The sequence below is a fragment of the Streptomyces sp. NPDC046831 genome (assembly GCF_040645305.1).
Taxonomy (GTDB): Bacteria; Actinomycetota; Actinomycetes; order Streptomycetales; family Streptomycetaceae; genus Streptomyces.
Map to the genome: position 1 here is coordinate 1 of NZ_JBEYXZ010000049.1, position 42,030 is coordinate 42,030.

The 42,030-nt window shown below is 74.4% G+C and carries 31 protein-coding genes and 1 riboswitch; of the genes, 16 read left to right on the forward strand and 15 right to left on the reverse strand.

What is annotated here, in order from left to right; genetic code table 11:
* Positions 1-158: 158 nt before the first annotated feature.
* Together ABZ920_RS28445 and ABZ920_RS28450 are read right to left on the reverse strand one after the other, a co-directional pair.
* The gene (locus ABZ920_RS28445; protein WP_361510983.1) at positions 159-1,136 is read right to left on the reverse strand and encodes a pirin family protein; all 978 of its coding nucleotides are present in this window, start codon (positions 1,134-1,136) and stop codon (positions 159-161) included.
* A 158-nt stretch (positions 1,137-1,294) separates the two neighbouring features.
* Positions 1,295-1,768 (reverse strand): SseB family protein, encoded by a 474-nt coding sequence (locus ABZ920_RS28450; RefSeq protein ID WP_361510986.1) that lies wholly within the window; start codon positions 1,766-1,768, stop codon positions 1,295-1,297.
* Positions 1,769-1,911: 143 nt separating this feature from the next.
* On the opposite strand from ABZ920_RS28450, the gene ABZ920_RS28455 reads away from it, so the two are divergent.
* From ABZ920_RS28455 to ABZ920_RS28465, 3 genes are all read left to right on the forward strand, one after another.
* Complete coding sequence (locus ABZ920_RS28455) at positions 1,912-3,738, forward strand: acyl-CoA dehydrogenase (protein WP_361510989.1); 1,827 nt, start codon at positions 1,912-1,914, stop codon at positions 3,736-3,738.
* A gap of 80 nt (positions 3,739-3,818) precedes the next feature.
* Positions 3,819-5,168 (forward strand): M18 family aminopeptidase, encoded by a 1,350-nt coding sequence (locus tag ABZ920_RS28460; protein ID WP_361510992.1) that lies wholly within the window; start codon positions 3,819-3,821, stop codon positions 5,166-5,168.
* 135 nt (positions 5,169-5,303) lie between these two features.
* Positions 5,304-5,552: a DUF6458 family protein gene (locus ABZ920_RS28465; protein WP_361510995.1), complete on the forward strand. Its 249-nt coding sequence runs from the start codon at positions 5,304-5,306 to the stop codon at positions 5,550-5,552.
* A 12-nt stretch (positions 5,553-5,564) separates the two neighbouring features.
* On the opposite strand, the gene ABZ920_RS28470 is transcribed toward ABZ920_RS28465, so the two are convergent.
* Positions 5,565-7,421 (reverse strand): NHL domain-containing thioredoxin family protein, encoded by a 1,857-nt coding sequence (locus ABZ920_RS28470; protein WP_361510998.1) that lies wholly within the window; start codon positions 7,419-7,421, stop codon positions 5,565-5,567.
* A gap of 258 nt (positions 7,422-7,679) precedes the next feature.
* Between ABZ920_RS28470 and ABZ920_RS28475 the strand changes: the two genes are divergently transcribed.
* On the forward strand, positions 7,680-8,183 hold the full coding sequence (locus tag ABZ920_RS28475; protein ID WP_361511001.1) for an LURP-one-related family protein: 504 nt from the start codon (positions 7,680-7,682) through the stop codon (positions 8,181-8,183).
* 72 nt (positions 8,184-8,255) lie between these two features.
* Here ABZ920_RS28475 and ABZ920_RS28480 read toward each other — a convergent pair whose 3' ends face one another.
* A complete protein-coding gene (locus ABZ920_RS28480; protein ID WP_361511004.1) occupies positions 8,256-10,403 on the reverse strand; it encodes a SpoIIE family protein phosphatase in 2,148 nt (715 codons plus the stop codon).
* 204 nt (positions 10,404-10,607) lie between these two features.
* Between ABZ920_RS28480 and aspS the strand changes: the two genes are divergently transcribed.
* Positions 10,608-12,371 carry an aspartate--tRNA ligase gene (gene aspS / locus ABZ920_RS28485; protein ID WP_361511006.1) on the forward strand — a complete coding sequence of 588 codons (1,764 nt, stop codon included), beginning with the start codon at positions 10,608-10,610 and terminating at the stop codon, positions 12,369-12,371.
* Positions 12,372-12,690: 319 nt separating this feature from the next.
* Here the strand turns inward: aspS and ABZ920_RS28490 are convergent, their stop codons facing one another.
* From ABZ920_RS28490 to ABZ920_RS28505, 4 genes are all read right to left on the reverse strand, one after another.
* The gene (locus ABZ920_RS28490) at positions 12,691-13,398 is read right to left on the reverse strand and encodes a hypothetical protein (protein WP_361511009.1); all 708 of its coding nucleotides are present in this window, start codon (positions 13,396-13,398) and stop codon (positions 12,691-12,693) included.
* Between the two features lie 91 nt (positions 13,399-13,489).
* Positions 13,490-13,855: a PH domain-containing protein gene (locus ABZ920_RS28495; RefSeq protein WP_361511012.1), complete on the reverse strand. Its 366-nt coding sequence runs from the start codon at positions 13,853-13,855 to the stop codon at positions 13,490-13,492.
* 78 nt (positions 13,856-13,933) lie between these two features.
* The gene (metG, locus tag ABZ920_RS28500) at positions 13,934-15,652 is read right to left on the reverse strand and encodes a methionine--tRNA ligase (RefSeq protein ID WP_361511015.1); all 1,719 of its coding nucleotides are present in this window, start codon (positions 15,650-15,652) and stop codon (positions 13,934-13,936) included.
* A gap of 219 nt (positions 15,653-15,871) precedes the next feature.
* Positions 15,872-17,947, reverse strand: a complete 2,076-nt coding sequence (locus tag ABZ920_RS28505; RefSeq protein WP_361511018.1) for a VWA domain-containing protein — start codon at positions 17,945-17,947, stop codon at positions 15,872-15,874.
* A gap of 278 nt (positions 17,948-18,225) precedes the next feature.
* Between ABZ920_RS28505 and ABZ920_RS28510 the strand changes: the two genes are divergently transcribed.
* Positions 18,226-20,301, forward strand: a complete 2,076-nt coding sequence (locus tag ABZ920_RS28510) for a PhoX family protein (RefSeq protein WP_361511066.1) — start codon at positions 18,226-18,228, stop codon at positions 20,299-20,301.
* A gap of 119 nt (positions 20,302-20,420) precedes the next feature.
* On the opposite strand, the gene ABZ920_RS28515 is transcribed toward ABZ920_RS28510, so the two are convergent.
* Positions 20,421-21,206, reverse strand: coding sequence for an alpha/beta hydrolase (locus tag ABZ920_RS28515; protein WP_361511021.1), 786 nt, complete (start codon positions 21,204-21,206; stop codon positions 20,421-20,423).
* An 83-nt stretch (positions 21,207-21,289) separates the two neighbouring features.
* On the opposite strand from ABZ920_RS28515, the gene ABZ920_RS28520 reads away from it, so the two are divergent.
* Positions 21,290-22,657 carry a PLP-dependent aminotransferase family protein gene (locus tag ABZ920_RS28520; protein ID WP_361511024.1) on the forward strand — a complete coding sequence of 456 codons (1,368 nt, stop codon included), beginning with the start codon at positions 21,290-21,292 and terminating at the stop codon, positions 22,655-22,657.
* Here ABZ920_RS28520 and ABZ920_RS28525 read toward each other — a convergent pair.
* Together ABZ920_RS28525 and ABZ920_RS28530 are read right to left on the reverse strand one after the other, a co-directional pair.
* Positions 22,548-23,492, reverse strand: coding sequence for a hypothetical protein (locus ABZ920_RS28525; protein WP_361511027.1), 945 nt, complete (start codon positions 23,490-23,492; stop codon positions 22,548-22,550). The two genes, ABZ920_RS28520 and ABZ920_RS28525, sit on opposite strands and share 110 nt — an antisense overlap.
* A 385-nt stretch (positions 23,493-23,877) precedes the next feature.
* Positions 23,878-24,303 (reverse strand): hypothetical protein, encoded by a 426-nt coding sequence (locus tag ABZ920_RS28530; RefSeq protein ID WP_361511030.1) that lies wholly within the window; start codon positions 24,301-24,303, stop codon positions 23,878-23,880.
* Positions 24,304-24,490: 187 nt separating this feature from the next.
* On the opposite strand from ABZ920_RS28530, the gene ABZ920_RS28535 reads away from it, so the two are divergent.
* From ABZ920_RS28535 to ABZ920_RS28550, 4 genes are all read left to right on the forward strand, one after another.
* A complete protein-coding gene (locus tag ABZ920_RS28535; RefSeq protein ID WP_361511033.1) occupies positions 24,491-26,035 on the forward strand; it encodes a hypothetical protein in 1,545 nt (514 codons plus the stop codon).
* Positions 26,036-26,246: 211 nt separating this feature from the next.
* Positions 26,247-26,609 carry a hypothetical protein gene (locus ABZ920_RS28540; RefSeq protein ID WP_361511035.1) on the forward strand — a complete coding sequence of 121 codons (363 nt, stop codon included), beginning with the start codon at positions 26,247-26,249 and terminating at the stop codon, positions 26,607-26,609.
* Positions 26,610-26,613: 4 nt separating this feature from the next.
* A complete protein-coding gene (locus ABZ920_RS28545) occupies positions 26,614-29,952 on the forward strand; it encodes a substrate-binding domain-containing protein (RefSeq protein ID WP_361511038.1) in 3,339 nt (1,112 codons plus the stop codon).
* A 617-nt stretch (positions 29,953-30,569) separates the two neighbouring features.
* Positions 30,570-31,814, forward strand: a complete 1,245-nt coding sequence (locus tag ABZ920_RS28550) for an extracellular solute-binding protein (protein WP_361511040.1) — start codon at positions 30,570-30,572, stop codon at positions 31,812-31,814.
* A 144-nt stretch (positions 31,815-31,958) separates the two neighbouring features.
* Here the strand turns inward: ABZ920_RS28550 and ABZ920_RS28555 are convergent, their stop codons facing one another.
* A complete protein-coding gene (locus ABZ920_RS28555) occupies positions 31,959-32,126 on the reverse strand; it encodes a hypothetical protein (RefSeq protein ID WP_361511043.1) in 168 nt (55 codons plus the stop codon).
* A 176-nt stretch (positions 32,127-32,302) separates the two neighbouring features.
* On the opposite strand from ABZ920_RS28555, the gene ABZ920_RS28560 reads away from it, so the two are divergent.
* The 3 genes from ABZ920_RS28560 to ABZ920_RS28570 all read left to right on the forward strand — a co-directional run bounded on the left by ABZ920_RS28560 (position 32,303) and on the right by ABZ920_RS28570 (position 35,581).
* Entirely contained in the window at positions 32,303-33,646 is a 1,344-nt protein-coding gene (locus ABZ920_RS28560; protein WP_361511046.1) for a helix-turn-helix transcriptional regulator, read from the forward strand.
* 209 nt (positions 33,647-33,855) lie between these two features.
* Positions 33,856-34,788 carry a GAF and ANTAR domain-containing protein gene (locus ABZ920_RS28565; protein WP_361511049.1) on the forward strand — a complete coding sequence of 311 codons (933 nt, stop codon included), beginning with the start codon at positions 33,856-33,858 and terminating at the stop codon, positions 34,786-34,788.
* On the forward strand, positions 34,781-35,581 hold the full coding sequence (locus ABZ920_RS28570; RefSeq protein WP_361511052.1) for a GAF and ANTAR domain-containing protein: 801 nt from the start codon (positions 34,781-34,783) through the stop codon (positions 35,579-35,581). The genes ABZ920_RS28565 and ABZ920_RS28570 overlap by 8 nt, the downstream gene beginning before the upstream one ends.
* 468 nt (positions 35,582-36,049) lie before the next feature.
* On the opposite strand, the gene ABZ920_RS28575 is transcribed toward ABZ920_RS28570, so the two are convergent.
* Positions 36,050-36,844 carry a hypothetical protein gene (locus ABZ920_RS28575; protein WP_361511054.1) on the reverse strand — a complete coding sequence of 265 codons (795 nt, stop codon included), beginning with the start codon at positions 36,842-36,844 and terminating at the stop codon, positions 36,050-36,052.
* Positions 36,845-37,212: 368 nt separating this feature from the next.
* Entirely contained in the window at positions 37,213-38,313 is a 1,101-nt protein-coding gene (locus ABZ920_RS28580) for a HoxN/HupN/NixA family nickel/cobalt transporter (RefSeq protein ID WP_361511069.1), read from the reverse strand.
* A gap of 30 nt (positions 38,314-38,343) precedes the next feature.
* A riboswitch (cobalamin riboswitch) is annotated at positions 38,344-38,551 on the reverse strand.
* Positions 38,552-38,631: 80 nt separating this feature from the next.
* On the opposite strand from ABZ920_RS28580, the gene ABZ920_RS28585 reads away from it, so the two are divergent.
* Both ABZ920_RS28585 and ABZ920_RS28590 read left to right on the forward strand, forming a co-directional pair.
* Positions 38,632-38,991 carry a metalloregulator ArsR/SmtB family transcription factor gene (locus tag ABZ920_RS28585; protein WP_361511057.1) on the forward strand — a complete coding sequence of 120 codons (360 nt, stop codon included), beginning with the start codon at positions 38,632-38,634 and terminating at the stop codon, positions 38,989-38,991.
* A 288-nt stretch (positions 38,992-39,279) separates the two neighbouring features.
* Complete coding sequence (locus ABZ920_RS28590; RefSeq protein WP_361511060.1) at positions 39,280-40,953, forward strand: glycoside hydrolase family 13 protein; 1,674 nt, start codon at positions 39,280-39,282, stop codon at positions 40,951-40,953.
* 302 nt (positions 40,954-41,255) lie between these two features.
* Here the strand turns inward: ABZ920_RS28590 and ABZ920_RS28595 are convergent, their stop codons facing one another.
* Positions 41,256-41,741, reverse strand: a complete 486-nt coding sequence (locus tag ABZ920_RS28595) for a hypothetical protein (RefSeq protein ID WP_361511063.1) — start codon at positions 41,739-41,741, stop codon at positions 41,256-41,258.
* Positions 41,742-42,030 lie beyond the last annotated feature (289 nt).

Below are 42,030 nucleotides of genomic sequence, written 5' to 3' on the forward strand. Positions count from 1 at the left end.
GGCGCGGGCCGCCTTCGAGGGCATGCTGTGCGGGCTCGCGGACGCGCTGGACGTGCTGCGGGGCAGGGGCGTGGAGGTGCGGACCCGCGGGAAAGCCCCGCGGGTCACCGACCCGCCCCATGTCCGCGCGCCCCGGGAGACCGGCTCGGCGCCGGGCCTCAGGCTCCCGGCCCGCCCTCGGTCATGCCGTGCACCGCCGGGACGGTCCCCAGGCGGCCCTTCTGGAAGTCCTCGAAGGCCTGCTGAAGCTCCTCGCGGGTGTTCATCACGAACGGGCCGTAGTGGGCCATCGGCTCGCGGATCGGCTGCCCGCCGAGCAGCACGACCTCCAGGTCGGGGGTGTGGGAGTCCTGCTTCTCGTCCGCGCGGACGGTCAGCGAGGAGCCGGCCCCGAACACGGCGGTCTGGCCCAGGTGCACCGGGCGCCGCTCGGTGCCCACGGTGCCGCGGCCGGCCATCACGTAGGCGAGGCCGTTGAAGTCCTCCCGCCAGGGCAGCGTGATCTCGGCGCCGGGGGCCAGCGTCGCGTGGATCATCGTGATCGGCGTGTGCGTGATGCCGGGGCCCTGGTGGCCGTCCAGCTCGCCGGCGATGACGCGGAGCAGCGCGCCGCCGTCGGGGGAGGTGAGCAGCTGGACGCTGCCGCCGCGGATGTCCTGGTAGCGGGGGGCCATCATCTTGTCCTTGGCCGGGAGGTTCACCCACAGCTGCAGTCCGTGGAAGCGCCCGCCGGACACCACCAGCGACTCCGGCGGGGCCTCGATGTGCAGCAGGCCCGCACCGGCGGTCATCCACTGGGTGTCGCCGTTGGTGATGGTGCCGCCGCCACCGTGGGAGTCCTGGTGGTCGAAGACTCCGTCGATGATGTAGGTGACCGTCTCGAAGCCGCGGTGGGGGTGCCAGGGGGTGCCCTTCGGCTCGCCCGGCGCATAGTCCACCTCGCCCATCTGGTCCATCATGATGAACGGGTCGAGGTGGCGGTAGTTGATCCCGGCGAACGCCCGGCGCACCGGGAAGCCCTCGCCCTCGAAACCGCTCGGCGCGGTCGTGACGGCGAGCACGGGACGTGCCACGGCGTCGGCGGGCGCGGTCACGCGGGGCAGCGTCAGCGGGTTCTCGACGGTCACTGCAGGCATGTCGGTACCTCCTTGTGCGCTCACTTTAGTTGAGCGTTGAACTTTCTGCCAGTCCCAACAGAGGAAGCCCGGAGGGCATTCCTCCGGGCTTCGTCGCGCAGGGGCGTACAGGGGTGAAGTGGGCCTGGTGCGACAGCTCCCCCCGTCGCACGGGGTGTCTAGCCGTACATCCGGCGCATCGCGAAGTCGACCATCTGCTCGACCGCCTTCGCGTCGAAGACGATCCGGTGCTCGCCCTCCATGTCGAGGACGAAGCCGTACCCGGTGGGCAGCAGGTCGATCACCTCGGCGCCGGTGATGACGAAGTACTTGGACTCCTTGCCGGCGTAGCGGCGCAGCTCCTTCAGGGAGGTGAACATCGGGATCACCGGCTGCTGGGTGTTGTGCAGGGCCAGGAAGCCGGGGGTGTCGCCGCGCGGGCAGTACACCTTGGACGTGGCGAAGACCTGCTGGAAGTCCTCCGCGGTCAACTGCCCGGTGGTGAAGGCGCGCACCGCGTCGGCGAGCGACGGCGGCGACGGCTCCGGGTACAGGGGCGGCTGCTGGCCGTATCCGCCGACGCCCCCCGGCATCTGCTGCTGCGGCGGGACGTATCCCTGCTGCGCGCCCGCGCTCTGGTCGTAGCCGTACATGGGCGCAAGCGTACTGAGTCACAGATGGAGGGTTCGGGGTTGCTTCTTATTACCGACGGGTAGCATCATCGGAGCCACTTGTTGGTACGCGAACCAGATGCGAGGAGTCAGTGCCTCGCCGAGTCCTAAACGGAGCCGTCGCCATGGGGCACTACAAGCCGAATCTCCGCGACATCGAGTTCAACCTCTTCGAAGTACTCGGGCGCGACAAGCTGTACGGCACCGGCCCGTTCGAGGAGATGGACACCGACACCGCCAGGAGCGTCCTGGAGGAGCTGGCCCGCCTCTCGGAGAACGAGCTGGCCGAGTCCTTCGCCGACGCCGACCGCAACCCGCCGGTCTTCGACCCGGAGACCAACACCGCGCCGGTCCCCGCGTCCTTCAAGAAGAGCTACCAGGCGTTCATGGACTCCGAGTACTGGCGCCTCGGCCTGCCCGAGGAGATCGGCGGCACCACCTCGCCCCGCTCCCTCATCTGGGCCTACGCGGAGCTGATCCTCGGCGCCAACCCGGCCGTGTGGATGTACTCCTCCGGCCCGGCCTTCGCGGGCATCCTCTTCGAGGAGGGCAACGAGGTCCAGAAGCACATCGCCAAGATCGCCGTGGACCGCCAGTGGGGCTCCACGATGGTCCTCACCGAGCCGGACGCCGGCTCGGACGTCGGCGCCGGCCGCACCAGGGCCGTGCAGCAGGAGGACGGCTCCTGGCACATCGAGGGCGTCAAGCGCTTCATCACCTCGGGTGAGCACGACATGTCGGAGAACATCCTCCACTACGTGCTCGCGCGTCCCGAGGGCGCCGGCCCCGGCACCAAGGGCCTGTCCCTCTTCCTCGTCCCGAAGTACCTCTTCGACTTCGAGACCGGCGAGCTGGGCGAGCGCAACGGCGTCTACGCCACGAACGTCGAGCACAAGATGGGCCTGAAGGCCTCCAACACCTGCGAGATGACGTTCGGCGACAAGCACCCCGCCAAGGGCTGGCTGATCGGCGACAAGCACGACGGCATCCGCCAGATGTTCCGCATCATCGAGTTCGCCCGCATGATGGTCGGCACGAAGGCGATCTCCACGCTCTCCACCGGCTACCTCAACGCGCTGGAGTACGCCAAGGAGCGCGTCCAGGGCCCGGACCTGGCCAACTTCATGGACAAGACCGCGCCCAAGGTCACCATCACCCACCACCCCGACGTGCGCCGCTCGCTGATGACGCAGAAGGCGTACGCGGAGGGCATGCGCGCCCTGGTGATGTACACCGCCTCGGTCCAGGACGAGATCCAGGTCAAGGAGGCGAACGGCGAGGACGCCTCCACCGAGCACGCCCTGAACGACCTGCTCCTGCCGATCGTGAAGGGCTACGGCTCCGAGAAGGCCTACGAGCAGCTCGCCCAGTCGCTGCAGACCTTCGGCGGCTCCGGCTTCCTGCAGGAGTACCCGATCGAGCAGTACATCCGCGACTCCAAGATCGACACCCTGTACGAGGGCACCACGGCCATCCAGGGCCAGGACTTCTTCTTCCGGAAGATCGTCCGCAACCAGGGCGCCGCGCTGAACTCCCTCGCCGAGGACATCAAGAAGTTCCTGGCGCTCGGTACCGGCGGCGAGGAGCTGGCGGGCGCCCGCGAGCACCTGGCCAAGGCCGCCGTCGAGCTGGAGGCCATCGTCGGCCTCATGCTCACCGACCTCGCGGCCACCGAGCAGGACGTCAAGAACATCTACAAGGTGGGCCTGAACACCACCCGCCTGCTGCTCGCCTCCGGTGACGTGGTCGTCGGCTACCTGCTGCTGAAGGGCGCCGCGGTCGCCGCCGAGAAGCTCGAGACCGCCTCCGCCAAGGACAAGGCGTTCTACACCGGCAAGATCGCGGCGGCGAAGTTCTTCGCGGCCAACGTCCTGCCGGGCGTCACCCTGGCCCGCAAGGTGTCGGAGGGCGTCGACCTGGACCTGATGGAGCTGGACGAAGCCGCCTTCTGAGCCCGGCTTCCACACCATCCTCACGAGGGCCCGCTCCCACCACAGGGAGCGGGCCCTCGTCCGTCGTTAAGGTGAACTCCATGAGCGAACCCTCCCGCCCGTCTCCCTCAGCCACCCCTTCGGGGAGCACCGCGCCCGCAGCCCGGCCGTTCGACCGGGGCCACACCGACGACCTGATGTCCTTCCTGGCGGCCAGCCCGTCGCCGTACCACGCCGTGGCGAACGCCGCCGAGCGGCTGGAGAAGGCCGGGTTCCGGCAGGTCGCGGAGACGGAGGCCTGGGACGGGTCGAGCGGCGGAAAGTACGTGCTGCGCGGCGGCGCGATCGTGGCCTGGTACGTGCCCGAGGGCGCCGCTCCGCACACCCCCTTCCGCATCGTCGGCGCGCACACCGACTCGCCCAACCTGCGGGTGAAGCCGCTGCCCGACACCGGCGCGCACGGCTGGCGGCAGGTCGCCGTGGAGATCTACGGCGGGCCGCTGCTCAACTCCTGGCTCGACCGCGACCTGGGCCTGGCCGGCCGGCTCACCCTGCGGGACGGCTCGACGTGCCTGGTCAATGTCGACCGGCCGCTGCTGCGCGTCCCGCAGCTCGCCATCCACCTGGACCGCTCGGTGTCGGCGGAGGGCCTCAAGCTCGACAAGCAGCGCCACCTCCAGCCCGTCTGGGGCCTCGGCGACGACGTGCGCGACGGGGACCTGATCGCCTTCCTGGAGGAGGAGAACGGCCTGGCGGCGGGCACGGTCGCCGGCTGGGACCTGATGGTGCACTCCGTGGAACCGCCGGCCTACCTCGGCCGGGACCGCGAGCTGGTCGCCGCCCCGCGCATGGACAACCTGCTCTCCGTGCACGCCGGCACCGCCGCGCTCGCCGCGGTCGCGACCTCCGGCGCCGCCCTCGCCCACATCCCCGTGCTCGCCGCCTTCGACCACGAGGAGAACGGCTCGCAGTCGGACACCGGGGCGGACGGTCCGCTGCTCGGCGGCGTCATCGAACGCTCGGTGTTCGCGCGCGGAGGGTCGTACGAGGACCGGGCCCGCGCCTTCGCCGGCACCGTCTGCCTGTCCTCCGACACCGGCCACGCCGTCCACCCCAACTACGCCGAGCGGCACGACCCCACGCACCACCCGCGCGCCGGCGGCGGCCCCCTGCTCAAGGTCAACGTCAACAACCGCTACGCCACGGACGGTTCGGGCCGGGCGGTGTTCGCGGCGGCCTGCGAGAAGGCCGGCGTGCCCTTCCAGTCCTTCGTCTCCAACAACTCCATGCCGTGCGGCACCACCATCGGCCCGATCACCGCCGCCCGCCACGGGATCCGGACCATCGACATCGGCGTGGCCATCCTGTCGATGCACAGCGCCCGCGAACTGTGCGCCGCCGACGACCCGTTCCTCCTGGCCAACGCGCTGGTGGCGTTCCTGGAGGGCTGACGGCCCGGACGGACCGGAAGCCCATGGACATCCCCTGGCGCATGGTCACCCGCCGTGCGGGTATCCGGAGTTGACCGGAAGGGACCGGACAGGCCGGAACCGCCGGACCTGACACCGGACAGGGAGGCGACACTCATGGGCCTCGGCGGATGCATCATCCTCATCGCCGTGGGAGCCATCCTCACGTTCGCGACCGACTGGGACATGCAGGGGGTCAACCTCGACCTGGTCGGCATCATCCTGATGATCGTCGGACTGATCGGCGTGACGACCTTCAGCAGCATCGCCCGGCGCCGCCGCGTCATGGTGCCGCCCACCACGACGGTCGTCGAAGAGGAACGGCACCACACCCGCGACGGCTACACCGACGGCTACGGCGTGTGAGCACGCGCCGGATCAGGCGTCCATGCCGGCCAGGACCAGGGACAGCCGGTCCGTGCCGCCCTCGGCCAGGCGGACCGGAACACCCCAGTCCTGCTGGTGCACGTGGCAGACCGGGTGGTGTCCCCCAGTCTTCGACCGGGAGGCGCCCCCAGCAGGATCGTCGTCACAGGAGGCCGCCATCGCGGAGACGTGCAGCACGCCCACCGGGACGGCGGGGTTCAGCTCCAGGGCGCGGGACAGGTCGGTTCCCGCGCCCTCTCCCCCGAGCAGCAGCTCCGGCGGGGTCGAGGACACCAGCAGACGGGTCGACGGACCGTACCGGGTGTCGAGCTTCTGACCCGCCGGGGCCTGGAAGACCACGTCCAGCCGCAGTGGCCCCGCGGCCACTTCGGTGGCCTCGCGCCGCGTGCGGTGCGCGACGGCCTCGACCCGGACCGCCTCCTCCGGCAGCCGCAGCCGCGTCAGCCGGTGGCGCGCCGACTCCACCACCACGATGTCGTCGCCGACGAGCACGGCGTCGCTCGGTTCCCGCAGGTCGGTGGCGAGCGTGGTGACCTCCCCGGTGGCCGGGTCGTAGCGGCGCAGGGCGTGGTTGTAGGTGTCGCTGACGGCGACCGAGCCGTCCGGCAGCGCGGTCACCCCCAGCGGGTGCTGGAGCAGGGCCTGGCCGGCGGCGCCGTCCCGGTGCCCGAAGTCGAACAGGCCGGTGCCGACGGCGGTGTGGACGGCACCGTCCAGGTCCACCCACCGCAGCGCGGACGTCTCGGAGTCGGCCAGCCACAGCCGCTCGGGCGTCGCCGCGAGCCCCGACGGCTGTGCGAACCACGCCTGGTCGCCGGGCCCGTCCACGAGCCCCTCGTTGGTGGTCCCGGCGGCGACGGCGACCGTCCCCGCCTGCGGGTCGTAGGCCCAGAGCTGGTGGACGCCGGCCATGGCGATCCACACCCTGCCGTTCCACCAGGCCACGTCCCACGGCGAGGACAGATCCACCTCACGCGCCGGGCCCGACGTGGCCGACCCCTGCCACCACTGCCGTCCGGTCCCGGCCAGCGTCGTCACCTCGCCGGAGGCGAGGTCCAGGCGCCGCAGCGCGTGGTTGACGGTGTCGGCGACGACGACCGAGCCGTCGTCGAGCAGCGCGAGCCCCTGCGGCTCGCTGAACGCCGCGGTGCCGGCGTCGCCGTCGGCGAACCCGCGCGCGCCGGAGCCGATCCGGCGCACGACGCTCTCCCCGTCCGCCGCCAGCTCCACCAGCTGGTGCCGGGTCGTGTCGCTGACCAGGAAGGTCCCGCCCGGCAGGAGCAGCGCCTTGCCGGGGAAGCGCAGCACCGTCGGCTCCGGCTCGGGCGGCACGTACGGGCCGTCGCCGCGCCGCAGGGTGCCCTTCGCCCCGTGCTCAGCCTCCAGCTCCGCGATCAGCCGCTCCAGGGCGTGCGCGTGCCCCTCACCGGAGTGCTGCGCGACGACGTACCCCTCCGGGTCGATCACGGCGAGCGTCGGCCAGGCCCGCACCGCGTACTGCTTCCAGGTCGCGAGCTCGGGGTCGTCGAGGACCGGGTGCTCCACGCCGTACCGCTCGACGGCGTCGACCACCGCCTGGTGGTCCGCCTCGTGCACGAACTTCGGCGAGTGGACCCCGATGATCACCACCGTGTCGCGGTGCTTGTCCTCCAGCTCCCGCAGCTCGTCGAGGACGTGCAGGCAGTTCACGCAGCAGAAGGTCCAGAAGTCCAGGACGACGATGCGCCCCCGCAGGTCGGCGAGGGTGTACTGCCTGCCGCCCGTGTTCAGCCAGCCGCCCTTGCCGGTCAGCTCGGGGGCGCGGACGCGGGCGCGTCGGGGGGTGGGCGCGGAGGACGTTTCGCTCATGGATCAAGGGTGCCACCCGCGCCGCCGCCGGTCGGCGGCCGGCCCGCGGGGGCCCGTCGCCGTCGCCCGCCGCCGTCGCGGCCGGCCGGGGGGCCACGGGAGAGTGCGCGGGCAGCGCGGCGGCGGACAGGCGGACGGGGCCGGTCCGTCCAGTCCGGCGGGCCGGGCCACCGTTTTCAGCCCGTCGGGCCCGCCCTGTCTCAGCCCGTCGGGCTACCGGCCGCGTCGGGGCGTGGCGGCCGGGGAAGCGGTGAGGGCATGAGATTCCTCGTGCGCGACCGCATCCTCGGCATCGGTGACGACTACTGGATCGAGGACGAGCGGGGCAATAAGGTCTTCCTCGTCGACGGCAAGGCCATGCGGCTGCGGGACACCTTCGAGCTGAAGGACGCCCGGGGCCGGGTCCTGATCGACATCCACCGCAGGATGTTCGCGCTGCGGGACACGATGGTGATCGAGCGGGGCGGCGAGACCCTGGCGAAGATCCGGCGCAAGCGGCTGTCGCTGCTGCGCAACCACTACCGGGTGTCCCTGGTGGACGGCACGGAGCTCGACGTCAGCGGCAGGATCCTCGACCGCGAGTTCGCCGTCGAGTACGACGGGGAGCTGCTCGCGGTGATCTCCCGCCGCCGGCTGAGCGTCGTGGAGACGTACGGCGTGGACGTCGTGCGGGAGGACGCCGACCCGGCCCTGGTCATCGCGGTGGCGGTGTGCGTGATCCACCTGGCGGAGAAGGAGCGGGAGGGACACGACGGCGACTGACGGGCGGGACCGGGGAGGTCACGGCGAACGCGCGGGGCCCGCGCCGCGGCCCGCGGGTCCGGCCGGCCGGGGTCAGTGCTTGCCGGCCGGCTCGTCCAGCTCGAACCAGATGCTCTTGCCCACGCCCTGCGGATCGACCCCCCAGGCGTCGGCGAGCAGCTCGATCAGCATCAGACCGCGCCCGGAGGAGGCCAGCTCCCCGGGATGGCGCTTGTGCGGCAGGTCGTCGCCGGCGTCGGTGACCTCCACCCGCAGCCGCCGCTCGCCGCTCCCGCCGCCGTGGGTGCAGCCCACCTCGGCGACGAGGAAGGCGTCGGTGTCGGTGTGCACGAGGACGTTGGACAGCATCTCCGACAGCAGCAGCACGGCGGAGTCCACCTGCTCGTCCGAGGTCCAGTCGTGCAGCAGCTGGCGGAGCTGTTCGCGGGCCACGGCGACCTGCTCGGGTTCGGTCTGCGCGACCGTCATCAGGCTGCGGCGGGTGCCCGGCCGTCCGCCGGACGGGCCGGCCGGGTCCTCGCGCCGCCGGTTCAGCACGAGGAGGGCGATGTCGTCCTCGCGCCGGTCGGCGAGCGGGCCGGTGGTGTGGTGCGAGGACGGCCCGTGCACGGCCTGCACGAGCGTGTCGGCGAGCTGCTCCGCGCCGCCGCCGTGCTGTTCGAGGATCGTGCGGATGCGCTGCCAGCCCGACTGCAGGTCGTGGCCGCCCGTCTCGATCAGGCCGTCCGTGCAGATCAGCATGGTCTCGCCGGGCCCCAGGGTGAACCGGGTGGTCGGGTAGTCGGCGTCCGGATCGATGCCGAGGGGCAGTCCGCCGGCCGTCGGCCGCTGGAGCACTGTCCCGTCCGGCGTGCGGATCACCGGTTCGGGATGCCCGGCGCGGGCTATCTCCAGCACACCGGTCCGCGGGTCGACCTCCGCGTACAGGCAGGTGGCGAAGCGCAGGTCCGGGTCGCCCGAGCCGTCGTCGGTGATGCCGTGCAGGAACCGGGACGCGCGGGCGAGGACCGCGTCGGGGCGGTGGCCCTCGGCGGCGTAGGCGCGCAGGGCGATGCGCAGCTGGCCCATGAGACCGGCCGCGCGCACGTCGTGGCCCTGCACGTCGCCCATGACCAGCGCGATGCGGCCCGCTTTCCCGCGGCCGGTGCCGCCGGGCAGCGGGATCATGTCGTACCAGTCGCCGCCGACCTGGAGCCCGCCGCCGGTGGGGATGTAGCGCGCGGCGACGTCCATGCCGGGGATCCCGGGGCCGAGGGAGGGCATCATCGAACGCTGGAGCCCCTCGCTCAGCTCTCGCTCGGTCTCCGCCGTCCCGGCCCGGGAGAGGGCCTGGGCGAGCATGCGGGCCACCGTCGTCAGCACCGACCGCTCGTCGGGCGTGAAGGCGACGGGGTAGGCGAAGGCGGCCATCCAGACGCCCATCGTGCGGCCCTGGACGGTCAGCGGCAGGAAGGCCCAGGACTGGCGGTGGAAGCGCTGGGCGAGCGGCCAGGTGAGCGGGTAGCGGGACTGGTACTCCTGCGGGGTGGACAGGTAGACCGCGCGGCCGGTGCGGGCGACCTCGGCGGCCGGGTAGTCCGTGTCCAGGGTCATGTCCACGAACGGATCCTCGTCACCGGGCTGCTGTCCGTGGTGGCCGATGATCGTCAGCCGGTCGCCCTCGACGCCGAAGACGGCCAGCCCGTCCGGTGAGAAGCCGGGCATCGACAGGCCGGCCGCGACGCGCAGCACCTCCGCCGTGGAGCGGGCCTCCGCCAGCGCGCGGCCCGCGTCCAGCAGGAACGCCTCACGGGAGCGGCGCCAGTCGCCCGTGACGGTGGTCCCCGAGACCGGGGAACCCGGTGTCGGCTCGGTCACCTCCTGGAGGGTGCCGATCAGCTGGTAGGCCCGCTTGCCGGGGTCGAAGGTCGGCTTGGAGCGGCTGCGCACCACGCGGACGACCCGGCCGCGCTCGTCCATGACCCGGACGCGCACCTCGGCGAGGGTGCCCTCGGCGGCGGCGAGCTGGACGACGCCGGTGATCTCGTTCCAGTCGACCGGGTGCAGACGGGCGCGCACCTGGGCCTCGGTGAGCAGGGCCTGCCGGGCGGGCAGCCCGAGGAGCCGTGCCGCCTCGGCGTCGACCGTGACCAGCGCGGTGGCGGTGTCCCAGGACCACGTGCCGGTCGCGAGGGAGGCGAGGACGTCCCCCACGGCGGGCAGGGCCTCACCGGTGCGCATTGCCCCACTGTAAGAAGATGCCCTCGGGCACTGCCACCGATGGCGCATCGCCGCCCGAACTCGCCTGGCCGCCGGCGACCGGACGCGATCTCCTGCCGTGCGTCCTGTGGGGAGGTGGTCCCCGTGTGCCCGGTAGGCTGGGGAGGCAGTTTCACGTGAAACGTGAGACACAGACCCCGATCCGCGAAGGCTGGATGAACGACGATGCATCGGTACAGGTCCCACACCTGCGGCGAGCTCCGCGCCTCTGACGTCGGCACCGACGTCCGGCTGAGTGGCTGGCTGCACAATCGGCGCGACCTGGGCGGCATCCTCTTCATCGATCTGCGCGACCACTACGGCATCACCCAGCTCGTCGCCCGCCCCGGCACGCCCGCCTACGAGGCGCTGGACAAGCTCTCCAAGGAGACCGTGGTCCGGGTGGACGGCAAGGTCGTCTCCCGCGGCGCGGAGAACGTCAACCCCGACCTGCCCACCGGCGAGATCGAGGTCGAGGTCGGCGAGGTCGAGGTGCTCGGCGCGGCCGCCCCGCTGCCGTTCACGATCAACACCGAGGACGGCGTCAACGAGGAGCGGCGCCTGGAGTACCGCTTCCTCGACCTGCGCCGCGAGCGCATGCACCGCAACATCATGCTGCGCACGGCGGTCATCTCCGCCATGCGGCAGAAGATGTCGGCGATGGGCTTCAACGAGATGGCGACGCCGATCCTGTCCGCCCCCTCCCCCGAGGGCGCCCGCGACTACGTCGTGCCCTCCCGGCTGCACCCGGGCAAGTTCTACGCCCTGCCGCAGGCCCCGCAGCAGTTCAAGCAGCTGCTGATGATCTCCGGCTTCGACCGCTACTTCCAGATCGCGCCCTGCTTCCGCGACGAGGACGCCCGCGCGGACCGCTCCCCGGGAGAGTTCTACCAGCTCGACGTCGAGATGAGCTTCGTCGAGCAGGAGGACGTCTTCCAGCCCATCGAGAAGCTCATGACCGAGCTCTTCGAGGAGTTCGGCGGCGGCCGTCACGTCACCTCGCCGTTCCCGCGGATCCCGTTCCGCGAGGCGATGCTGAAGTACGGCTCGGACAAGCCGGACCTGCGCGCCAAGCTGGAGCTCGCCGACATCACCGATGTCTTCGAGGGCTCGCAGTTCAAGGCGTTCGCGGGCCAGCACGTGCGGGCGCTGCCGGTGCCGGACGTCGCCTCGCAGCCGAGGAAGTTCTTCGACCAGCTCGGTGACTTCGCCGTCTCGCTGGGCGCGAAGGGCCTGGCCTGGGTGCGGGTGGCCGAGGACGGTTCGCTGACCGGTCCGATCGCGAAGTTCCTCACCGAGGAGAACGTCGCCGAGCTGACCAAGCGTCTGGCGCTGTCCCCCGGCCACGCGGTCTTCTTCGGCGCCGGCGAGTTCGACGAGGTCTCGAAGATCATGGGCGCGGTGCGGGTGGAGGCCGCCCGGCGCGCCGGTCACTTCGAGGAGGGCGTCTTCCGCTTCTGCTGGGTCATCGACTTCCCGATGTACGAGAAGGACGAGGAGACCGGCCGGATCGACTTCTCCCACAACCCCTTCTCGATGCCGCAGGGCGGCCTGGAGGCCCTGCAGACCCAGGACCCGCTGGACATCCTGGGCTGGCAGTACGACATCGTCTGCAACGGTGTCGAACTGTCCTCCGGCGCCATCCGGAACCACGAGCCGGAGATCATGCTCAAGGCGTTCGAGATCGCGGGCTACGACCGCGAGACCGTCGAGGAGCAGTTCGCGGGCATGCTCCGCGCCTTCCGCTTCGGTGCCCCGCCGCACGGCGGCATCGCGCCGGGCGTCGACCGCATCGTGATGCTGCTGGCCGACGAGCCCAACATCCGCGAGACCATCGCCTTCCCGCTCAACGGCAACGCCCAGGACCTGATGATGGGCGCGCCGTCGGAGCTGGACGAGGCGCGGCTGCGGGAGCTGCACCTGTCGGTGCGCAAGCCCCAGCCGAAGTAGTCCCGCGCGCGGCGCACCCGCACGGCGAGGCGGCCCGGAACCGGTTCGGTTCCGGGCCGTCCGGCGTTCCGCGCCCGTGTGGTCCGGGCCGCCCGGCCGCCTGTGCGGGGTCCGGGCCGCCCGGCGGTGCGCGCCGTGCGGTCCGGGGCCGCCTCGCCTTCGGTGCCGGGGCGGTTCCGGCCGCCGTCGGGGGCGGGTGCGGCCGGTGCCGTCTCGTTCCGGCACGGTGATGCGTTCGGGGACGTCCCGCGTTCCGCCACCGCGGCGGCGTCCTGTGCGACCGGCCGGCCGCCGCGTGACCGGGCGGCCCGGGGGTGCGTCAGCAGTCGCCGGTGGTGTCCTGGCCGGGCTCGGTGTCGGTGTCGGGACTGGCGCCGTCCTCCAGCAGGCGCTCGGCGATGTCGTCGGACCACTGCTGCGCCCAGACGCGCAGGGCGCCGATCCCGTCCTCGGCCAGTCCGTACGCCGTGAACTCCGCGTCCGGATACCAGTCCGTGCCCGTCAGACGGGACTGGAGCGTCGGCAGGTCGAAGACGTCGTGGGCGTGACGGCGGCCCAGCTCCTCCAGGTCCTGCCGGCTGAAACGGGCACCGGCGGCCCGCGCGTCGATCAGGTCCACGGCCGCGCCCCGGTCGTAGAGGGCGCGGACCTTGGTGCCCACGGCGTCCTCCAGGGACAGGGCCGGGCCGTGCTCGGTGAGGACCGGCGGGTGCCAGAGGGCCTCCTTGTGCAGGGCCAGGTCGAAGGTCTCGCCCGTCGGGGGATCGGTGACCGCGAGCTGCGCCGACAGCGGGGTGAGGGAGCCGGGCCGGACGAGGCGGCCCCGGGCCTCCAGCGCCGTGCGGACGGCGCCGGCGACCGTCTCCATGGGCTCCGCGCTCTGCGTCGCGAAGTCGACGTTCCTGTGTGGCCGGTCGATCAGGCCGTGGGCCTGGAGGGCGTAGCCGCCGGCGAGCGCCAGGGCGTACGGGGTGCCTGCCGTGGCGACGTCCTCGAGGAGTCGCCGGTGGGGTTCGGGGAGGTTCACGGCACCTGCGCTTTCGAGTCGGGTCTGGAAGCGGCCGGGGGAACGGGACGGGCCCGGGCGGCCTTCGTTCTCCCAGCGCGACCGGGCGCGGCTAGCTCGCGACGAACTGCGTGAGGATCGCCTGGACCTCGTAGATGTCGACGCCCTTGGTGAACGTCTTCTGGATCGGCGTCGGCGTGCCGGAGACCCAGATCTTCAGCTCGGCGTCGAGGTCGAAGGTGCCGGCCGTCTCCACGGCGAAGTGCGTGATGCTCCGGTACGGGATGGAGTGGTACTCCGTCTTCTTGCCGGTGATGCCCTGCTTGTCGACCAGGATCAGCCGGCGGTCGGTGAACAGGATGGTGTCCCGTATCAGCAGGAACGCGGCGTGCACCTGCTCGCCCCGGCCCAGCAGGCGCGCGTAGTCCTGCTGGGCCGCCGCCGAGTCGATGGTGTGCGCGTTGCCGAACAGTGCCATGGAGGCTCCCACTTTCGTTGATGTTCCTCAGCGGGGGACGCCCTTGGACGTTCGGGGGTTGCGGCTAAGGGCGCCGGGTCACGCGGCCGGTTCGCCGCCGAAGCGGTTCTTGTAGTCCTGCAGGTCGTCGTCGGTGAGCTTGGCGAAGAGCACCGGCGGGACGGTGAAGGGGGTGCCGGCGGCGACGGTGCGCAGGGACCTCGCCTCCTCGGCCGTCACCCACGTCGCGGTGTCCTGCGTGAGGGCGAAGGCGTCGCGCATCCTGCGGGCCGTGGCCGGGATGAACGGCTCGGAGACCACCGCGTAGAGGTGGATCAGGTTCATCGCCGTGCGGAGCGTCAGGGCCGCGCCGTCCTTGTCCGTCTTGATCTCCAGCCAGGGGGCCTTCTCCTCCAGGTAGGAGTTGCCCGCCGACCACAGGGCGCGCAGGGCGGCCGCCGCCTTGCGGAACTGCATCGCCTCCATGTGGGACTCGTACTCGGCGAGCAGCGCCGCGATCTCCTCGCCCAGCTTCGCTTCCGCCTCGCCGGGCTCGCCACCCGCCGGGACCTCCTCGCCGAAGCGCTTCTTCGAGAAGGACAGCACGCGGTTGACGAAGTTGCCCAGGGTGTCGGCCAGGTCCTTGTTCACCGTGGCCGTGAAGTGCTCCCAGGTGAAGGACGCGTCGTCCGACTCGGGCGCGTTGGCGATCAGGAAGTAGCGCCAGTAGTCCGCGGGCAGGATCTCCAGGGCCTGGTCGGTGAAGACACCGCGCTTCTGCGACGTGGAGAACTTGCCGCCGTAGTACGTCAGCCAGTTGAAGGCCTTGACGTAGTCGACCTTCTTCCACGGCTCGCGCACGCCGAGCTCGGTGGCCGGGAACATCACCGTGTGGAAGGGGACGTTGTCCTTGGCCATGAACTCCGTGTAGCGGACCTCGGTGTCGACGTCGTACCACCAGGACCGCCAGTCCCGGTTCTCCGGGTCCTGGTCGGCCCACTCCTTCGTCGCGCCGATGTACTCGATCGGGGCGTCGAACCAGACGTAGAAGACCTTGCCCTCGGCCGCCAGCTCCGGCCAGGTGTCCGCCGGGACCGGGACGCCCCAGTCCAGGTCGCGGGTGATCGCGCGGTCGTGCAGGCCCTCGTTCAGCCACTTGCGGGCGATCGACGCCGCCAGCTGCGGCCAGTCGTCCTCGTGGCGGGAGACCCACTCCTCGACCTCGTGCTGGAGCTTGGACTGGAGGAGGAAGAGGTGCTTGGTCTCGCGGACCTCCAGGTCCGTGGAGCCGGAGATCGCCGAACGTGGGTGGATCAGGTCCGTCGGGTCCAGCACGCGCGTGCAGTTCTCGCACTGGTCGCCGCGGGCCTTGTCGTAGCCGCAGTGCGGGCAGGTGCCCTCGACGTAGCGGTCCGGGAGGAAGCGGCCGTCGGTGGGGCTGTACACCTGGCGGATGGCGCGCTCTTCGATGAAGCCGTTCTCGTTCAGCTTGCGGGCGAAGTGCTGGGTGATCTCGACGTTCTCCGCGCTGGAGCTGCGGCCGAAGTAGTCGAAGGCCAGCGCGAAGCCGTCGTACACGGCCTTCTGGGCGTCATGCGCCTGCGCGCAGAACGCGTCCACCGGCAGGCCCTGCTCCTTCGCGGCCAGCTCGGCGGGGGTGCCGTGCTCGTCGGTGGCGCAGATGTACAGGACCTCGTGGCCCCGCTGGCGCAGGTAGCGCGCGTACACGTCCGCCGGGAGCATGGACCCCACCATGTTGCCCAGGTGCTTGATCCCGTTGATGTACGGAAGGGCGCTGGTGATGAGGTGTCGAGCCATCGCGGGCTGCTCCCAAGTCGCTACGTGGGGTGACGCGGGGCGGCTTTTCCGGGCCGTCCGATTCGTCTACGAACCTTGAAATCGTAGCCGACACGGGGGCGCCGCCCGCTTCCCGTTCTACGGGGTGGGACGCGGGCGGCGCGGTGGGGGTGCGGCGGTGGACGCCGCGGTGGTTTCTGCGGTGGGTTCGGTGGGGCCGGGGGGCGGTGGCCCGGGCGGTCAGGGGCGCCAGGCGGCCAGTACGCCCTCGTAGAGCTCACTGTCGGTGAGCTCGCGGGGGGCGGGGCCGGCGTGGAAGAAGGACGTGTTGTCCGTCTTCAGCTTGCGGAGGTAGTCGAACGCCTTGTTGTCGTGCTCACCGAAGGCGACGAAGGAGAAGAACACGGCGGGGTGGCTCTTCGCCGCGCCGGTGAGGGACTGGGTGGCCGGGGTCTTGGCGTCCGGGGCGCCGTCCGTCTGGAAGACGACCAGGGCGGGGGTGCCCGGGCCGGCCTCCTTGTCGTGGTGGGCGATCACCGCCTCGACGGCCACGTGGTAGCTCGTGCGGCCCATGCGGCCGAAGGAGGCGTGGAGCTCGTCGATCCTGCTCTCGTGGCCGGTGAGGGTGAGCTCACCGGTGCCGTCCACCTCCGTGGAGAAGAAGACGACGTGCACCGTGGCGTCCGGGTCGAGGTGCGCGGCGAGGGCGAGGGTCTGCTCGCCGAGGGCTTGGGCGGAGCCGTCCTTGTAGTACGGGCGCATGGACGCGGAGCGGTCGAGGACGAGGTAGACCTTGGCGCGGGTGCCAGTGAGGTCGTTCTTCGCGAGGGCGGCGCCGGCGGCCTGGTAGGCGGTGGCGAGGCCGGGGGCGTGGGAGTGCAGGCGGGCGGCGGTGTCGCCTGCGGGGTCGCCTGCGGCGGGCTCGGCCGGGGGCTCCGTGGTGGCTGCGGTGTCGCCTGCGGCGGGCTGGGTGGGGGTGGCCGCCTCGGCTTCGCCTTCGGCGGGGATGTTCCCACCCGCACCACCCGTGCGGGTCTCGTCGTCGGGTGCGGGTGGCCCCTGTGGGGCCGGGTCGCCGTCGGCGGCTTGCGGTTCGGGCGTTGCCTCGGCGACCGGTTCGGGGGCGGAGACGGAGGCAGCGTCCGCCTCGGGTTCGGGAGCGGGCTCGGGCTCTGCGGCGGTGTCCGGCTCCCCGTCCGTCGCGGCCGCGGGCTCTTCGGCGGCCTCGGGCGTGGGTTCCGGCTGTGCAGCGGTGTCCGGTTCCGATTCCGCTTCCGGTTCCGAAGTCGCCTCCGTGGCCGGTTCCGGCGCAGCCGCAGCTTGCGCCTCCGGCTGCGCCTCGGGCTCGGGCTGCGGGTCTTCGGTGGCGTCCGGTTCCGTGTCCGCCGTGGCCGTGGGCTCTTCGGTGGCCTCGGAGGCGGGCTTCGGCTCCTCGGCGGCTTCGGCTGTCTCCGGCTCCGGAGCCTCGGCCTTCGCCGTCTCCGGCTCCGCGGGTGCCGGGACCTGGGCAGCCCGCGGCTCCGGGTCCTGGCCCTCGGCGGGCTCCGCGGCCGGGGTTTCCGGGGTCTCCGCCTGGGGTGCCGCGGCTTCGGCGGTCTGCGGCTCCGGCTCCTGGGTCTCGGCGGGCTCCGGCGCCGGGGTCGGGTTCTCCGCCTTCAGGGGCGCCGCCCCGGTGGGCTCCGATGCCGGCTCGTGGGTCGCGGTGGGCTCCGAGGACGCGGCGGGGGTCTCCGTGGCCTCCGCCTCCGGCTCCGGCTCCGGGGGCGCCTCGGTGGGCTCCGAGGACGCGGCGGGGGTCTTCGTGGCCTCCGCCTCCGCCTTCGGCTCCGGGGTCGTCTCGGTGGGCTCCGATTCAGGTTCGTGCGTCTCGGTGGGCTCCGAGGCCGGGGCCTCAGCCTCCACGGACTTCGCCTCCGGTGCCGAGGCCTCGGCACCCTTCGGCTCCGGGGTCGCCTCGGTGGGTGCCGCCTCCGGCTCCTGGGCCCCGGCGGGCTCCGAGGTTGCGGGCGTGGCTTCGGTGGGCTCCGGGGACGGGGGGTCGGCCGGGGTGGACGGCTTGGGGACCGTGACGTTCTCGAAGGCCGCCGCCACCAGTTCGTGTTCGTCCCGGTCGGACGGGCGCGGGTCCGGGACGCGGGGCGTGGTGGCGGGCTCGGCCGCCGGGGCCTGGGCCTCCGGCTCCGCCGGCTGCGAGGGGCCCGGGTCCCGCTCGGGGGCCGCCTCCTGGGTCGGAACCTGCTCCGGACCCTCTGCTTCGGCCCGACGCTCCTTGCGTGGTAGACCGAACGCGTTCCGCAGGCGAGTCAGAATGCCCATGTGCGCAACCCTTCGCGTGAGTTGGTGCCCGTAATCCCTGGCCAGGACGGACACGTAAGGTTAGCGGCCCCGGCGGGCGGTCCCGAGCAGGGGAGAGGGGCGCGGGAGGAGCCGTGTCCCGGGCCGGCGGCGCCCTCCACGCGGGGTCGCGGCGCCGCCGCGGCAACCGCCGTCCGGACGGCGCCAGTTCACCACCCGTTCACTCCACGGCAGCGCACGCGCACGGGGGCGCACCTAGCGTCACGCTCACACCTAGGGCCCGCATGGGGAGAAACGAAGTGCGCTCACTGCTGCCGTTGATCGGAACGCCGTCCGGCTCACACCCTGGCGGCCGGTCCGCCCTGACCTGCCGCTTCCGCTGTGGCGACGCCTGCTTCCACGAGGTGCCGAACACCAGCGCGAATGAGTACGCCGGAGACGTCATCGCCGGCGCGATCGCCCGCCGCTCGCTGATGCGGGCCGCCGCCGTCGTCACCGTGGCCGCCGCCACCGGCACGGCCGCCGTCGCCGGGGCCCGCCCGGCGCAGGCCGCGACGCCGACCGGGGCCGCGCAGGCGCACGGCACCTTCGGCAGGGGCGCGCGCGGGCTGCGGTTCGCGCCCGTCGCGCCGAACACCGCCGACGCCGTCACCGTCCCGGACGGCTACGGGCAGAACGTCGTCATCCGCTGGGGCGAGCCCATCCTGCGCGGAGCGCCCGCGTTCGACCCGGAGCACCAGACCGCGGCCGCGCAGGCCGGGCAGTTCGGGTACAACAACGACTTCCTCGCCCTGCTGCCCCTCCCCGGTGAGCGGCACCGCCGGCTCCTGGTGGCCAACCACGAGTACACGGACGAAGTGCTCATGTTCCGCGGCTACGACCCGGAGAACCCGACCCGGCAGCAGGCCGAGATCGCCTGGGCGGCGCACGGGCTGTCCGCCGTCGTGGTGGAGGAGGACCGCAGGACCGGCGCGCTGACCGCCGTCCACCGGCACCCGCTCAACCGGCGCGTCACCGCCACCACCGAGTTCCGGCTCACCGGTCCCGCCGCCGGCTCCGGGCTGCTGAAGACCTCCGCCGACCCGAGCGGCCGCAAGGTCCTCGGCACGCTGAACAACTGCTCGGGCGGGACCACGCCGTGGGGCACCACCCTGCACGGCGAGGAGAACTTCAACCAGTACTTCGCCAACGGCTCGCGCGGCACCGACAAGCGCTACGGCATCGGCACCGGGGCCACGGAGCGCAAGTGGGAGCGGTTCGACAAGCGGTTCGACGTCGCGCGGGAGCCCAACGAGGTCCACCGGTTCGGGTACGTCGTCGAGTTCGACCCGTACGACCCGGCCTCCACGCCGCGCAAGCACACCGCGCTCGGCCGCTTCAAGCACGAGGCGGCGACCGTCCGCCTCACCGAGGACGGCCGGCCCGTCGTGTACTCCGGCGACGACGAGCGGTTCGACTACTTCTACAAGTTCGTCTCCAGCAAGAGGATGCGCCACGGCTCCTCGCGGGCCGTGCGCGAGCACAACCTGTCCCTGCTCGACGAGGGCACCCTCTACGTCGCCCGGCTCACCGGGGACTCCCCCGCCGCCCAGATCGACGGCAGCGGGAAGCTGCCGGCCGACGGCGAGTTCGACGGCGGCGGCGAGTGGATCCCGCTGGCCACGGCGACGGCGAAGGGCGCCGTGTCGCACGTCGAGGGCATGACGGCGGAGGAGGTCTTCGTCTTCACGCGGCTGGCGGGCGACAGGGCGGGCGCGACGAAGATGGACCGGCCGGAGGACATCCAGCCCTCCCCGCACACCGGCAAGGTGTACGTCGTCCTCACCAACAACACCAACCGGGGCAAGGCCGGCTACGCGGCCGCCGACGAGGCCAACCCGCGCGTGGCCAACAAGCACGGGCACATCCTGGAGCTGACCGAGCACCGCGGCCGGGCCGACGCCACGGACTTCGCCTGGTCGCTGTTCCTCGTCGCCGGCGACCCGGCCGACCCGGCGACCTACTTCGCCGGGTTCCCGAAGGAGCACGTCAGCCCGATCTCCTGCCCGGACAACGTGGCCTTCGACCCGCACGGCAACCTGTGGATCTCCACGGACGGCAACCAGCTCGGCTCGCACGACGGCCTGTTCGGCGTCGCGGTGAAGGGCGACCGGCGCGGTGAGCTGAAGCAGTTCCTCACGGTGCCCACGGGCGCGGAGACCTGCGGCCCGATCGTCCAGGAGCGGCGGGTCCTCGTCGCCGTGCAGCACCCGGGCGAGGTGGACGGGGCGTCGGTGGAGAAGCCGGCGAGCACCTGGCCCGACGGCCCGGGCAGGATCACCCGCCCGGCGGTGGTGGCCGTGTGGCGCGCCGACGGCCGCGGCATCGGCGCCTGACGGACGCGGTACGCGGGGGGCGGGAGCCCGGGCCACCGGGTTCCCGCCCGCCACTCCCGCCCGCCGGTCGCGCCCGCCGGGCTCCCGCCGTCCCCGCCGGCCCGGTCGCGGCGTCGGGCCTACGAGGCGCGGTCGACCCGTGTCAGGAGCGCGCCGAGGGCCTCGTTGAACTCGCGCGGACGTTCGAGGTTCGGCAGGTGCGCCGCCCCCTCGATCACACGCAGGGCGGAATTTGGCAGGGCCGCGTGCATCGCCTCCGCGTCGGCGACCGGGGTGTAGGTGTCGTCGGCACCCACGACGACGAGGGACGGGACCGTGACGCGGGTCAGCAGGTCCCGGTAGTCGGGGCGTTCGGCGCGGCCGCGCAGGGCCGCCGCCGCGCCCTCGGGCGGGGTGGCCGTCATCATGCGGTGCACGTGGGCCTTGACCCGGACGTCGGCGTACGGCGCGACCATCCGCTCCAGCACCTCGTCGGCGTAGCCGCGCATGCCCTCCCGCAGGAGGCGGTCGGCCAGGGCGTGGCGCTCCCGCTTGCCGCGCGCTGTCTCCGCCGCCGGGAAGGTGTCCGCGAGGACCAGGCCCCGGATCCGCCCGGGGAACTGCCGGTGGCACTCCATCGCGATCTGGCCGCCCATCGACAGTCCGGCCAGCACGAACGTGCCGACGTCCAGTTCGTCCAGCAGGTCCGCGACGTCCCTGGCGAACCGGGACAGGGGAGTGCTGCCGGGGACCACCGGGGACGCGCCGTAGCCGCGCAGGTCGGGGGCGACGACCCGGCGGTGGGCGGAGAACGCCTCGATCTGCGGGGCCCACATCGTGCGGTCGAAGGGGTGGCCGTGCACGAGGACCAGGGGGACCGTGGAGCTTTCGGTGCCTTGGTCCTCGTATGCGAGGAAGGGTGCCATGGCAGCGACCCTAGGGCGGCCCAACGCCTCGGTGCAATAAGGTCTTTGCCCTCGGTGCAATCAACTCGGAGGGGGCCTGGGCCGTGGACGACTACCGGCGCATCGCCGACCGGATCGCCGAGGCCGTCGCGGACGGGCGGCTGCGTCCGGGGCAACGCCTGCCCCCGCAGCGGGCGTTCGCGCGGCGGCACGGCATCGCGGCCTCGACAGCCGGACGGGTGTACGGCGAACTCGTCCGGCGCGGGCTGGTCGTGGGGGAGGTCGGGCGCGGCACGTTCGTCCGCGCCACGGCGCCCGCCCCGGCCGGCCGTGCGCTCGCCGAGCCCTCCGAAGGGGCCGTCCCCCAGGTCGACCTTGAGCTCAACTACCCCTCCGTGCCGGGCCAGTCCGAGCTGCTCGGGCCCGCCCTCGCTGCCCTGCTGCGGCCCGGCGCGCTGACCGCGACCCTGCGTCCGGCCGCCGCCACCGGGACACCGGCGGCGCGTGAGGCGGCCGCCGCGCTGCTCGCCACCCGCGGCTGGCGCCCCGCCCCGGAACAGGTGCTGTTCGCGGGCAACGCCCGGCAGGCCATCGCCGCGGTGCTCGCCTCGCTGGTGCGGCCCGGCGGCCGCGTGGGCGTCGAGGCGCTGACCTACCCTCTGGTCGGACAGATCGCCGCCCGGCTGGGCATCACCCTGGTACCGCTGCCGACCGACGAGGAGGGCCCGTGCCCGGACGCCGTCGCCGCCGCCCACCGCTCGGCACCGCTGTCCGCGCTCTACCTCCAGCCCACGCTGCACAACCCGACCTCGGTGACGACCACGGCCGCACGGCGGGACCGGCTCGCGCGGACGGCGGCCGGCCTGCGGCTGCCCGTCGTCGAGGACCGCGTCTGGTCCTTCCTGCACGACGGGGCGGCCGGCCGGCCCGACCCGCTCGCCGCCCACGCCCCGGGCCTCGTGCACGTGGTCGACGGGCTGTCGAAGCGGGTCGCCCCGGGCCTCACCGTGGGTTTCCTCGTCGTCCCCCCGGGCCGGGTGCCCGAGGTGGCCGCGGCCGTCCGCTCCGGCGGCTGGAGCGCGGGCGGCTTCGCGCTGGAGGCGGCCGTGCGGTGGATCGAGGACGGCACCGTGCGGCGGCTGGTCGCGGCGAAGCGGGCGGACGCGGCCCGACGGCAGCGGCTGGTGCGGCGGCACCTCGACGGCTTCGCCGTGCGGTCCGACCCGTATGCGTACTTCGCCTGGTGGGAGCTGCCCGCACCGTGGCGCGCCGACACCTTCACGGCCGCCGCCGCAGCGCACGGCGTCGCCGTCACACCCGGGCCCGCCTTCGCCGTGGACCCCGCCCGGACCCCGGACGCGGTCAGGCTCGGGCTCGCGTCGGCCGACGGGCCGGAGCTGGAGAGCGCGCTGCGGACCCTCGCCGGCGTCGCACGAGGCGCGGTGGGCGCGGGCGGCCCGAGCGGCGGGTGAACCAGGTGACGGCGGCCACCGTCAGCCCGAGTGTCATCAGCAGCCAGGACACCGTGCGCAGGGTGCCCGTGAGGGCGTCGTAGACCGCGCCGACGGCCGGGTGGGAGACCTCGGCGGGCAGGTCGGCGAGGGTCAGGCTGCGGCCCACGACGAGGGCCAGGGCGAGCAGCGCGCCGCCGAGGGCGGTGCCGAGCGCCGTCGCGGTGACCGCGCGGCGGCGGCAGGCGGCGAGGGCGATGCCGGAGAGGGCGAACGCGACGGCGGCGACGGGGAGCCAGAAGCCGGCGACTTCGAGCACGTCGAATCCCTTCCGCAGGCGGCCCAGTTCCTGGGCCGGGAGCAGGGCGACCTCGGTGTGCTCGACGGGGATGCGGTCCGCGAGCGGTACGTTCTCCCGGGTCAGCTGCTGCTTGACCTGCGCGGTGACGGGGCCGAGATCGACGGTGACCGGGCGGTCGCGCCCGCGGCCCCCGTCGCGGAGCGCGCGCAGGAGCGCGTCGTGAGCGGCCCGGTTGGCGGCGGTCCACGCGGTGCGGAAGGCGTCGGTCTGCGTGAACGAGCGCACCGCGTCGTGCACGAAGGGGGCGACCGAGGCCCGCACCGGGGCGACGTCGAGCTCCCGGGCGTCGATCTTGTTCATGATGCCGGTCCCGACGGTGTCCGCGACCGCGTCGCGCACGTTCGGGTCAGCGGCGAGCGGCGCCATCATGGTGACGTAGCGGCCGGTGTCGGCGAGGCCGTACGCCGCCCACGCCGACAGCGCGCCCGGCGGTACGAGCAGGCACGACAGGGCGATCAGCACGGCCGCGAGGCCGTCACGCAGGCGAGGGGACACCCCTTCAGGCAACGGCCGTGGGGCGGCCGTCGCCAGCGGAGAGCCGCTTTCGGGTGACCGCCGGTGGCCGGCGTCAGCGGCGGCGCGTGATGGTCACGGCGCGTGATGTCGCGGACGGGTCCGGCGGGCGGTCTGCCGGACGCCGCCCGCCGGGCGGTCCGGTGGGCGGTCTGCCGGAGGGGTCGGCGGATCGTCTGGTCGGTGGTCTGCCGGAGGGTTCGGGGGTGGTCCGGTGGGTGGTCCGTGCGTTGCCTGGCGCCCGCCTGGGGGAGCGGCTGCCCGGGCGCTCCGGCGGTGGTGGTCGCCGGGCGGTCTGCGCGATGGCCTGGCGCGCGCCTGGGGGCGGTCCGGGCAGGGCGGGTCGGCAGGCGGGACGGCGGGTGGCCTACCCGCGCGGGGTCTCGTGCGTGTAGACCCAGTAGAAGACGCACAGGCCCACTCCCGCCCCGGTCGCCAGACCGAGGCCGATGGCCGCCCCGACCGAGTCGCCGGTCTGGGCGTACAGGAACCCGACCGCCGTGCCGGCGAGCGCGCCCCACGCCACGGCGTGCGGCACCCGGCTCAGGTGCGGGACGAGGTACAGGACACCGGTCATGAGCAGCATCAGCACGATGCCGGTGACGAAGCCGAACAGGAAGTTGCCCAGGGTGATCGGTCCGCCGTGGCGCTGGTTGGCCGCCGCCCAGTAGCCGTAGACGACGCCCACCACCGCGGGGATCGCCCACCGCGCGAACTTGTGGGTCCGCTCACTGAAGATGTCGGGCGTGCGGGTGCGCGTGGTGCCGCCGCGCGCAAGTGCCGGCTGAGCCATCTGAGCACTCCTTCCACTCGGCCCCCGCCTACCAGCGCACACCGGCGCGGGAGCGCGGGCAACTCGGCGGCCGGGACGGCCCGGCGGCGGGCCGCCTGCGGACCGGCCGCAGGTCCGGCATCCACCGGGACGCGTCCAGCGGTTACGGTGCTGCGGTAGCGTCGACAGGATCACCGACGGGGGGACGATGCCTGGAACCGTGCTGCTGCTCGCGGCCTCGCCCGTGGGCCGAGGGCGCCTGGTGGACGCCGCCTCGGTGCTTCCGGTGCTGGCCGCCGTCCCGCCCGCCGTGCTCGCCGGCACCGACACCGCGACCGTCGTGGAACTCGCCGACCCGCTGGAACCGCAGGCCGTGCTGACCCGGCTGCGCGCCGCCGCGGCGGCCCCCGGACCGCTGACCGTCTTCGTCACCGGCCAGCTCCAGCTCGACCGCCGCCAGCACCTGCCCCACCTGGCGCTGGCCCGCACCACCCCGGCGACGGTCCGCTACACCGCGCTGCCCTGGCACTGGCTGCGCGAGGAACTCCGGCTGCGCCCGCCCGGGACGACGACGCTCGTGGCCGACCTGCACGCCGACGCGGAGTGCTGGCGGATGCTGCGGAGCCGCCCGCTCGACTCGGGCCGCGCGGCGGCCGTGTACGGCCGGATCGCACCGCCGCCGCCCCGGCGGACGGTGGCGGCGCCGTCGTACATGAAGGCGGTGGCGACGATCCTGCGCAGTGGGCGCCGGCCGCCGCTGGACCAGCTGCACCAGCAGGTGCTGGGACGGCTGGCCGAGGAAGGCGCCGGCACGGACCTGGTGCTCACGGCCCTGCCGCAGGCGCCGGCCGGCCCGCACGCCGGGACGGTGGCGGGTGTGGGCGGCGGCGCGTACCCGGGCACCGGCGCGTATCCGGGCGCCGGCGCGTATCCGGGCGCCGGCGCCGTTCCTGGCGGCGGGGCGTACCCGGTAGGCGCGGCGAACGTGGGCAGCGGGACGTACCCGGTCGGCGCGGCGAACGAGGACGGCGGGGCGTACCCGGTAGCCGGGGCGAACGTGGGCAGCGCGGCGAACGAGGGCAGCGCGGCGTACCCGGTAGCCGGGGCGAACGCGGGCGGTGACCCGTACCCCGCCGCCGGCGCGTACGTCGACACCGCGGCCGGAGGCGCGTACGCCGGGACCGCGGCCGCCGACGCCGTGGCGTACGCCGGTGCTCCGGACGCTCCGGATGCTCCGGGCGCTCCGGGCGCTCCGGGCGCTCCGGGCGCTCCGGGCGCTCCGGGCGCTCCGGGCGGTGCTGAAGGCGCCGGCGCGGGGGCCGGCGCTCAGGCCGATCCGCACGCCGCGATCAGCGCCTGTGTGCAGGCCGGCCGGCACGACGACGCCGACGCGCTCGCCGCGCGCTGGGAGCAGGCCGCCGTGCGCGCCCACGGAGCGGCCTCCGAGGACGCCCTGCACTGGACCGAGGTCCGCGCCGACCTGGCCATGTTCGCGGGGGACGCGGCCCGCAGCTGCCGGGCCTGGCTCGCCGTCGCGGCCACCCGCCTGGCCATGGGACAGCCGCCCGGCACGGCCGAGGTGGAGGCCGCCGTCGACCGGGCCCACCACCAGTGGGGGCGGATCGAGGATCCGGCGGAGGCCGGGGACCTCGGCCCGCTGCTCGCGGACCTGCGCGGCCGCGTGCCCGGACGGCGCCGTGGCGCGGTGGAGGACGTACGGCGGCAGCTGGACCGGCTGCGGGCCCGGCGCTGAGCGACGCCGCGCCGCGGGGACGCGCCGCGGGGACGCAGCCGGTCGACGCGGCGCAGCACCGCGGGGACGCGGTGCCGCCGGGACTCGGGGAACGTGGTGCCGCGTTGACGCAGCCCCCGCAGGGGCGCGAGCGCACCGGCGGCGCGCGCCGTTCGTTCCGTTCCGTACGCCCCCTCCCTGGACGCCGACTCCGGTGCCAGAATGGTGAGTTATGGCTGAGGGGGAGGGCGTGGCCGGCCGAGGCATCCGGGTGCGGCTGGACGGAAGCGCGAGCAGAAGCGACGTGGGCGCGCTCAAGGCGTGGCTGGAGCGGGAGAAACCACTGGAGGAACTGGTCCGCGCGGGACGGCTGCGGATCCTGGAGCGGCCGCGCACGGACGGGCCGCCCGGCCACATGGGAACCGGCATGGAGATCGTGCTGGCCGTCGTCACCTCCGCCGCGACCGTCGGGTTCGAGCAGCTGCTCGCCCAGACCACGCGTGCGGTGTCGGCCTGGCTGGCGAACCGCCGGGAGGTGGAGAGCGGGGATCCGCCCGAGGGACGCGTCGATCCGGTGAACCTCGACGAGGGTTAGCCCGGTGCGCCGCTTCGACCCGCGCGGACGGGTCAATCGGGCGCTGCTGGTCGGCGTCTCGCGGTACGACCACACGAAACCGGACGAGTCGGACGGCGTGCCCGGCCATCTGCCCGCGGTCCGGGACAACGTCGACCGGCTCGGCTCCGTGCTGCGCCGGGGCGGGGTGTTCCGCGAGCGGGAGATCACGGTGTGCCGTTCGCCCTCCCTGGACCGTTTCAGCGAGGAACTGCGCACCGCCGCCCACGAGGCAGAGGGCCTGCTGCTGTGCTACTTCGCCGGGCACGGCGCCGTGCCGAGCGCGGGCGACGAGCTGTTCCTGCAGATGCGCAACGCGCGGGTCGTCGCGGGCGGACGGGCCGTGTTCCCCGGCGCGGACGCGTTCACCGGTGTGCTGACCGAGCTCGCCGGGAGCCGCGCCGAGCGGGTCGTGGTGATCCTGGACTGCTGCTACGCGGGTAACGCCGCGAAGATCTGGCAGGACTTCGCGCACCGGCAGCGGATCCTGCTGCTCATGAGCGTGCAGGCCAACCGGCTCATCGACTCGGGCGGCGAGAAGGGGCCGACGCCGTTCACCGCCGGACTTGTCGAACTGCTCGACGTGGACGGTGAGGTGTCCCTGCTGCGGCTGTTCGACGGGCTGCGGGCCCGGATGGCCGCGTCGGGCCTCACCACGACGCTCGGGGACGCGTGGGAACCGCAGCACGCGGGCGAGCCGGGCACGGACGTGCTGCTGTCCGCGCGGGGCGAAGCGCGGCGGGGGAACGTTCCGCCGGGGACGTCGTCGCCCGGCTCGGCGTCGCCCGGTGTGCCCGGCTCGGCGTCGCCCGGTGTGCCCGGCTCGGCGTCGCCCGGTGTGCCTGGCTCGGCGTCGCCCGGTGTGCCTGGCTCGGCGGGGCCGGGGGCGCCTGGCTCGGTGGGGCCAGGGGCGTCCGGCTCGGGCGCGGCGTCCGCCGCGGCGGACCCGCCGCCTCCGCCGCCTCCACTGCCGTCCGCGTCCGGTGAGCCGTCCCCGCCTCCGCACGCCTCGGCGCCCGACGGAGGATCCGGGACGCCGCCCGCCGTCGACAGGGTCTCCGTGCCGCCGTCCGCCGGGGAGGGGACGGACGGGCCGCCGGTGCACTCGGAGCAACCGGGCACCCCCGCCGCACCGGAGCCGTCCGGCGCATCACGGCCCTCGGCCCCGGGGCAGGCCCCCGGCGAACCGGAGTCCTCGCTACCGCCGGAGTCCACGACGGCTCGGAAGTCCACGACGGTCCCGGAGTCCACGACGCTCCCGGAGTCCACGACAGCCCCGCTGTCCACGACAGTCCCGGCGTCCTCAGGGGCCTCGGCGTCCTCCCCAGAACCTGAGTCCACCGCGCCGCCGCCGTCCGGTCCCGGACCGGACCCGTCCGCGTCGCCGTCGCCGTCGCCGTCGCCGTCGTCCGCTCGGACGCAGCCCGCCGTGCCGACGTCCGTACCGTCGCCGTCCGGCACCGGCGATGCGGGCGGGGGACCGTCGCCGTCCGGCACCGGGGAAGCGGGCGGGGGACCGCGGCCGGGCACCGGCTCACCGGGTGCGGTGACCGCCCTCCTGGGCCGCCTCCGCGCCCTGGCCGGCACGGTGGTGAAGTGGGCCGGCTCCGTCGTCCGGCTGCTCGGTGGCCGGGCCGCCGTGGTTGTCGCGATGGTGCTCACGCTCGCCGCCGTCGGCCTCGGCTCGTACGCGTACCTCCGCCTCGGCGACGACCACTCCTGCGCCCCGCCGCTGGAGCTGCGCGTGCTGACCGACCCGGACCTGGAGGAGACGGTCCGCGCGGCCGCCGACGCCTATCTCACCTCCGGGACGAACACCACCGGGCACGGCTGCCGCCGGACCGGCATCACCGTCTACAGCGCGGGTGCGGCCGGCGCCGTCGGCGCGCTGCGCCGGCAGACCGGGGCCTGGCAGGAACCGCTGGACGAGGACGCCGATCCGCAGCGGGACATCGGCCCCCAGCCGGACGTCTGGATCCCCGCGTCGACGGCCGACGTGGACCGGGTCGTCGTGGACCGGTCCGACCGCGTGTTCGCCGAACTCCAGCCCTACCCGTCGCCGTTCGTGTACTCGCCGATCGTGCTCGCCGTCCCGCAGGACCTCGCCGGGGCGGGGCTCGACGAGCGCGTCGGGCGCCCGCTCTCCCGGCTGGTCGACGACCTGCGCAAGCGGAACGGGAGCGCCGAGGTGCGCCGTCCCGATCCGGAGCTGACCGGCTCCGCCCTGCTGGCGACGGTCGGCCTCTACGGCCCCGGCACGCCCGACGCGCGCAGCGCCGAGCAGCGGATCCGCCCCGCCGGGCCGCCCGCCCCCACGTCCGCCGCCCTGCTCTGCGCGCTGCCCGAGGACCCCGCCGCCGACCTCCGCACCGCCGCGCTCGTGCCGGAGTTCCTGCTGAAGAGCGGTGTCGGCTGCGCCCGGGCGACACGGGAGCCGCGGACCGCCGAGTACCCGACCGACGTGCCGGCCCTGACGCCCGCCTTCGTGCGGGTGCGCTGGGAGGGCGGCGACCGGGACGCGGCCGCGCGGGACGAGGCGGTCGGCCGCTTCCACACGTGGCTGACCGGCGAGGACGGCCTTGCCGCCTTCCGCCGGGCCGGCTTCCGGTCCGCCACGGGCGCCGGGCACCCCCTGCTCGACTCCGAGAACCCCGGCGTCGGCGTCCTGCGCAACCCCAGTCCGCTGCCGGGCGCGGCCGAGCGGACGGCGCTGGATACGGCCCTCGAGCGCTACCGCAGCGCCAACGGCCCCGGCCGGGTGCTCTACCTCCTCGACAGCTCCGGTTCGATGACCGCTCAGTGGCAGGGCCCCAGCGGCGGCCCCGGCCTGCTGAAGCACTCCCTCGGCGGACTGGGCGAGCAGGACGAGTACGGGGTGTGGGCGGTGCACGGCACCTCGGGCGACCGGCGGTACGACGTGCTGCTCCCCTTCGACCGCCACCGCCGCCAGGACGCCGAGCGCCTGGTCGACGGCCGGGCCCGGGTCCACGACGCCGAGGCCGACCCGCACGCGGCCCTGCTCGCCGCGCTGACCGACATGGCGGGCCGGGGCCGGGACGACGAACGGCCGCAGCTGATCGTCTACGTCACCGACGACGAGGACGACAACCGGCTGACCGGCGACAACCTCCGGGACGTGCTGGGGAGGGCGGCGCGGGCCGGGGTGCCGGTGGACATGGTCTCCCTGGTCGGCGGGTCCTGCGACCAGGGCCGGCCCGGCGCCCTGATCGCCGAGGCGAGCGGCGGCAGGTGCCTGGACGCGGGTGACGACCTGGGCACGCTCCTGCACGACGAGGTCGCACGGGTCGGAACGGGGGAGGACTGATGCGCCGGGGGCGGGAAGGACTGATGCGCCGGCGTCGGGAAGGACTGATGCGCCGGGGCCGGGGAGGGCTGATGCGCTCGGACATGCGGGGCGGGACGGACGGCGAGGGTGCGGAGGGCGCGAACGGTGCGCAGGGCCGGCGGGAGCGGCACGGGATGCCGGGGACGCGGGGAGGGCACGAGAGCGGGAACGGCCCCCGAGGCGCGGCGGACGGGCTCGGCACCCAGGCCGGGAGGGGCACCCAGGCCGGGAGGGGCACCCAGGCCGGGAGCGGCGCGCAGGCCGGGAGGGGCACCCAAGCAGAGAGCGGCACGCAAACGGGGAGCGGTGTCCGAGCCGGGACTCGCGGGGACGGGCGCCAAGGCGGGGGCGGTCGCCCGGGCGGTGACGGCGAGCAGGGCGGGGCACGCGGCGACGGCGGAGGACGACGGCGGCCCGCGCCACGGCGATCCGCGCCACGACGGTCCGCCGCCCGAAGGCCCGCCGCACGGCGGCTCGCGCTCCTGCTGCTCACGCCGCTGCTCGCGGCCGCGGCCTGCACGGGGAGCGGTCCGCGGCCGGCCGCGACGCCCGCCGCCGAGCTGCTCGGCGACATCGTGGTGGCCAGCGGCCGGGACGTGACCGGCAAGAACGGCATCCGCCAGCAGCTCATCGACGCCTGGAACCGGCAGCAGGAGAAGGAGGGCACCCGCTACCACGCCCGGCTGGTGGAGCTGCCCGGCTCCGCAGACGAGCAGCGCAGCCAGCTGCTGGGGGCGCTGCAGTCGGGCAGCGCCGAGTACGACGTGGTCAACCTGGACGTCACCTGGGTGCCCGAGTTCGCCGAGGCCGGGCTCGTCCGGCCGCTGCCGGACACGGCGGTCGACGGCGACGTCATCCCGTCGGTCGCCGGCACGGCCCGCTGGGCGGGAAAGGTGTACGCGGTGCCGTTCAACAGCGACGTCGGGCTGCTCTACTACCGGCGCGACCACCTGCGTGCCGTGGGGGTGCGGCGCCCCGACCCGCCCCCCGGCGCCCGCTGGCAGGACGTGCGCGCCCTCGGGGACCTGCTGGACGAGCGCCGGCCGGCGGGGTTCGAGAAGACCTGGACGACGCAGCTCGCCGGGTACGAGGGCCGGACGGTCAACGCGATCGAGGCGTTCGCGTCGGTCATCGACGACTTCGCGCTCACCGACGACCAGGGCCACTACACGGCCGGTGTCGGGGAACTGACCGACGGCATCGCCGAGTTGCGCCGGCGCACGGAGCGTCCGTACACGCTCGACGACGCCGTCCACTCCGACGAGGCCGCCTCGCTCAGCGACTTCGCCGGCGGCCGCACGGCCTTCCTGCGGCACTGGCCCTACGCCTACCGCACGCTCCACCAGTCCTTCACCGAGCAGCAGCTGGGCGTGGCCCCGCTGCCCGGACGCGCGGTGCTCGGCGGGCAGAACCTGGCCGTGACCCGGTCCTCCCAACGAGCTGAGAAGGCCACCCAGTTGGTCACGTTCCTGACCAGTCCGCAGAGCGAGCGCTGCCTGCTGGACGCGGGCTTCGCCGCGACCCGGGTGTCGGCGTACGAACGGAACGACGTCCGGTGCACGGTGACGGACGCGTCGACGCCGACGGGGCCGCCCGCGTCCCCCACGGGCGAGAGCACCGACCGCATGCCCCGTGACGCCGCAGGTCGCCCGCGCTACGCCCGGGCCGTCCTGCTGCGCGCGCTCCGCGAGGCGGTCTCCCGGCCCCGCACCCCGCTGTACGGCGCCTTCACGCAGACCTTCACCGCGGAGCTGGGCGCCCTGTTCGCCGACGACCCGCCGGACGACGCGACACTGGCCCGGCGCCTGGACAAGGCCCTGCGCCGGGCGCTTCCCGACTGACACCGGCCGGGGTGAGGGTGCGTGCCGGGCCCGGACGCCGGCGTGGCGCCCCGGCCGGGGACGGCCGCGCGCCGCCGGCCGGCAGGCGGCGGGCCGGCGTCCGCGGCCGGCCGTGCGCGGCAGGCACTGCCGTCGCGCCCGGCCCTAACGGTCCTGGGACGTGTAGGGGGCCGGTGCCGCCCTGTCCGCCGCGTGGGCCGGGCTCGCGTGGCCGGCGGTGACCAGGGCGGCCACGGCCACGACGGCCGCGCCGAACCCCCTGACGTACCGGGCGGGAACGCGTTCGGGGCGCGCGACAGGACGTCCGGGCACGGCAACCGACCTCGCAACGACAGTGATGGATTAAGCACGTTTAACGCGCTCACCAACCTAGGGGTGGAACGGCCGAACGTGAAGAGCGCAGGCGGTAGTTGGCCGACTCGAGGTCGTGCGGCGGCAAGTCGGTGAACAGGATTTCCGTACGTGCGCTTACTGGCATGATGAAGCGCATGGCGAAGCGGGACGACCCGGAGACCATCGGGCGCAGGGTGCAGCGGCTGCGCCGCGAACAGGGCATGACCCAGCGGCAGTTGGCGGAGCCGGCGTACACGCCCGCGTACATCTCCACCCTCGAGGCCGGCCGGGTGCGGCCCTCCGACGAGGCGCTCACCCATCTCGCGGGCCGGCTCGGGGTCGCCTTCGACGAGCTGGCCACCGGGCGGCCGGCCCACCTGGCCACCGACCTGCGGTTGCGGCTGACCGAGGCGCAGCGCACCCTCGCCTCCGGAGAGGCCGAGAAGGCGGCCGAGGAGTACGCGCGGCTGCTGGAGGAGGGCGAGGCGCACGACCTCGCCGACGTCCGGGCCGCCGCACTGCTCGGCCTCGGGGAGTGCGCCCTGGAGACGGGCGAGCTGGCCGCCGGCCGGGAGTACTTCGAGCGGTCCGAGCGGGCCCTCGCCGACGCGCCCCTGCCGGCCCGCGTCCCCGCGCTGCGCGGCCGTGCGGTCTCCCACTACCTGGCCGGTGAGCTGCGCTACGCCGTCTACCTGCTGGAGTCCGCCCTCGACGAGCTCAACCGCGGCGGCCTGCACGACCCGGACGCCCTGCTCCTGCTGTACGCCAGCGTCATCGGGCCGTACATGGACATGGGCGCGCAGGCGCGGGCGGCCCAGGCGGCCGAGTTCGCGCTGGCCCTCGCCCCGAAGGCGGGCGACCCGGCGCTGGTGGCCCGGATGCACCGCTCCGTCGCCCGTACCCTGCTCGCCGAGGGCCGTCTCGCCGAGGCCGACGCCTCGCTCGCCAAGGCCGCCGAGCTGTACCGCGGGCTGCGCCTGCGCACCGAACTCGCCAACTGCCACTGGATGCGCGGCTACGTGTGCGCCCAGAACGGCGAGCTGGACCGCGCGGAGGAGGAGCTGCGCGCGGCACGCGCCATGCTGGCCGAGCGGCGCGCCGCCCTCTACACGAGCCAGGTCGCCGTGGAGCTCGCCGACGTGCTGCACCGGCGCGGCAAGTCGGCGGAGGCGGCCGCCCTGCTGCGGGACGTGCTCGGCGACCTCTCCCCCGAGCGCGGGGCCGTGCACGCGGCCGCCGCCCACCGGCTGCTGGGGATCATCGCGGAGGACGCCCGCGACACGGACACGGCCGAGGAGCACTACGTCCGCGCGCTCAGCCTGCTGGAGCGGGCGGGCGCGGCCGGCGACCTGGCGGACCTGTGCCGGCTCCTCGGTGACCTCTTCCGCCGCACCGGCCGGGTGGAGGCGGCGCTGGACGCGTACCGCACCGGGCTGGGGCACCGCACCGCCCCGGGCACCACGACGCTGGGCCCGGCGCCGGCGCAGCCCCCGCTGTGACGCCCCGGCCCCAAGCGGATGCGCCGTGGGCGCCCGTGCGGCGGTTTCGCCGCGCCGCCCCGGGGTAGTCGGCGGTGCCCCCGCGAAGGGTGGTCATGAACGCGCCGCGGGCAGGAGGCGCCCCGCGCCCGTCGGCCCGCGTGTGCGGGCCGCCCGCGACAGCCCGCGGACGACGATGGCGGCGCTGATGGTGTGAGGAGGCGGTGGCCGTGCAGCGGAGGGACGACGGTTCCGGCGCCCGGGGCGAGGACCCGCGCCGGCGGGACCCCCGGGACGGCGACGACCTCCCGGACCGCGACGGCGACTCCGCGCGCGAGCGGATCCCGGCGGACGACCCGGTCACCGGCGTCGTGGACGATCCGGCCGGCCCCGCGGACGGTTCCGCCCCGCACCCCGGGGACGAGTCGGCGGCGGACCCCGGGAACGGCCCGGCGGCCGTGCGGGGGGACCTCGTGGACGTGATCGCCGAAGGGGTGCGGGGCGTCCCGCCCGAGGAGGTCCCGCGCCGGCTGTGCACCCTGGCGGTCAAGCTGCTGCCGGTGGTGGGCGCGAGCGTCTCGCTGCGCGCCGACGGCATGCCCGTGCAGCTCAGCGCCAGCGACAACGCGGCGGCCCGCATGGGCGCGGTCCAGGCCACCCTCGGGGACGGGCCCTGCCTGTACGCCGCGGAGCTGGGCGCGCCCGTGCTGGCCAGCGACCTGTCCAACGGCCGTGACGCCCGGCGCTGGCCGGTGTTCGCCCAGCAGGCCGCCGAGCTGGGGGTGGCGGCGGTGTACTCCCTGCCGCTCGGCAACGACGCCGTGTGCGTGGGCACGCTCGACCTCTACGGCGACGTCCCGCGCGAACTGGGCCGGCAGGAACTCGACACCGCGCAGCACGTGGCCGGGGTGATGACCCTCGCCCTGATGTCCCTGATGCGCGAGGAAGGCGACGAGGCCCAGGGACAGCAGTCCTGGCTGAACGGCCTCGCCACGGATCAGGACGAGGTCTACCAGGCCATCGGCATGATCATGGCCCAGCTCGGGGCCGCGGCGGACGAGGCCCTGGCACGGCTGCGCGCCTGCGCGTTCGTGGAGGGCCGCACCGCCCTCGACGTGGCACGCGAGGTGATCACGCACAGGAAGAGGTTCGACCGTGACTAGGCACTTCCAGACGCGTCCCCTGGGGCGCGACGGACCATGGCGTGAGGAGGTGGCGGCCAACCGGGAGGAACGGCTCACGCGGGCCTTCGTCGACCTCGCCGACACGCTGGACGACCGCTTCGACCCCCTGGACCTCTTCGACCGGCTCAGCGGGTACTGCGTGGGCCTGCTGGCCGTCGACGCGGCGGGCGCGGTGATGACCGACGCCCGCGGCGACCTGCGCGTGATGGCCTCCTCCGAGGAGCCCGTCGCGGCCCTCGACCTGTTCCAGGCGGAGAGCCACGAGGGCCCCTCCGTCGACTGCTGCCGCACCGGGCTGCCGGTCGCCGGGACGGACCTGGCCACCGGGACGCGCTGGCCCGGCTACGCCCGGCGGGCGCTGGCGGCCGGGTACGCGTGCGTGCACGCCGTGCCGCTGCGCATCGACGGCCGGGCGATCGGCGCGCTGACCCTGCTCGGCCGGCCCGGCACCGACCTGCCCGCGGCCGACCTGGCCGTGGCGCAGGGCCTGTGCGACATCTCCGCCCTGGCGCTCGCCCACTGGCCGACCGAGCCGACGCGCGAGCACGACCTGCTGACGTCCCTGCAGGCCGCGATCTCCGCGAAGGCGACCGTGGAACTGGCCAAGGGGCTGGTCGGCCAGTACGCCGGCATCCCCTTCACCGAGGCGCTGACGCTCCTGCGGCGCTTCGCCGAGCGGGAGGGCCGGTCCCTGACGTCGGCCGCCCGCGACCTGGCCGCGGGCCGCCTCACCCTGGACCGCCTGCTCCAGCAACACCCCGAACACACCTGAGGGGGCTTCCGCGGGCGCGACGCCGCACCGGGACGCGGGCCCGCGGGAGCGGCGCGTGCCCGAAGCCGCGTCCGGTGGCGTGCGCCGGGTCGTGTCCGGTGGCGTGCGCGCCGGGTCCGTTCGGGTGGCGTGCGTCCGGGACTGTGTGGGGCGGCGCGTGTGGGGGCCGTGTGGGGCGGTGCGCGTCCGGGGCTGTGTCGGGCGGTGCGCGCCGGGTCGTGTTCGGCGGCGTGTGCCCGGGTCGCTCGGTGGCGTGCGTCCGGGGCTGTGCCGGGCGGCGTGCGCCCGGAGCCATGTTCGATGGCGCGCCGGGCCGACCGGGACCGGCGTTCCCGATCGGTACGCGCGCGCCCGGGCCGTACTCGTGCGTGACTCCTGTGACTCGCTCGCTGCCCGGCCACCGCCGGACGGCGCTCGGGCGCACCGACGGAGTCGGCCGTGATGTCCGTGCCCCCCCCCGCATCGCACTCACGCGCTCGCGCGGCCCTGGCGGTGCACCGCTGCCAGGCGGTCGACGCCCCGCTGGAGCGCCCCCTGGGTGGACTCGGCCGACACGGCGCCGGTACCGCCGTTGGTGACGGTGATCGCGTCGTCGCCGACGCGTACGGCGGCCACGTCCAGGACGAGCGCGGTCGGGTCGTCCTCGGCCGGGTCGTCGGCGGTCAGCCTGACCACCAGGCCCCGGCACGCGTCCCCGAACTGGGGCAGCGTCTGCTCGAAGACCTGCACGTCCTGCACGCCGTTGCGCGTGGTCGTCGCCGTGAAGTTGGCGCACGTGCGGGGCAGCGTCTCCAGCCAGGCCAGGACGCGGTCCACGTCGGCCGGGCGCAGCGCGAGGACCTGGTAGCGCAGCTGCGCCTCGGTGTCGGGCTGGTCGAAGGCGGCCACCGCGTGCGTGCCCTTCGGCGTGCCGAGCAGCTCGTCGGCGTAGAGGACGTCGAGGAGGCGCTGGCAGTCGGGGGTGCCGGTCCGTGCCTTGAGCAGCCCGTCCCGCCAGGTCGCCGCGCCCTGCGTCGGCGCCCACGGCGCGCCGAGGTCGGCCTCGGTGATGAGCGCGGCCCGTGCCTGGGCCTGCGTGAGCGGGGGCGCGGCGTTCGGCGGGCGGCCCGCCGGGGACGGGCCGCCGCCCGACGGCGACGCGGCGACGCGGGGCCCGGGGGCCGGCGCGGCCGAACAGGCGGCCGCGGTCAGCAGGACGGCCGCGGTGAGGACGGGGACGCTCAGGGCGCGGGCCGGGGGACGGACCACGGATGTGCCTCTCACGGATGTGCCTCCAGAGGTGCCCGGGGAACAGGTCGCCTCACACGGCACCACCGAGGCGGCCCGCTCACCAGCGCGCCGCGCCGTCCGACGGGGGAACGGCGCCCGACGGGCGCCCGACCGGACGACATCCCCGGCCCCCGGCCGACCCCCGGCCGGGCTCCGCCACCGGTTCCGTGACCGGCGCAAGGCGCACGGCCGCGCGCATGCCGCGGCAGGCAGCGTTCGCCCGTCGAGGAGCGGCGTCCGGTGCGTGCTCCCGGCGTGCCGGCCGGACGCCCTCGTACTGGGTGTACCGGGGCTTTCGGCCGGTTCGGGGACGGGGGCGCGTGCCGGGCGTCGCGACGGGGCGAACGTTGCCTGCCGCGGCACTAGCGGGTGTCGGCCGCCCGCACCGCCCACCGCTGCTCCACCTTCGCCACCTTCCAGTACGCCAGTGCCACCGCCCACACCGCGACGAACAGGCCGACGATGACGTAGCCGACGCTGTCGAGGTCGACCCCGGCGATCCAGCCGGTCACGTCGTCGCGCAGGTCGAACCTGTCGTGGACGACGCCGACGAGCTCGATGGTGCCGATGAAGAAGGCGACGGCGATGGACAGGCCGGTGATGGTGAGGTTGTAGTAGACCTTGCGGACCGGGTTCGAGAAGGCCCAGTGGTAGGCGACGTTCATGAACGTGCCGTCGAGGGTGTCGAACAGGCACATGCCGGCGGTGAACAGCAGCGGCAGGCACAGGATCGCGTACCAGGGCAGCCCGGCGGCCGCGCCCGAGCCCGCCATCACCATCAGCGTGACCTCGGTGGCCGTCTCGAAACCGAGGCCGAAGAGGAAGCCCAGCGGGTACATCTGGCCCGGACGGGAGATCGACCGGGTCAGACGCCCGAGGAAGCGGTTGACGAACCCGCGGGAGTCCAGGTGCCGCTCCAGCTCCGTCTCGTCGTACGTGCCGGCGCGCATCGACCGGAAGACCCTGAGGATGCCGGCCAGGGCGACCAGGTTCAGGGCGGCGATGAGGTAGAGGAACGTGCCCGCGATCGTCGTCCCCATCACACCGAGCAGCTGGTGCGTGGGCGAGTCCTCGCTCATCACCCGCCCGGCCAGCCGGGTGCCGCCGGCGATCATCACGGCGAGCACCACGACGACGCTGGAGTGGCCGAGGGCGAACCAGAAGCCGACCGGCACCGGCCGCTTGCCGTCGGCCATCAGCTTGCGGGTGGTGTTGTCGATCGCGGCGATGTGGTCGGCGTCGAAGGCGTGCCGCACCCCGAGGGTGTAGGCGGTGACGCCGAGGCCGATGCCGAAGGCCTTGGAACCCACCTCGTAGTGGCCGGGTACGACGAGGAGGAAGAGGATCCCGAAGGCGACGACGTGCAGTGCGGCTATCGCCGCCATCAGGCCGGCGGTCCTGAGGGTGTCCTCACGCCGCCAGGCGAAGTCCGCCGGCTTCCGGGCAGGGTCGGGCAGGGTCATCCGGTCATCACGCTCCAGCACCTCGTGGATCACTTCGTGAGCTGCCGTGGCCGGTCTCCTGGCTTACAGGTCTCGCGTCGCCGGCCCGCCTTCCCGGCCGTCTCGCGACGGCCAGTGGCTGTCCCCCGGGGAGGGACGTGGACCGGAAACTCCCTGATCACAGTGGCGAGGGCCGCTCCGGCATGGGCCCTGACGGGCCGTCACCGGCTTCCCGAACACCACGGCCCGCCCACCGTAGGGCCGCGAGCGGTTCCCTGCATAGCTGCATACCTGCGCAGGTATGGAAGATCACATCCGGGCGCCTGCGAGGATGACGGTATGCATCTCGTCCCCGCGGACCGCGCAGACCGCCGCACGATCGACGGCCACCGGGTGTGCGACGCCGTCGCCGCCATCGGCGACGCCGGGCACGTCCGCTCCTGGGCCGACCGCTTCTCCCTGCTCAGCGACCCCAAGCGGCTCGCTCTCCTGCTGGCCCTGCACCGCACGGGGCCGCTGGCCGTGTCCGACCTCGCGATCGCCACCGGCATGAACGACCCGGCCGTCTCCCAGGCCCTGCGGCTGCTGCGGGCGGCGGGGGTCGTGTCGGGCGAGAAGGAGGGGCGCGTGGTGCGCTACCGGGTGGTCGACCCGGACGTGCGGGCCCTGCTGGCCCACTGCGTGGCGGACGGCGGCTGACGGGCGGGCGCGCGGCCGGCGCGGAGCGGCCCCCTGCGGGGCGGGCCGTGCTGTCCCGTGCGGGGCGGACATCGGCCGCTCGCGGCGCTGATCGAAGGCCGGGCGGGCGGCCGGTGCAGTGCGTGTCCCCTTCCGGGGCGGCTGCCGGTGGGCGCACGGCCGGCGGGCGTGCGCCCGGCGCTCATTCGGTCTGGCGGAGCGGAATGTGTTCACATTCCGGCGAAGTGGACAGGTTTGTCATTGTTGTGCTTTCTGCCGGAAGCCGTCACCCGCCGCAGAGGAGGCCGCGTGACTGTCCGCACCTCGCACGAGTCGACACCCGACCTGTCGTCCAGGAACCCGGACTGGTGGCGGCAGGCCGTCGTCTACCAGGTCTACCCCCGCAGCTTCGCCGACGCGGACGGCGACGGGCTCGGCGACGTCCGGGGCGTCACCCAGCGACTGACCCACCTGGCCGCCCTCGGCGTCGACGCCCTGTGGCTCAGCCCCTTCTACCCCTCCGAGCTGGCCGACGGCGGCTACGACGTCGCCGACCACCGCGACGTGGACCCCCGCCTGGGCACGCTCGACGACTTCGACGCCATGGTCGCCGAGGCGCACCGGCTGAGCCTGAAGGTCATCGTCGACGTGGTGCCCAACCACTCCTCCGACCGGCACCCCTGGTTCCAGGAGGCGCTGCTCGCCGGCCCCGGCTCGCCCGCCCGTGACCGGTACGTCTTCCGCGACGGACGCGGGGCGCACGGCGAGCTCCCGCCCACCGACTGGCAGTCCGTCTTCGGCGGCACCGCCTGGCAGCGCGTGCCGGACGGCCAGTGGTACCTGCACCTGTTCGCCCCGCAGCAGCCGGACTTCAACTGGGGGAACGAGGAGGTGCGCGCGGACTTCCGCACCACGCTCCGGTTCTGGTCCGACCGCGGGGTCGACGGCTTCCGCGTCGACGTGGCGCACGCCCTCGCCAAGGACCTCGACGAGCCGCTGCGCGATGTCGGCAACGTCGGCGTCACCGGCGAGGACGCCCTGCTCCGCGTGGCGCCCGGGAGCCACCCGTACTACGACCGGGACGAGGTGCACGAGATCTACCGCGACTGGCGCAAGATCTTCGACGCCTACAGCCCGCCCCGCACGGCCGTCGCCGAGGCCTGGGTGCCGGGTGACCGGCGCGCCCTGTACGCCCGTCCGGACGAACTCGGCCAGGCCTTCAACTTCGAGTACCTGAACACCCGCTGGGACGCCGACGGGCTGCGCGCGGTGATCACGGAGTCGCTGGCGGGGGCGCGGGCCGCCGGCGCGCCGGCCACCTGGGTGCTGTCCAACCACGACGTGGTCCGCCACACCTCCCGCCTGATGCTGCCGCCCGGCACGGACGACAACGCCTGGCTGCTCTCCGGCGGCCGGGCCCCGGCGGTCGACGAGGCGGCCGGGCTGCGCCGGGCCCGGGCGGCGACGCTGCTGATGCTGGCGCTGCCCGGCTCGGCCTACGTCTACCAGGGCGAGGAACTCGGCCTGCCGGAGGTCGCCGACCTGCCCACGGAGGTGCTGCAGGACCCGATCTGGGAGCAGACGGGGCACGTGCGCAAGGGCCGCGACGGCTGCCGGGTGCCGTTGCCGTGGACGGCCACGGGCCCGTCGTACGGCTTCGGGGCGGGCGGGGCCTGGCTGCCGCAGCCGGCCCGGTTCGCGTCGTACGCCGTCGAGGCGCAGGACGGCGTCGAGGGTTCGACGCTGGAGCTGTACCGCACGGCCCTCAGGCTGCGCCGCAAGCTGCTGGAGGGGGAGACGCTGACCTGGGCGGAGGACACCCCGCCGGGCGTCCTGCAGTTCACCCGCGACAGCGGCTGGCGGTGCGTGACCAACCTGTCCGGCGAGGCGGTGCGGCTGCCGGCCGGCGAGGTGCTGCTCAGCAGCGCCCCGCTCGACGGCGGCCGGCTCGGGCCGGACACCACGGCCTGGCTGGGGCCGTAGGCCGGGCCGGGCCTGCTCATCCCACCGTCGGGGCGGGTGTCGCGGCGGTCTGCGGCGTGCCGGAGGGAGCGCCGCCGTCCGCCGGCGGCGTGAGGCCGAGCTGCGGCCGGCCCGGGACCGGCGGCGGCGCGGTCAGGCCCGAGGCGGGCAGTCTCGGCGGGGCCGTCTCCTGGAACAGGGCCTGGTCGAAGTCGACCAGGCCGGTCTTCTCCGTCTTTCCCCGGGGGCCGGGTGGGGTGGGTCGGGCGGTGCCTTGCTGGAGGGCGGGGCGGGCTGGGGCCGGGTGGCCGGGGAGGCTCGGTTCAGTGCCGCAGGGCGGCGCCCACCTCGGCCTTGACCTGGCCGGAGAGTGTGTGGGTGCTGCGGGCCACGGCCTTGCCGGTCTGTCCGGCGGGGACGTCGTCGATGGACACCACGACCGTGTCGAGCAGGCTGCCGTCGGGCTTCTTGAAGTTGACCTGGACGGTGAAGGACTTGGTGGAGTCGGCCGAGTTCGTGACGCCGACGTCGACCGTGGTGCGGCCGTCGGACGCCGTGGCCGGCGAGCCGAGCCGCACGGAGCTGCGGGCGTCGACGCCGTTCTTGACCTCGTCGAGGCGGCGGCCCGCCTCGGCGGTCGCCGACGCCAGGCCCTCGTTGGCCTGCGAGGCCAGTGAGGCGGCGGCGGACGACGCCTTGCTGACCGCGTCCGACGGGCTGCCGCCGTCGTCGGAGCAGCCGGTGAGGCCGAGGGCGGCGGCCGCTGTCAGCGCGGCACCCGTCGTCCAGCGTGCGCGGTGACCGTGCATGGCTCCTCCCGCTGCTCTTCGCCGCCGGGCGTTCCTGGGGCGCCGGGGTCGTGCCGGTGGGGTGTCCCCCTCCAGTGAAGGGCCGCCGGGAGGAACGCGCATGTGGAGGTCGCCCGTGCGGGGCGGTGCGTCCGCGGTACGGCCGTGTGGAGGACGCGGCGCTGGGCGTCTTTGCGGCGCGCCTTCCTGGTGGCTCGGGGCCGCGCCGGGGGGTGTCCGTCCTCGGACCGGCGCGAGTGCCGTCGCTCACCGGCGCACCCGGGTCGACGCGCCGGCCGCTGCGGGCGGA

Bases quoted from the DNA above. Each gene is read 5' to 3' on its own strand.
- ABZ920_RS28465 (WP_361510995.1), top strand. From the start codon at position 5,304: ATGGGCCTCGGCGGATGCATCATCCTCATCGCCGTGGGAGCCATCCTC.
- ABZ920_RS28495 (WP_361511012.1), bottom strand. From the start codon at position 13,855: ATGGCACTGTTCGGCAACGCGCACACCATCGACTCGGCGGCGGCCCAG.
- ABZ920_RS28580 (WP_361511069.1), bottom strand. From the start codon at position 38,313: ATGACCCTGCCCGACCCTGCCCGGAAGCCGGCGGACTTCGCCTGGCGG.
- ABZ920_RS28460 (WP_361510992.1), top strand. From the start codon at position 3,819: ATGAGCGAACCCTCCCGCCCGTCTCCCTCAGCCACCCCTTCGGGGAGC.
- ABZ920_RS28470 (WP_361510998.1), bottom strand. From the start codon at position 7,421: ATGAGCGAAACGTCCTCCGCGCCCACCCCCCGACGCGCCCGCGTCCGC.
- ABZ920_RS28530 (WP_361511030.1), bottom strand. From the start codon at position 24,303: ATGGCTCAGCCGGCACTTGCGCGCGGCGGCACCACGCGCACCCGCACG.
- ABZ920_RS28445 (WP_361510983.1), bottom strand. From the start codon at position 1,136: ATGCCTGCAGTGACCGTCGAGAACCCGCTGACGCTGCCCCGCGTGACC.
- ABZ920_RS28475 (WP_361511001.1), top strand. From the start codon at position 7,680: ATGAGATTCCTCGTGCGCGACCGCATCCTCGGCATCGGTGACGACTAC.
- metG (WP_361511015.1), bottom strand. From the start codon at position 15,652: ATGGCTCGACACCTCATCACCAGCGCCCTTCCGTACATCAACGGGATC.
- ABZ920_RS28480 (WP_361511004.1), bottom strand. From the start codon at position 10,403: ATGCGCACCGGTGAGGCCCTGCCCGCCGTGGGGGACGTCCTCGCCTCC.
- ABZ920_RS28540 (WP_361511035.1), top strand. From the start codon at position 26,247: ATGGCTGAGGGGGAGGGCGTGGCCGGCCGAGGCATCCGGGTGCGGCTG.
- ABZ920_RS28585 (WP_361511057.1), top strand. From the start codon at position 38,632: ATGCATCTCGTCCCCGCGGACCGCGCAGACCGCCGCACGATCGACGGC.
- aspS (WP_361511006.1), top strand. From the start codon at position 10,608: ATGCATCGGTACAGGTCCCACACCTGCGGCGAGCTCCGCGCCTCTGAC.
- ABZ920_RS28505 (WP_361511018.1), bottom strand. From the start codon at position 17,947: ATGGGCATTCTGACTCGCCTGCGGAACGCGTTCGGTCTACCACGCAAG.
- ABZ920_RS28450 (WP_361510986.1), bottom strand. From the start codon at position 1,768: ATGTACGGCTACGACCAGAGCGCGGGCGCGCAGCAGGGATACGTCCCG.
- ABZ920_RS28535 (WP_361511033.1), top strand. From the start codon at position 24,491: ATGCCTGGAACCGTGCTGCTGCTCGCGGCCTCGCCCGTGGGCCGAGGG.
- ABZ920_RS28455 (WP_361510989.1), top strand. From the start codon at position 1,912: ATGGGGCACTACAAGCCGAATCTCCGCGACATCGAGTTCAACCTCTTC.
- ABZ920_RS28595 (WP_361511063.1), bottom strand. From the start codon at position 41,741: ATGCACGGTCACCGCGCACGCTGGACGACGGGTGCCGCGCTGACAGCG.
- ABZ920_RS28515 (WP_361511021.1), bottom strand. From the start codon at position 21,206: ATGGCACCCTTCCTCGCATACGAGGACCAAGGCACCGAAAGCTCCACG.
- ABZ920_RS28560 (WP_361511046.1), top strand. From the start codon at position 32,303: ATGGCGAAGCGGGACGACCCGGAGACCATCGGGCGCAGGGTGCAGCGG.